Genomic DNA, 57671 nt, shown 5'->3' on the forward strand with positions numbered 1-57671 from the left:
CATATGTGCATAACAAGGAACAGGAGCTAACCCTATCATGGCTGTAACCTAAGATAGGATTAAAAGTTTGGAATGGCGTTGGGTTGCGGCGGCGTTAACCCACCGACTCTTGTGGCGCTGGATGCTTACGGGAATTTTCCACGCTAAGCAGAGCCATGGCTTTTTCCGGACCCCAGAGCTGGGCGATCGATTTGAGGAAACGGATCATCCGCTTTTGCTGATCGTTGCTCACATCATCCTTGACCAGCTCGAGCTGCTGCGCGCCGATGCTGTGAAGCTGAAATCTCCGGCTGTATCCTTCGAGCCTCACTTCGAAGAACGAATCGGCCCTCAGTTTGACGGAATTCTCCATGCAGAATCCGTAGATCCAGTCCTGATTGGCCTTCGAGACCAGTCCATTACTGATCAAGTTTCGGAACTGGAGTATGGATGTCCACTCCACGACTTCAGGCAAGTTGGGCTTGACCAAGTCGCTGAGCACTCCCGCTTCTCCGGCGGCGCTGATACAAACCGGGTCGTCGGAGTTCATTCCTGAAATCCATCTCTGGAAGCTGATCGGACCGACGGTAACACGCACAGGTGTCGTTGGTTGCGGTGGAACCGCCCTAAGGTGAACGGGTTCTCGATGAAACTCTTCTTCTGACGGCGCCTCAATAGGCTTAACGGTGATTCCGACCCGAGTCTCTGTGGGCTCCTCTTCTTCGTCCTCGTATCCTTCGGTATACTCATCGGGCATGACCAGGGTTGGAGTCTTCCACAAGACTTCCTGAGGTTTGAACACTTGGCCATCCTTAGGGGCGGCACAGAACATGCCGGCGATCTCGGCCGGCGGGTTTGTAAATTCCGTACCGGTAAAGATCGGTTTGTAGTCCAGCATGTTCTTTTCGCCGCGGGCGATCACCGCGATCTGCTTTCGAAAACCTTTCGTGGTATCCTGATTCATTGGTCCAAGGTTCGTGATGATCGCCCGACCAATGTGGCCCTCAAAATCATAGTACGGATTCTCGATCACTTCTCGAGCTCCCTTAATGATCAGGCTCTCCCGATCAGGAGATTTTTCCATCTCGGGAGTCCAGATGGTGCGACCCACCTTGAAGTTGCCGCCGCCGCTCATGACGCGAAGCGTGTCCTTGCCGTCAGCTTCTCGGCCCTGGATGAAGGTGTAGAACATAGTAATCAGGCCCCTGACAGCGGCCCGATTCAGCTCTTTCCACGCCTTTTTTTTGGGCATCTTGAGTGCGTAGGCCGTGGCATTGTTGATCACGAGACAACGAACGTTCTTCTCTGCCAATCTCGTTAGGGTGTCGATCGCGAAATTGTACTGCTCTTTCGACACCTCTTCGATATCGGGAAAGACCACGATCGCGACGGTGAACATCTTGAGGCTAAGAGCCAAATCGCAACATGGTTCCAACCCGCCCGCCGCCGTGCCTTTGTTCAGCGAACCGGTGATCAACGCGGTGTCGTAGGGCCGCAGAATTGCCGAGACCTTGTCTTTCGCTTTCTCGAAAGCTTCCCGCCCGGCTTTCGGATCGTGTCCACTCCCCTCGCCATCGCCGATCACGAGTGAACGGCCTTCGGGTGCGAACGCAACCTCAGCCTTGAGCGTGTCAATGAAGAAGATGTCAAGAAACGACCTGACGAGTGTCGAGTACCAGATTTTGTCAGCAGGAAATTCCTTGCCTTCCGCTTTTTTCCTAGCTCGAATCAGATCTTCGACTCTCTCGGTCTCAGCAGCGTTGGCGGAGATTGTTTTCCCGAAATCCTTGCCAATACTTACCCCGCAACCTCCAAGGCTCAGCATCACTGGCTTCACAGATCACCTCCGGCGTGCACAAAGGGCACACAAACACCCGGTTTATCGTCAACGAAAGGCTCCTTGAACGTAAACGGCTCATTAGGGAACGTTTCGTTGAATTTAGCTAAATCACAGTCAAGATCAACCTTGTGGTTGGTGAGATTCGGATAGTTGCCTTTCTGGGGCACGATCCGAATTACTCCCTTTCCGTTCCAAGGCAAGTATTCAGGCAAAATCTCAACCGAGTTGGCGTTTGCGTTCAGGTAGTGCTTAAAGAACATCTCGAACCTCGAGACAAATTCTTGTACGCGCCCCTTCAACTCCCGAAGCTCTTCCAGCCGTATATCTGCTAAGCCCGCTTGAAGCGCATTGTCTGCTCTTGCTTTCTTGATGTACAAGTGCCAGGCAATACCCAGGACGATAACCCCGACTATTGCTGCTGCGGCTATTATGTAGATGAGTGCTGTTGGCGGAGAAGAATTCGATGATGATGAAGCCGCCTGATCTGCTGCGACTGCTGCTGGCTGATCTGCTGCGACTGCTGCTGGCTGATCTGCTGCGGCTGTGGCTGCTGATGGAGGTTTATCTGGAGGCTTATCTGCTGCTGACGCTGGTGTTACACGCGGAGCAGCGACTGCTGGTGGCGGAACCGGCACCTCCGCAGGTGCGGGTGCAGCAGGAGCCTTGGTCGGTTGCGGCGTTTCAACTTTCGCCACGACTGGCACCTGAACTGGAACCTGGGCAGAAACCGTAGAAGCAGCCAACATTCCCGGCAACGCGTAAACGTCGTCGGTCAAAGTCTTGGACAAGCGCGACGCGATGTCACGCTTGGACATCTTTGACGTGATGTTGCCGTTGAGCAAAGCCAACTTTTGCGCGCAGCGAAGATCCGAAGATCCTTTGCACACTTGCGCGAAAGTCTTGCCTGCGGAACCTTTTACCGGTTCCGTCTTTGCCAAGTCGGTCTTGATGCGCACTTCCCAACCGGGATATACCACACCAAGCTCTTCCTTCGGCCTAACCCTGCCCGTGTCCTTTCCGTTCACAATAATAGCAACAACAATTCCGTCTTTCAGGTAATTGTTGCTGCCGGTGAGCTTCAGCACGATCTTGCTGACATTCTCACCCTTTTTGATCACGTGCGTGACGTAATCAGCGGCCGAGCACAAGCTCGGGAACAACAGACAAACTACCGCGAAAAACAAACGAAACTTAGTCACCATTCCAACATCCTCCGTAGATCTGAGAAGAACTGCGATTTTATAATATACCAATATTTGCTGACTAAGTCAATAGTAAAAACCGACCACTGCCCTGGCCGAGTTATAATTCGATTTCAATCAGTTTATGAGCGCTTTTATATCCTGAACGGATGCGGATTTTAGATGGCGAAGTATTAAAGTGATCAGCCAAAAGATCGATCACGGCATTATTGGCCTGGTTATCAGCGGGCGGAACCGTGACCCAAACTTTATATTCTTCCAAGCCTAATTGTTCGATCCGCTCGCTTGAGGCTCTCGTTTGTACTTTAACGCGAATGACCATATCAATTCGTATGCTCCGAATAATACTCCGACATAAAACAGATCTCCTAACAATGTATTTCCAAAAAACGGAATGGCATTCGTATAAGATGCGATCTGTCCGGCCCAGGTATGCGGATACATTTTCGTGGAATAGAACAGCACGCAATTGGTGATCAGATAAAATAATGTTGAACCCAGCAAAGATCCGCCGACTACAGTAAAAACATTTTTGTGGTTGCGAATATATAGGCCGATCAAACCAATGAGGAGGAAACTGCCGTAAATCACCAGCCGCGACTGCAGAGAATCAAATCCGATAAAAATATCAGAAATAAACATAGCCGCCAGCGGCAGGAGCAAAGCGTATCTTTTTTTCAGATAAACCCCGCCGAACAAAGCAGTCGCGCCGATCGGCGCAAAGTTGGCAGGGTGAGGAATCACGCGCAACAGTGCGCCGAAAAAGATAAAGAAATATGGTAGCATTTATTTTGTGGTATCTACGACCGCGTCAATTTCCCATTTAATATTATCTGTAGATTTTGTGATGTAAGCGGATGCTCCCAGTTGCGAAAAACTCCCGTTCACGTACATGGCCCAGAAATGCTGTGCATCCGGCGTGATCCCGTCAATGCCCGTCACCAGATCCCCAAACGAATAATGCTTGGCGTCCACTTTATGATCGGCTTCCAAAAGCTCTAAGGCATTTTTTCCGTCTTGTCCCTGATATTCAACAACGCTGCTGGGTACTTGAACTTGTTGTTGTGTTTGACCGCCGGCCGCAGGATTAACCGAAGCTTGGCCCGTGGATGGAATATTGAGATCCTGGTTGGTCAGAGCAACATTGGGGTTATTTGTGGTTGGGGCCAAAACCGGCTGTTGCTTAAAAGCATAAATAATACCGATGAAGGCAATAACTGTGACAATAACGAATATTTCAAGTTTTCTTCCCAGATTATTCATTGTATAGGATTAATTTTGCATAACAATTTTAGCAGATGACGCTCATTTTTGTAAATCATATATAGATTGTCATTCCCGCGAAAGCGGGAATCCAGTTCTAAAGCAAATTTTGATACAAATCTTGCCATTTAGGGTTAAACTTTTCAATCAGTTCTAATTTCCACTTTCGGTTCCATTTCTTCAGTTGTTTTTCTCTTTTGATTGCACTTTCAACATCAGGAGTTTCTTCATAATAAACTAAAGTATTCACATCGTATTTTTTTGTAAAGCCTTTTACGGATTTTTGTTTATGTTGATAAACTCGTTTAATCAAATCTCTCGTAATTCCAATGTACAGAGTTCCGTTTCGCTTACTGTCTAAAATATAAACAAAATATGATTTCATAGTTCTGGATCCCCGATTAGGTCGGGGATGACAGCTTCGCTGTCAGTAGTCAATGCCCCGCAGTGCGAGGATGCCTTGATAATATGGATGCTTTATCATCTTCATCTCAGTCACCAGATCAGCCATATCGATCAATTTTTTGAACTGTTTATGCCCGGTCAGGCAGAGGTGAGTTTCTGCAGGTTTGGATCTGATGATCTTGGCAACATCATCAACTGTCAGAAGTTTGGATTCAATTGCTGAGATGGCCTCATCCAAGATCACCAAGTCATATTTTTTTGATTTGAGGGCTTTAATCGATTCTTTCATGGCGTCTTTGGCCGCTTTAATATGTTCCTGGATGGGCTTGCGATCTCCCAGGATGCCGACAAAGCCCCGGCCCATCAATTTCACGTCCACATTCTTAAGCTTGCTCAGAACTTCGCGCTCGCCCGAAGGCCAGTCGCCTTTCACGAACTGCAAATACAAAACCTTAAAGCCGGTGCCGGCTGCTCGGACCGCAAGTCCGGCAGCAGCAGAAGTTTTTCCTTTGCCGTTGCCGATATAAATTATTGTAAGGCCTTTGGTCATTGTTTCAAAAGACGGCGGATGTCCGCCGCCTTTTTTATAATCTTTATTCTTGTACCTTAGGTTCGTTTGAAGCTTCCAGTTTCTCTTTCAGCTTCGCGATGCTTCTATCGAGCGCAGCTATGTCGGCAGGGCTCATCCCGGGCTCTGTCTTGGCTTTTTCAAGCCCTGCGATCCTATGCGGAAGATTGTCCCCAAATCCATTTTTGGGAACACCCTCTTCTCTCTTATAGCCTCTGGGAGCTTGTTTATGATTGTGTGAGTCCATAAATTAGCATTTGCTGAATCCGCACATTTCGCATTTGGAACATCCTTCAGCCAAAACCATCATGTTCCCGCATTCAGGACATGCCGGAGCCAAGCCGCTGTTCGCAATTGAAGTTTTTTGCGTCACAAATGTGCTGCCAACCTCATGCACTTGGCGCGTCACAGCCTGGAACACAGGTTCCCGGTCAACTTTCGGGATCTCAAGTTGCTTAAAATCCAGCTGCAGTTCTTTTTGTCCGCGCTTCAGATGATTTTCCAAAACATTCGCGATCGCATCAGGCAAAGAAAGTATCCGTTCGCCGTTATGGAACATGGGATCAGGGCCGCGAATGCCTTTCAATTGTTCTACCACGTTTTGCAAACTGATGCCGGAACGCAGGGCCAAAGAGATCATGCGGCAGATGGCCTCGGTCTGGGCGCCGAAGAAGCCTCCGGCCTTGCCAAGCTGGGAAAAAACCTCGAAAGGTCCGTATTCGTCTTCATTGACCGTGACATACAAATTACCGTACGCGGTCGGGACTTTGTAGGTCGACCCTTCCATGACATCCGGCCTTTTTCGCGGAGAAATATTTCCCATTTGTGGTGAAGTCGGCATTTGTGGATGAGGTTCAGTTGCTGGCATGGGAGCAGGCATAGGTTCCGGCATTGGCTGCGGCGCGGGAGCCGGTTCAGGCTCATTCTGCATTTTTATACGCAGGTCCTCTATAGCTTTTTCGTTTTGCTGCGCAACCACCTGATCGCTGGCGTCTTTGCCAAGCTTGGTATGGTCAGTGGCCAATATCTGCTCGTCGCGTGAGCCGTCGCGGTAGATCGTGCCGCCTTTGCAGCCAAGGTCATACATCAGTTCATAAAGTTTTTTCGTCTGCTCTATCGTATATTCTTCCGGCGCGTTCACGGTTTTGGAGATCGCCGAATCGGTCCATCTCTGCACCGCGGCCTGGACCTGCACATGCTCTTCCGGGGTCAGTTCCATGGCTGTGACGAAATAATCAGGCAGCTGCTCGCCCGGATGCGCATCCAGCCAGTCCTTAGCCAGTTTGATGTGCTCCTGGTGCACACCCAATCGCGATTTGCGGAAATAGATCCAGGAAAAGAACGGTTCAATGCCTGTGGAAGTGCCGACCATGGTCCCGATCGTGCCGGTCGGCGCCTGAGTTAAGATCGTGACATTGCGGATGCCGTACTGGCGGACCAGGTGGCGGATGTATTCGGGCATGCGCTGCATAAATCCCGATTGCAGGAATTTATCCGCTTCAAATTTCGGGAATGCGCCTTTCTCTCTTGCCAAGTCCACGGAAGTTTCGTAAGCCGTGATGGAGATGAACTGGTAAAGCTTATCGATAAATTCCACTCCCTGGGGACTGCCGTAGCGCAAATTTAAATTGATCAGCATTTCGGCAAGGCCAATAGTGCCCATGCCTACCCGGCGCTCGCTCATCTGCTGCTGGTAATTCTCGTCAAAGAAATAGGGAGTTGCGTCAATGACATTGTCCTGGAACCTGACCGCATCCTGCACCGTGCGTTTCAATTTATTCCAGTCCACGTCGCGAGCAACCGCATCCACGTGCTTGGCAAGATTGATGTGGCCAAGATTGCATACACCCCAAGCGGGCAAAGGCTGTTCGCCGCACGGATTGGTGCACGGCAGGTCCGCAAAGTAGTGAGAATTGGAATAATAATTCGCGCGGTCAATAAAATACATTCCCGGTTCCGCGGAAGAATGCGCCGAAGAAATTATATTGTCCCAAATATCGCGCGCCCTCACTGTCTTCTGCTTGACCACCTTGCCGCCAATTTCCTTCCAGCGGTTGATGTTGCCGTCCCAGCGATCGCGGTATAAAGGATCCGAAGTGTCAGGAAAAACCAGATCCCAGGGCTGGTCGTTTTTCACCGCCTGCATGAAATCATCCGTGATGCCCACGGAAATATTGGCATTCGTGATCTTGCCGGCTTCTTTTTTGGAATTGATAAAATCGATGACATCCGGATGCCAGACGTTTAAAATCAGCATCAAAGCGCCTCTGCGCGAGCCGCCCTGCTCAATCAGGCCGGTAACAAAACTATACAAAGATGCCCAGGATACGGAACCGCTGGACCTGCCATTCACGCCTTTGACATAAGCATAACGCGGCCGGAGTGTGGAAACATTGATGCCGACGCCGCCGCCGCGGGACATGATCTCGGCCATCTGGCCCAAAGTTTCAAAAATGCCCTGTCTGGAATCTTTCGGAGATGGAATAACGTAACAATTATAATAAGTTAAATTCTGCCCTGTTCCGGCACCGGTGAAGATCCGGCCGGCCGGCACGTATTTCCAATCATCCATCAGTTCGCGGTATCGTCCTTCCCATTCCTGCTGCAGTTCAGGGGTACTTTCCACTGAAGCGATGTGTTTGGCGATGCGTTCGAACATTTGTTCCGGCACGGTTTCAAGCGGTTTGTCCACGTGTTCGATCGCCCGCGTCTCCAGCGTGCCGTCGCGCAGCTTCACTACCACCTCGCGGGTTTCCTGATTAAGTCTTTCCACAGTGCCAATTTCTCTTTGGCCGGTTTTTAGATTAACACAAACAACTACCGTATCACCCACAGTCAAAGTTTCCTTTTTCGCATCCTTGATAGCGTATCTGTCAAGAAAGATCTTTTCTCCCAGTTCGGCTAATCCGTTAACTTTTCTGGTTTGTAGGTTTTCTTTGGGCTGCATGGGTGTTGTTTGTGGGTTTAATTAATTGTTATAGTTTCTTCGCTTCCTTCACGAACTCTTCAACATCTGCGAACTTTCGATAAACTGATGCAAAACGTATGTAGGCCACCTGATCCTTGCCTTTGATCCTTTTCATGACGATATTGCCGATATCTTTGGTGGCAATTTGTTCTTTGCCCGTTTTTTGGATGTCCTGCTCGATGCCGGCCACTAAGGAATGAAAATCATCACTGGTCAGAGGCCGTTTTTCAAAAGCCTTGCGGATACCGGACTCGATCTTCTCCCGCATGTAGGCTTCCGTACTGCCGTCGCGCTTGAGTACAGAGAGGTCCAAGATTTCCATCTCTTCGTGCGTGGAAAATCTGGCTCCGCATTTGTTGCATTCACGCCGGCGCCGGATCGCCATGCCGTCAGAAATAGGCCGAGAGTCTAAAACCTTGGTATCGTCATTCTGGCAATTGGGGCATCTCATCGTCGTAATTGGTCGACGCTTCGCAATTTTGCTCCGCAAAATGTGCTACGGTCGACTTATTGCTCCTCTTCGCAAAAAATCGTGCTCGACTTCGTCTGCGCACCAATTTTTTGCGATAATCTTGAAATCTTAGCACAAATTAAATAAGAGGTTATATCCCAAAAATGGGCCTCTCAAATGAATCTTAATTGAAACAAAGTGCTCTTTTTGTGTTGTTTTGGGTGTCTGGTTCGCCGTAAACCAGTTTCAAACACAATATATGGTATTGACCATAGTTAATATAGCCCCATATGTAGAACCTGTCAAAACCTCAATTTTTGCCAGATTTTATTCCCGTTTACTAGATATAGAGAAACTTATCAACATTATTTGGCTACAATACTTTAGGATGTCAATTGACAAAAAAATCCACGAACTCTAAAATATAAATATCATTAATTTTGCAAAAATTATGATGCGCGGACACTAAATGTTGTGTACATAACGCCCGAAAGGGCGTTTTGTTTTTCATGTGATATATAATAACCTTATGAGCAACTGCGTTTACTGTGGCAATAACCCGGTCCACCACCAGGCCCATAAATTTTACGGGTCAATTGATATTATGTTTCATCCCCTGCGCCAAGCTGTTATGCAGGGTTGGTTTGGACAATTCACGGATATGCTAGGAACCGGAGCTGCCTTCGGATTATTCTACGCTCTCAAGCCTTTCGGTTTGATAAAGCTGAATCGCGATATCAATCAAGTGCCGTATGAGCGGGCCAAAGTTTTATGGCAAGAAGCTATCGACCGCAACATTGAATTTGAAGAGATCAAGCCTTTCAACCGGTCTATTGATCTGTACAGGGCGAAAATCAATGGCCGGGAACTGTATTTTATGAACCTGCCGCGCGAAGAATCAGCTATGGCTTCGAACCTGGCCTGGGTTGATGACAAGCATCTGCTGAAACAAAAGCTGCTCGAACACCGAATCCCCGTCGCTGCCGGCGGATCATTTACCGATCTTACGGATGCGCTTAAAGCATTTCAAACAATGGACAAACCGGTGATCGTCAAACCACGCGCCGGCTCCCGCGGCAGACATACCACCACCAATATTTATGCAAAGGAGGATTTTATAAAAGCTTTCAAAATCGCCAAACAACTTTGCCACTGGGTGATCGTGGAAGAGCATTTGTTCGGCGATGTGCAAAGAGGCACTATTATCGGCGATAAATTAATCGGGGTTTTGGGCGGCTCGCCCCCGCGCGTGACCGGTGACGGCGTCCACACTATCGCGCAACTGATAAAAATCAAGGATGCCGAACGTCCCGCCAAAGTCAAACAGATCAAGGTCAATGAATATTTTATGCAGCGGAGCGGCCTTGCGATGGATCTGATATTGGCCCGAGAGCAAACAGTGGATCTGTCAGAAAAAATCGGGGTAAATTACGGCGGCACATCTTATGATTGCACCGACGAAACACATCCTGAAACCAAACAAATGCTGGTGGAAGCCGCCAAAATTTTAGATATTTCCATTTTGGGCTTTGATTTTATCGTTCCCGACATCACCAAATCATATAAAGAACAAAAATCCGGAATCATTGAATGCAACGGCGCGCCGTTCATCCAGCTCCACCACGACCCGCTGATAGGAAAATCCATCAATGCCGCTAAATACGTCTGGGATTTACTTTTAGAAACAAAATAGAGCCTTATCGGCTATATTGCCGTCGCTCGCTCACATTGGATCAGAAATTAATTTCTGATCAGTTCGCTCTCTTGGCAATAAAAAAGGCCGAACTTCAGGAGTCCGGCCGCTATTCAAATTATCGTCTCAGGCAGGGTCTGAGGCGCTGCCGATGGTTCCGACAGTTCCGCCGGTAGACCGTCCTTCATTTCCGCCTCCTTGCATGCTTACACCCCGATGCTCATCTCGTTTTTCTGAAACTCCGGCAGATCCTTGCCTGTGAGCCGTATCGTCAATGCAAGGTAGCGGGTCGTGCAAGCCTCGAGCACTTCTTTCGGAACTGGAATATCGCCGACCAAAACCGCGTTCTCCACAGACTTCGCGTCTATTTTGCTGATATTGACGACCGCTCCATCCACCGGCGATGCCTTCTTGCCCCATTCGCGCACCGGCTGCTTGTCATAGCCGCTTGGCGCCTTTCCTTGTTTCTGGGCCTCATTGTACTCGTCCACATCCCAATAGCGGGAAGAGTCGGGCGTTGCCACTTCATCGCAGATCATCCGGGTTGTATCAAACTCGAATTTCGTGTCCGCGAAGATGACGCCTTTCTTCCGCGCGTCGTTACGGATGACATTGAAAAGATTTATTGAAAACGCCTCAACGCCGGACCCGTATACCCGGGCTACGTATTCGCGGGTCACTGGTTCATCGTGGCCTGATTGGGCCTTGTCAGTGGGCGTGAACATCGGCTCGTCGAGCCAGGCGCCGTCGTGCAAGCCATCGGGCAACTGATAACCCCAAAGCAAGCGTTCACCGGCCGCATACTTTTCCCACGCAGACCCGGTCAGAACTCCGCGAACAACGCATTCGACCGGCATCATCTGACGGCGCTTGACCACGAGCGCCCGTCTCTGCAGTTCGGGATATTTCCGCAAGCCCAGCGGCAGATAAGAATCTATGCCGGCGCCGGAAGCGACCAGGTGATGATCGTTCTTGATCAGCAGCTTGGTCAGGAAGTGCACGGTGAGTGCCGTGAGCACTTCACCTTTGAGCGAGACCAAAGAGCCCAAGACGAAATCAAAAATGCTCACCCGGTCTGTCGCAACGACCAGCAGAAGATCCGTGTATCCCGGAAGCTCATACGTGTCGCGGACCTTGCCCTGATGAATTCGCTTGAGACTGCGGTGCGCCAACTCTTCCGATATCGGGGACTCGGCGACTGATGGCGGGATGTAGGGCATGGCTACTTTTTCTCCTTCGTGCGGAAGTTGTCCAAATTAACGTTTCTCTTTGTTGGCTTGGTCGTTTCGGCAAGATACTCACACAATTTTTGCCGAACTTCCCGGCCTTCTTCGGATGCAAACGACAGGATCTGCGCGGCTGCCAATGCGGCATTGTCCAGATTGGGCACAACCATAACTGGTCGCCCCGGTGGCATGCTCGCCATGGCATACAGCGAATCTTGCGGGCCGTAAGGACCGCCTGGCAGAGGCACGCCGATCACAGGCAACCAGCCTTGAGTGTTTGCAGAGATTGCGCCGGCCAATGCTGCTGCCCATCCGGCCGCAGCGATGAAAACTTTTGAAGGCCCGTCCAGATGGTCGCAAAGAGCACTCAACTCCAAAGGGTTGCGGTGAGCCGAGATCACATTGACCTCGAACACGATCCCAAGCTTTCTGAAGATCTCTTCCAGCTTGGAATTCGCCACAGATTTCAGATCACTCTCGCTGCCGACGATCACGTAAACCTGCGGATCCATAAAATCCCTCCTCTCACAACCAAATGAAGAGAACTTGATTTTAAATCATATAACCTTTCGGCTTTTTGGGCAAATATTTTCTTCTTGCCTTAGATTTAGATTTGCTGTTAAACTCTGGATAACCTTTGCCAATTTTCCGGAGGATACGACAATGCATGCTTTGGAAGCAATCGGACCGATCGACGGGCGCTACCGGCGGCATACCGAACCTTTGGCCGAGCATTTCAGCGAACAGGCGCTTATCAAAAAGCGCGTGCTGCTGGAGGCTGAATACTTCATTGCGCTCGCAGGATGCGACGGCGTTCCAATGCGCAAGCTGGCGCCTCATGAACATGCTGCTATCATGTCGCTTCCGACAAATCTTAGTTTGGCGGACTGCGAGATCATCAAGCAGATCGAGACCAAGGGATGGAACAGCATCAAAAAGACCGACCACGATGTCAAAGCCGTGGAGCTGTGGATGCGGCATGTGCTGGCGCAGAACAGTCTTAATGATCTGCTGGAGTGGCTGCACTTCGCGCTGACATCCGAGGATATCAACAATCTCTCCTACGCAATGATGCTCACCGGCGGAATCCGCACACTTCTGCCGAAACTCGAAGATGTGCTCGGGTTCCTGGATTCCTGGGCCCAGCTGCACGCTGCAGATGCCATGATGGCGCGCACTCACGGCCAGCCGGCGACACCAACGACGTTCGGCAAAGAGATGCGCATATTCGCAGAGCGGCTGCACCGGCAGATCGAACAGCTTCGCACGTTTCGTCTCCTGGTCAAGCTCAATGGCGCCTCCGGCAACTACAATGCGCATTTCATCGCTTTGCCGAATGTTGACTGGGTGGATTTCTCCCGCAAGTTCATCGAACACATCGGCCACGAATACAGCTGCCGGTTCGACGTCAATCTCCACACCACGCAGATAGAACCGCACGACAACTACGCCGAGCTCTCTCATCTGTTGGCACGCATTAACACCATCCTCATTGACTTCTGCCAGGACATGTGGCAGTACGTCAGTGACAAATGGATAGTGCTGCTGCCGGAAGAAGGAGCTGCGGGCTCGTCCACCATGCCGAACAAGATCAACCCCATCCAGCTGGAAAATGCTGAGGGCAACGCGCAGGTCGCCAACAGCATGTTCGAAGGATATGCCCGCACACTGCCCATTTCGCGCAGGCAACGGCACTTGTCGGACTCAACCATCATCCGCACATTCGGCGTAGCGTTCGGACACACTCTTGTAGCGTATCGTATGGTTTTGACGGGCCTGGGTCGGATGCGGCCGGATGTTCTGAGAATGAAGCAAGTCCTCTCGCGGCATCCGGAGGTCGTTGCCGAAGCATACCAGACGATATTACGCAGGCATGGCTACCCCGATCCGTACGAAGCTCTCAAAAAACTAACGCGTGGAGTTAAAGTAACGCTTGAAGACCTTCAGCGGTTCACATACGAACTGGATGTGAACGACGAGGTCCGGGCGGAACTGCTGGCCGTGGATCCACTCAGATATCTGGGCCTGTCGCGGCTGCTGGCAGAAACCAAACCTGCCTGACAAGGAAAGCACTCGCTTTCCTTTTTATTTTTGCCAAATAAAAAACGGGACGCTAATGCGTACCCGTCATAGAACCTTGAACTCCTCCTCTGCTCAGACCGAGAACTGATGCGCTTTGATCTCATCCTCAACCGCTTTGACCATTTCCTTCGGCCAGATTCCGAGCTCGCCGAGCGCGAAAGCAATGTCAAGCAAGTTGTAGATCACGATGATGTGCTCGAAGCCTGCTGCCTCCAGCCGCGGCACCGCACCCTGCTGGCGATCAGCCCAGATCAGGCATGGCATCTGTTTCGCCGGATAGCCGTCCGCTTCCAGTTTCTCCGCAGCTTCGAGCTTCGACTTGCCGTCGGTGGCTACGTTGTCCACCATCCAGTAACGCTGCCGCGGATCCGGCCGCCCGTTGACCCAGCCCTGATGCGCACCGTGCTGTTTGAGTGCTTCGCGCATGATGCGATGAGCGATCGGCGGCATCTTTGGACCGTACTTTTTGCGCTCTTCGACGCTGGCCATGGCTGCGGCCTGCGCCAATGCGTTGCCTGCCGTCGGAATACCGATCAGGCATTGCTGTTCCGACTCGTATATATCGCTGCCGTAAACGACCTGGGCGATCTTACGGCCGATCAGCCATTCAAGTTCCGGATGATCGGTCAGATCTTCGCGCCCGAAGACGTAGACGTTGGACATGATTCCCGATTTGAGCTTGAACGGTGTTTCGCTGTATGCGACGAAACGGACAATCGCCATCTCCCGCATCAGCGTGAGGTCTTCTGCTGTGAAAACCATCCCCGAAGGTACCTGCATCACACGCCTCCTTAGGTCTCGGCAACTTGGACCTTAGCGATCTCGTCCCGCAGCCGCGCCATAGCTTTCTCGGGGTTCTTCGCATCAGTCACCATTCGGCCGATGACCAGAAAGTCCGCGCCATTGGCTATCGTGACGCCGGGAGTCTCCAACTGCTGTTGATCATCAGCATCGGCACCCACGAACCTGGTGCCGGGCGAAACAATGTCAACCCGTCCATGAAACCGCGTCAAATGATCGCGCATCCATGCGACCTTGGTCGGAGGACAGATAAATCCTTCGACACCCGCGTCCATCGCGTCTTTGATCATATTCTCGACGGCATTCGGCTGGTAGTACCGGGCAAACTCGTCGTCGGTCAACGACGTCAGAAAGACCACAGCATAGACACCGGCGCCTGCTTCAACCGCCTTCCTCATCATCTTTATGCCACCGGAGGCGTGCACCGTAATAATGTCCGCGCCTGCGTCCACAAGCGCCTCAACACGTTTGGCCACTGTATCAGGCGTGTCGTGCGCTTTGATATCTGTCCAGATGAGTTTCGCTCCGTGACCCTTGAGCGACTGGATCCGTTCTTTGGCCGCAGGGTCTGTCAGCATATGGACTTTCACGCCCGCAAACTGGCCGCCCACGCGATTCAACAGACTGGCGGCTTTGCGCATCGACACGTCCGCGGCCAAATAAAATCCCTTCATTGCACATCCCCTCCTTCAGTTGTTGTTTTGTACGTCCAAGCACCTTGCTTGATTTTCAGGATAGCAAATGTCCGAATTGCTGCCAAATAAATCCCCACACCAAAATTTGGTGTGGGGATAAAAAAACGGCGGGTGCTTTTGAAAAAAAGCACGCACCGCCGCCAACTGTTCTGTTGTGGTCAAACGAATCCGCCGACTCGCCACTCAATGGTTTGGCCTGCCATGTAGGGACGAACTTCTCCAAGCATATCGGGTACAACCCAAGGATCTCTGGCCAAGACTAATTTTTCTTTGTTCCTTGGCAGTCCATAAAAATCCGCTCCAAAAGCCCAAGTGAAGTCAATAAGCGATTCCCCATCCGAATACCGCTGGAACAGATCAAGGAGCTTTGGCATGAGCACCGGAGCCGAGAACACTCCCGAACAGATCTGGTCCGAGTGTTTGGACCCGAGCCGGTGCGGCGCCGAATCGCTGCCAAAAAATACTCGGCGCAGCTTTTTATAGAACACCAGCATACGCAGAGCATCGCGGTCTGCCCGTCCCTTGATCTCTGGTTTGCACATCCGGTGCGGATCACCCAAGCCTCCGCGAACATCATTCATGGTATCGAGCAGGTGATGAATCGTCACGGTCGCGCCGACAGTTTCAGCAGCGTCTTCGATGAACGCAACTGCGGCCGATGTACTGATATGCTCAAGCACGATGCGAAGTTTCGGAAAGTTATCGGCAACCAGTTGCACCAAAGGAAGGAACATCATCTCTCGCCTTGATACGTCAACCCATTCCCACGTCGCCGGGCATTCGCCGTGGATCTGCAGAACCATATTCCGGTCCTGCATGACCTCGAACGTCGGAAATAGCACAGCGATGTTTGAAATGCCGTCTGAGGATGCGGTTGTCGCACCTTCAGGATAGAACTTCAGGCGAGGAAACCCTGCTTCCCAAAAAGCCTGAGCCAGATCCGGCGTGGTCAGATCCGTGATCTTCGGCGAAACAAGAGTGTGGGAACCATACGGCTTTGTCACCGCGTTGGTTCTGAGGTTGTACGCGATCGCTTTCTCAACGGTCGTTATGGCCGGGACATTTCCCATTGCCACTACCCGTTTGAATTGCGTGGCGCTGAAAGGCGCTACGTCAGAAAGCATCGGCTCGTCGCGATAGTGCGCGTGCCAGTCGTCCGGTGCGGGTATGGTGATCTCGTTCGTCACAGATCCTCCGTTTGAAACATGGAATTGGATCAAGCTCTCGCTTGATTTAAAAGTATAGCAACCTCTCTCTTTTTCAGGCAAATAGATCCCCACACCAAATTTTGGTGTGGGGATAAAAAAACGGCAAGCGTTTATGAACACTTACCGTAAAATTCCCCGTCCCTCCCGAGTTCATTGGCGTGGGCGATGATCTTTTTCACCCGCCACGGCCGCATGAAAGCAACGGACCCGACGGCGATCGCCGAGGCTCCTGCCCAAGCCAGCCGGTCGACCTGCCTGACATTGAGAATTCCGCCGCCGCCGATGATCGGTTTTGTGATCCCTGCCGCGCGAGCCTGCCGGATCCAAGCTTCAACCTTATCGAACAGCCAACTGGCTCCGGACAAACCGCCGCCGCCCAAATCTGCCAATGGCGATTCTGTTGTGCCAAAAAGTTTGCGCCTGACCTCCGCCGGAATGTGTATCCAGTTGATCGCGTTGGAATTGCAGAAGCCATCGCAATTTTCATCCTGACACATTGCCAGTGCAGCCCAGACAGGAAATAAGGCATCTATCTTAATAAGCAATGGTACCTTGTCGCCCAGACGACGAAGGATCGCCAGACTCTCTCTAGTCTCTGAGACCAGAGACCCCACTTCTTCTTCGTGTTCGACGTTCGGGCAGCTGATGTTCAGCTGGACGCCGAATTCGCTCCTGAAAGGCAAAAATTGTTTGATCTGGCTGACCATGTTCGACAATTCATGAAGCCGTTCCGAGCGCGACTTTGCCAGAGCCATCAGCGAGATCTGAAACGGCTCTGCTCGGTCCTGCCAGACCTGCATTGCAAGCAGCGCATTGATGCCAGGGCCAGCAAGTCCCACCGCATTCAGGGCCGCTCCGCGGATCCAACTGTATGGGGTGACGTAGATGCATCGCGGCTTGAATTCAGCAGGCGTCATTCCATCACGAAGCATCTCCATGTTCCCGGGTTCACCGTAAGATTTCCCCAGACGCGATTCCCAGGTCGTGGTTTTGGCAGTAAAACTGCTGCCGGTAAAATCGAAGCCCGGAACCCAATGCAAATACTGATGGAAAGGGTAGCCTTTACCGTCAAAATTGCGGACTCCGCTCTGGTCGAATGCGTAGTTGAAACGAACCCCGCGGATGATCATTTGCCACTCCTTGAGAAAAGAGAAGAACCAAATACTTCAAAACATTATAACACAAAACAGGCCGCGCAAAGCGCGGCCTGTTTGACAACCTATTTTATTTTTTTTCTTATGAATGCCGGGATCTCAAGTTCATCCTGATCTTCCGCCATTTCACGTTCCGGTTCCTCTTCCATCACTTTCGGTGCGAACATCGGTTTTTTCATTTCACTCTTCACCGGTTCCTCCCGGCGGATCAGCGGTTCAGCTCTTCGCAGGCTATCGTCAAATCCGGTAGCCACGACCGTGATCTTGACTTCCTCATCCATTTCCTCGTCGATCACTGCGCCAAAAATAATTTTAGCATTGGCATCAACGGATTTGGTAATAAATTTAGCCGCTTCCTCAACCTCGTACATGCCCAGGTCTTTGCCGCCCGTAACGTTGAACAAAACTCCGCGCGCACCGTCGATCGAAAGTTCCAGCAGCGGCGAATCAATGGCCGCGCGTGCCGCGTCCATGGCCCGGTTCTCGCCGGTGCCTCGGCCTATGCCCATTAAAGCGGATCCCGCGTTTTGCATAACTGCTTTTACATCCGCAAAATCCACGTTGATCATGCCGGGCGTGGTGATCAGATCGGAAATGCCGGCAACTCCCTGGCGCAAGACATCGTCAACGGTGCGAAAGGCGTCCAACAATGAAGTTTTTTTATCAATAATCTGTAAAATGCGGTCGTTGGGAATGATAATGATCGTATCGACATGCTGTTTTAATATCTCCAGGCCTTTTTCTGCAGTTTCTTTGCGCTTGGCCCCTTCAAACGCAAACGGTTTGGTCACCACTCCCACTGTCAGAACGCCGGTTTTTTTCGCTAATTCCGCGACGACCGGAGCAGCTCCGGTTCCTGTGCCGCCTCCCAGACCGCAAGTAATAAATACCATATCGGCATTATGGATAACATCCAAGATCTGATCCTTGCTTTCTTCGGCAGCGGCTCTCCCGATGTCGGGATTAGCTCCGGCGCCAAGGCCTCGGGTAATTGTTTTGCCGATATGAATTTTGTGGTCAGCCTGCGAATTATGCAGGGCTTGCGCATCGGTGTTGATTGCCACGAATTCCACGCCTTTGATCCCGGTTTCCATCATTCGGTGAATAGCATTATGGCCGGAACCGCCAACGCCGATAACTTTAATACGCGCAAATGTCTGAATTTTAGGTTTGACCTCAAATGATCTTGGCTTCATAAATTAAGGTAAAAAACTTTTAAACCATTTCCGCAAATTTTTGACGGTATCATTTTCCATAACTTTGCGCGTAAACTTATTGACCGTCCGCGTTGAGCCGAGCAAAAATTCATTGGCCCAAAGCACCAGTCCCACCGCAGTGGCAAACGACGGATCATCCACCCGGTCAATGACCGTTGTCACAGATCCCGGACTGCCTATTATGACGGGCAAGCGCAGCTGCTTTTTGGCTAATTCTACTACACCTGGAAGTTTGGCGCCACCGCCTGTCAAGACAATTCCAGCGGGCAGTTGTCCGTCCCGGTTGATCTTTTTCAATTCCTTGTTGATCAGATCGAAAGTTTCTTCCAGCCGCGCTTCGGTGATCTCGGCAATGTGTTTAATTGAGACCTTGCCTTCTTCCTGGCGGTCGATCTTGGACAGATCCACATCCACGTCTTTCTTTACCTCGCGCATTTCCGCCTGACTGTATTGCAACTTCACTTTTTCCGCCGTATCCACTGACGTGCGCAGGCCAATAGCCAGATCATTGGTGATATGCATTGACCCGACCGGCAAGATCACGGAAGAGATCAGATCGCCCTCATCAAAAACCACCAGTCCGGAAGTCCCGCCGCCAAGATCGATCAAAGCCACGCCCAATTCTTTTTGTTTTTTCGTCAGGACCGCTTGGGCCGCGGCCAAAGGCGCCAAAACCAAGTCGTCAATTTCCAAACCCGCCTGCTGAATACATTTGGTCAGATTTTTTATGAAAGGGACCGAGGCCTGGATGATCTGGCTGTCCACCTCGAGGCGGATGCCGGACATGCCCACCGGGTCTTTGATGCCCATTTGGCCGTCCACTGTAAAATTTTTCGGAATAACATGCAAAATTTCCCGGTTCGCCGGGATGGAAATGGCTTGCGAAGCATCCACGACCCGCACTACGTCGTTTTCCGTGATCTCCCCGTCCGCGCGCGCAACTGCTATCACGCCGTGGCTTTCCTGGGATGATATTTGAGCCCCGCCGACTGATACGACCGCATGGTCAATGGTGAGTCCGGTCATACGCTCGGCTTTTTCCAGGGCTTCGGAAATGGAAGACACAGCTTCATCAATGTCGACGATCACGCCGCGCCTGATGCCTTGCGATACCGCCTCGCCCACGCCAATAATGCTGGGCGTACCCAATTCTGATTCCTGCTTGCCTACGACCACCCGAATAACGGACGAGCCGATGTCAAGACCGACGAATATGCTTTCTTTTGCCATTTATTTGAATTTCTAATTGATCTAAATAGGATCAATTAGATTAATTAGGTCGATTTATTTTCATTTCAATTGCTCTTTCACAATTTTCGAAATCGCGTTTCCGTCTGCCTGGCCTTTGACTTTTGAAATCACTTCCTTCATAACTTTGCCGAAATCGGCAACTCCGGCATTTGTGCTTTCAATGACACTTTTAACGATAGCTGCCAATTCCGTTTCATCCATTTGCTTGGGCAGATATTTTTGCAGCACGCTCATCTGAGCTTCCTCGTGCTCCACCAGATCAGTGCGTCCGCCGGCCTTAAAACTTTCAATCGAATCCCTGTGCTGTTTGACTTTTTTGGCGAGGACGCTCAAAACCTCGTCCTCGCCTAAAGATTTGCCTTTTTCTATCTCGGCATTTTTTATGGCCGCCTTCAGATTGCGCAAAGCAGAAGTATGAACTTCATTTTTTTCTTTCTGGGCGGTTTTTAGGTCATCATCAATTTGTTGCAATAACATGACATCTTTTCTTTCGCTTATCTGCGCCGAAACTTTGTTGGCGGAGGAAGTTTGCCCATCTTTTTCAGTTCTTCGCGCTTTTCGCGGTTGATCGCGCGCCTTGCCGCGTCCTCGCGCAATAAATTACGCGATCTATTCGGTTCATAGAAACGGATTTTGCGCGCACGCACCAAAACACCGCTTTGCTGGATCTTGCGGTTGAATCGCCGAAGCAAACTTTCAAATGATTCGTTATCTTTTCTCTTAACTTCTACCAAAAATATCACCTCGCTTTATAAATAGCCTGGTCTGGACAAAAAAATACCAAGGCTTGGCCCAAATATAACATAAAAACCGCTTTTCGGTCAATCTTAGGGTCAAATAGCTAACAATCATTCAACGATTCTTGTGCAACCGGTGTTTCATTTGGCATTTGAACCAAAGTCTTTTGGCCGTTTTGTCACTTTCCCAATCTTTTTTTGACTTCCTCGATGATCCGCTCGTAGGTAAACAGTTCCTGCATGCCGGAACGCACGTCGCGGAGTATCACTGTGCCGTCGCGCGCCTCTTTTTGCCCGATGATCAGAGCGATCGCCACTTTATTTGATTCAGCCAGCTTCAGCTGGGTCTTGATCGAGCCCGGGCCGACGAATTCCGAAGCCATGATGTCATGGTTCCAAAGCTCCGTGAACAATCTTAATGTCTTTTTTGCCGCAAGTTCCCCCAGCGGCACCAAAAACACATCCACTTTGTTCTTGCTGGCAAATTTTACCTGGGCCAGTTCAAACGCGGAGAGGATCTTATCCAGTGTTCCGGAAAAACCCACGGCTTGGGTGGGCAGGCCGCCCAAACTTTGGATCAGGTCGTCGGCATGTCCGCCCAAGCCCAAAGTCACATCTTTGTTTTCCGCATGAAACCGTATTTCAAACACGGTGCGGCGGGCCCAGGTCTTGCCGATGACCTTCGGGTTTAGGTTATAGACAATCCCAAGTTCATCCAACCCTTCCAATACGCCGATGAAATGCCTGCGGCAATTTTCACAAAGGTAATCGATCAAAGCCGGCGCGTCAGCGGCGGCGGCGGAACAGGATAAATTTGTGCAAGCCAAGATCTGCAGCGGCTGGTTATTCTCCAGATGGTCCAGGCAATTTTCGCACAGATCATATTTCCTGTCCTTGAAATAGTTGCGCAGCTGCTCCTGATAAGCCGGCTGGCATTCAATACATCCGATGTTGTTCACCTCCAGCGACAGATTATTTAGGCCGATCTCGCCGAATAATTTTAGCAGCAGATTGATCATCTGCGCATCAGCGATGGGCGCGGTTTGCCCGAATATCTGGAAACCGTATTCGGAGGTCTGTTTGATCTCATTGCCGGAAATAAAAGCCACAGGCGATGAGTAATACCATTTGCTGACCCGTTCCCTTTCCGGGAAATGATATTCAAGATAAGCCCGGACCAAACTGAAAATATTGGACGGTTTGGCTGCGATCGCATTGCTTTTCGGGTCCTGCAAAATTAAAAGCTGTTCTTTGTCCGAAGTCCAGAATCCATACAGATGCGCATCCTCGAACATCGGGGTATCGATCCTGACATAACCGAAATTATGCGCCAGGGTGACCAATTTCTCCAAAAAAACATCCCATGATAAATGATGCTCTGGCAAAAGATCCTGGGAGCCGGCCAGCCTTGGCGGCGCTTTTTCGACTGTCGGTGTGATTTTGCGGGGACGACCCATAAAAGATGATTATTATAAAGTAAAAATAAAAAAGTCAAAAGATTACTTTTTTTATTTTTTACTTTTTAATTTTTTCCTTAAAAACTATAACTGGGCAGCTTATTATAAAAATCCCATTCATTCAGCGGCAGAACCCTGATCAGCACCCTTCCGACCATGAGAGACCGTTTCAGCGGCCCCCAATCCCGCGAATCGTCGGAAGCCAGGCGGTTATCCCCCATCATAAAGTATTCGTCGCTTCCCAAAGTCAGGATTTTTTTGCCGCCGACGATCGTCATGTCATGCGCGTAGCTTAACTGCTGATTTGGCAGATAAGGTTCATCGGATGTAACACCATTCGGGTGCTGCGCGTTAAAAATCGTAACCTTGCCGTTGTCAATTTCCACTTTCTCGCCGGGCAGGCCGATTATTCGCTTGATAAAAAACTGTTTGGGATCTTTCGGGTAGTGCAGCACGATCACTTGCCCGCGCTGAGGAGAACTGAAATGATACGTCAGCTCGTCAATGATCAGATATTGTCCGTTGGAAAAATTCGGTTCCATGGATGAGCCGGAGACGATGAACGGCTGGAATATAAAATATCGGATCGGAACGATAATTATAATTGCCAGTATTATGATCTTCAAAAAATCCCAAACCAACAGCAAACCCGAAACAAAGCCGCCGAAAGAACTATTTTTATGTTTACCCGAGGTTTCAGTGCGGGTCCCGGCCTCGTGGCCGGATTGATCTTCTGGTGCATCCATAGAAAATATTGTTTAGTAAACTGCTTCGCGAGTTCTTCGCATTACACTTCTACGCCCCCGAATGTGCAGTTGTTGCACTTCGGAGCTCCGTTCAGGAGCGTAGAAGTGGTGGGCGAAACAGGACTCGAACCTGTGACCTCGCCGATGTGAACGGCGCGCTCTAACCAGCTGAGCTATCCGCCCTTTAAATCACAATTAATTTACAGATACTTATTAGCTTAACAGATAACCGCTGAACAAATCAATACTGTCCGCCGATGGATGGATTAAAGACCCTTTTTCGCGTATAATACCTGGGCATCTGATATGATTCTATGAAAAACTTCGACCTTATAAAACCACAATTGCAGCAGCAGGTCCAAAATAATAATCATTTTGACCCAATTGTCCAGAAACCGCATAGACGAACCCGGAAATGGAAATGGATCATTTTAATTTTGGTTATTCTAGCTTTGGCCGGCTTTGCTTCAAGCAAATTATTGTTAAAGACCAATCAGATATTTACCGGCAAGGGCAATATCTTTACGCGAGTCGGCAATCTGATCCTTAGTCCTGATAAAAAACTGATCGGGGAAGATGAAGGACAGATCAACATCCTTTTGATGGGAATCGGCGGCTCAGGACACGATGGCGCTTACCTTACTGACACCATGATCGTGGCTTCGATCAATACCAAAACCAATGAGGTCGTTTTAATCTCCATCCCCCGTGATTTTGCGCTGGACCTGCCCAAAGTCGGATACAACAAGGTCAATGCGGCGTACGCCTATGCCTACAAAGATAACCCCAATACAGCCGGGGATGCCGCTATTGATGCGGCTGAAAAAATCACCAATTTACAGATTCCTTACTACGCTGTGATCGATTTTCGGGGTTTTGTCAAAGCAGTCGATGACGTGGGCGGAGTGGATGTGACCGTAGACAACACCTTCACTGACTCGAGCTTCCCCAATGACTATCCTTATGATACGACAGGATACTTAGCTCCCGTAACATTTACCAAGGGCCCGCAGCACATGAACGGACAGAGAGCTTTGATCTTTGCCCGGTCCCGGCATTCGGAAAATGCCGATGAAGGTTCTGATTTTGCGCGATCTGAGAGGCAAAAAAAAATCCTTGTTGCGTTAAAAAACAAGATTCTGTCGCTGAAGCTGACAAACTTGCCGACGATCAACAACCTCCTGTCCGATTTCACGGATAATTTCCGAACGAACATGGAGCCTTACGAACTGAAACATTTGACCGACCTGGCCCAGAAAACAAACAACGATAATATTTATTCTTTTTCACTTGATCCGGACGGCGTTTTGATCTGTTCGGCCCTGGTAGACCCGCAAACAGGAAAAAAAGTTCCCGAACCTGCCCCGGCTCCGGCCCCTACTTCTACTCCGACTCCTCCGCCTGCTACCGGGGCCTCTGCCGCTAAAACGACCGCTGCAGTTCCCACCGCTGGCAGTGTTCCGACTGTGATCCCAACAGATACGACTCCTGCGGTAACTGAGCCTGAGGTGGTCAGGATGTATGTGGTACAGCCTTGCGAGGGAAAAACCTTAACCGATATCCATGATTGGCTTGTTAATGCCCCTGTTATGGCCAAACTGAATAAAGAAAAAGCAACCGTGGAAATTCAAACCTCCACCGGCAAGCCGATCTCTCCGACCCGCTTCAAACAGTTATCCTTAGCGGGAATTGATGTTAAGTATGCAATATTCAAAGGGAAGGTTGCCTACAATCAGACAGTCCTTTACGACAATACTAAAGGCAGCAAGCCTAAGACGCTTGATTATCTCAATTCAAATTACACTTTGACCCCGTCAGACGTAACGTATCCTGCTTCTACCGCGGACTTTGTCATAATCGTGGGGAAAGATTCGTCATGAAAATCCCTTTAGTGGCGATCATCGGCCTGCCGAACAGCGGAAAATCAACTTTTTTCAACAAGGTTTTGGAAAGGCGGACCGCGCTGACTTATCCCGAAGCCGGCACCACGCGCGACCGCGCTTACGGTCTGGCAAACTGGAACAGATTGGCATTCTATTTGATTGATACGGCGGGGATCATCAAACGGCCGAACTCAGACCTGGAAATAAATATCCAGAAGCAAACGGCAATTGCCCGGGAAGAAGCAGATCTGATTATTCTCTTGGCTGACGGCAAGACCAATCCCTCCACCGAGGATCTGCGGGTGGCCGCACAATTGTCTAAAACCCACAAGCCGATAGTTTTGGGTGTGAATAAAATTGATGTGCGCAATACCAAAACTCAGACTGCAGCCGAAGTTTACCAAAAACTGGGGTTGGGCAGCCCCTTTATGATCTCCTCGGTCAACGGTTCAGGTATCGGCGACATCCTGGATGAAGTTGTAAAAAAACTTAAAAATGAATTCGGTAATCAGGCGCCTGAAGAAACAGAAAGGCTGAAGATTGCATTTGTGGGCCGGCCGAATGTCGGAAAATCATCCTTGATCAATGCGCTTATCAAACAAGAACGGCTGTTGGTGCATAATAAAGCCGGAACCACTCGCTCCACAGTTGAGATTCCTTTTGAATCAAAAGGAAAAAAATTTCTGCTGCTCGACACCGCTGGCATCAAAAAGAAGTGGGACCAGGATAAGGATGTGGAAGCAGCCGCGGCTTTCCAATCCATCCGCACCATCGATCAAACTGATGTGGCATTGTTCGTGGTGGATGCCACAAGCGAGATCATGGTCCAGGACCAGATCATCGCTTCTCAAATTCTTGAGCAAGGAAAGGCTTGCGTTATTCTGTTGAACAAGATCGACCAGCTGGATAAAAAAGCCCAGGACAAACTGCTTGATGTTTTGCCGCACTATCTGCCGCAAATGTGGTTTGTGCCCGTGCTGTTTACGTCAGCGAAAACTTCTCAAGGACTGGATCTTTTGCTAAAATTCGCTCAAGAGGCGTTTAATTCAAGCAAGCGTGAGATCGACCCTTCTGAGCTTGACCAATTTTTGGAAAAAATGCTTGCCGAGAAAATGCCGGGCAAAATGGAAGACCAGCGCTCCCCCAAAATTTATAATTTGAGTCAGATCGGCGTTAATCCCCCGACTTTTAAAATGACGGTTAATTTTCCTGCGGCAATTGCGGAAGCTTGGAAAAAATGGTTTGAAAAACAATTCCGGTTAAAATTCGGTTTTGAAGGCACGCCGATAGAAATTAAATATATTCGACGAGAATGATTCTAATCGTGGGCTTAGGCAATCCGGGCAAGCAATATGAAAATTCGCGGCACAATTTCGGCTTCCGCGTTTTGGATCTGCTTTCTGGCGGCGAACCCTGGGAAAACAAATATGACAGCCAAATCATTAAAACCGATGACATAATTTTGGCCAAGCCGCAATTATATATGAACTTGTCCGGCAAAGCCGTGACTCAAATTCTGAAATTTTATCCTGCGGCACAACTCGTTGTCGTCCACGATGAATTGGACCTGCCTTTAGGTTCAATGAAAATAGTAAAAAACAATTCCTCGGCAGGGCACCACGGCGTGCAATCAATCATAGACGAGATCGGCACGAAAGATTTCATCCGCATACGCTTAGGCATTGATAACCCCGAAGCACGCGGAGAAATTCCCGGCGATGAGTTTGTCCTGCAAAAATTTACACCACAGGAAGAAAAAATAGCAAAAGAAATTTTGGAAAAAACCAAGGATGCGATCGATGTTCTGCAAACCGAAGGACTCGATATTGCGCAATCAAAATACAACGGCTGAAGAAGCCGTTTTTTTTACAAAAAAAAGACCTGCTCTTGCAAGTCTTAGGACTTAACGGGCAAACCGCCGGGATCTCTTCGCTTTAGATGGAGCGGGATGGGCGGCTGCCACTTTTGCGGCTCTATCAATCCTTTCTTTTCCAGGTCTTTCCTTGTTTCGTTCGCCTTTTTTATAGACGACCGCTTGCTTGTTGAGAATTGTTCGGCCACACGCACGACGCCTCCGATGAGAATGGTCCGAGCTGGGGGTGCGGACCAAGTTTTGCCAGAACTGGGGGAGCCGGGTGCAAACTTACGACTCGATCGAACTCCGGAATGCTTCGTGCCAAGGAAGCGGTTTAGCCGTCAGGCCTCGCGGCAGCTCCATGCACGAGTATTCCTCGTCGTCATTTAATATGACGACGATCTGATCAGGTGTGAACGACTCCATCAGCCGGAACAGGCGGGCCAGTTGATGCGCTCGCAGGCAACGCTTCTGCGAAGCCAGCTTAAGGAGTTCTTGGGCTTGCGGGGAATCAAGCCAGACGGGTCGATTGGATCTCGGTTCGACCAAATCCAGAGCTACAACGGTCAAGCCGCGTAGATCTTCCTCTCTGTAACGTTGGTCTCCCAGCATACGGACGATCTCCTGCAACGAAACGTTAGTTGTTTGTCCCGGGAGCATCCCGGGGCAGTTGTGCGGTCAGTTGCCTCCTTTCCTCCATGAACGAAATATAAAAAAACTCGGGTGAGTTTTAAATATACTTGACCCTACCTACGAGTGCTGGACAAGAACGGAAAACCGCTCCGGCCCAAACTTTGGGTTACTTGCAAACAATAGGAGGGATGCTGCCTGCTTTCGCCACTCGCAAGGTAGGGTCAAGAATACTATAATGATGTTATTAAACAACTAAGATAATATATAATAGCAAAAATCCACCTCATGTCAAACGCTGACCGAAACCTGCTAGAAGCCAAAATTTTCGCCAATGCCTTCAGCCTCATCCCGGAACTGGGCCCTGTCTCGCTGCAAAAACTACATAATCATTTCGGGGACTGGTATACGGCCTGGATCGCGTCTAGCGCTGACTATATCGATGCCGGGTTGCCCGCCAAAAGCGTTAACCAGATTATAGCAAATAAACCAAAAATCAAGCCAGAGCAGCTATTTGCCGAACTGACCCGCCGTCAGATCGAAGTTCTGTTAATTTCAGAACCGGACTATCCCAAACTTCTGAAGGAGATCCATGCCGCTCCTCCCGTTCTGTATCTTCGGGGCAATAAAAAAACATTGAACAAACTTTCCGTGGCCGTGGTCGGCACCCGCAAAATGTCCAGCTATGGCGGACAAGCGGCGGAAGAGATCGTCCTGGGACTGGTCAACAATGGAGTGGCAATTGTTTCAGGCCTCGCATTCGGGATAGACGCGCAGGCATTAGGCACTGCTGTTGCCAACCAAGGCGGCACGGTTGCTGTCTTAGCGTCGGATTTGAACGACACAAATATTTCGCCGCGTTCAAATTTTAATTTAGCGCAAAAGATCATTGAAACAGGCGCGCTTGTTTCCGAATATCCGCTGGGACACCCTTCCCAAAAACAAAATTTTCCTGTCCGCAACCGCATCATCTCCGGTTTAAGCTTGGGAACCTTGGTCGTGGAAGCGGATGCCGAAAGCGGTGCTTTGATCACCGCCAACTTTGCTTTGGAACAAAACCGCGAAGTGTTCGCAGTACCCGGGTCTATTTTCTCGCCCACCAGCCGCGGTACCAACCAGCTCATCAAAAAAGGCGCCAAGCTCGTCAATACAGCTTTCGATATTCTGGAAGAGCTGAATTTGGATGCAACCGCGTTGGGCGAACCGGTGCTGTTGGAAGTCAACACGGAAGAAGAACTGATCTTGAAGCACCTCAATCGCGAAGGACTGCATATTAACGAGTTGATCAAGACGGTCAAACTCAACGCCGGTTCGGTCAGCGCCAATTTGACCCTGCTTGAGATGAAAGGCCGCGTGAAAAATCTGGGAGCCGGACTGTATGCAAAAATTCGATAAGCATCTAAAATTTATATGGGAGTTTTCCGTTGGCATAGCATTGTTGCTGACACTGGTTTTGCTTTTTTTTCCAAAAAAACAGGCTCCAACCGAGCAGATCGTAATTCCTAAATCACATGCGAAAATCACCACGATCTTTCTGGCCGGGGACATCATGCTCTCGCGCGATGTGGCTGGCAAGATGATCAAGGCCAATGACTTTACTCTGCCTTTCCAAAAAACAGCGGAAGTTACTAATTCGGCCGATATCGCTTTTGCCAACCTGGAAGCGCCTTTCTTGGACCAGCCACCCTATGCCCAGAATGATATAAAGTTCAAAGTAGACCCCAAGGCTGTGGCGGGTCTTAAATTTGCCGGTTTTGATATTCTGTCCACAGCCAACAACCACGCCTTGGATCAGGGACAAAAGGGCGTTTTCTATACTCTAGCTTGGCTTGCCTTAAATCAGATAAAACCCATCGGAACTGGTCCCGATTGCCACATAGGACAGGTTTTGGAGCGCAACGGGATAAAATTCGGATTTTTGGCCTACTCCTACGCCGCTTTCAATGACGGCGGGAAAAAACCGGATCCCGCGGTTTGCGATGCGAACGACACAACTCAGGTTTCCTCCGATATCCATGCCTTAAAACCAAAAGTTGATTTCCTGATCGTATCCATGCACATGGGTATTGAGTATACGCGAACTCCGACTATTGCGCAGGAAAATTTTGCGCACAATGCCGTTGATTCGGGAGCGGATCTTGTGGTCGGGGCTCACCCGCATTGGATCCAACCTCCGGAACAATATCAGGGTAAATGGATCTTTTATTCCCTCGGTAATTTCGTGTTTGATCAGATGTGGAGCCGGGAAACCAGGGAGGGTCTGACAATAAAATTATCTCTGGCGGATAAAAAATTATCAAAAATAGAGCTTATGCCCGTGATCATTGACGATTATTGCTGCGCCAGGTTTGCCAATCCGGACGAATCTGCCGCCATTTTAAGCAAGGTCGGCTTGACAAACAGCATTTTATTGGACAACAATTAGAGCTATGGCAAAAAGTTTAGTTATTGTAGAATCCCCAACCAAAGCAAAAACGATCAGCCGCTTCCTTGATGGCGAGTATAAAGTGGAGGCGTCTTTTGGACATGTCCGCGATCTTCCTTCAAGCAAGATGGGCATTGACATTGAACATGATTTTGAGCCGACCTATGTCATCCCGCCCAAATCAAAAAAACGCGTCGCGGAACTGAAAAAATTGGCCAAAGACGCGCCCGAAATAATCCTCGCGACTGACGAAGACCGAGAAGGCGAGGCCATTGCCTGGCACCTGGTCTCCGCTTTGGATCTAAAGAAAAAAGATATCAAACGCATCGCCTTCCATGAGATCACCAAAACCGCTATAAATGATGCTCTGGAGCACCCCCGTCAGCTTGATCTGCATCTGGTGGATGCCCAGCAGGCCCGGCGCGTTCTTGACCGTTTGGTCGGCTACGAGCTTTCGCCATTCCTTTGGAAGAAAGTCAGAATGGGATTATCTGCCGGCCGCGTGCAATCAGTGGCGCTTCGCCTGATAGTGGAACGCGAACGGGAAATCCAAAAATTCAAACCACAGGAATACTGGAGCATTGAAACCACTTTTAACAAAGACGGGCAATTCGTCGGCAAACTGAATAAGATAGACGGCAAGGTTCTGGATAAGCTGGCTATCAAAAATGAAGAAGCGGCGCATAAAATTGTTGCGGACCTGGCCAACCGGCCGGCAATTGTTTCGGAAGTTACGAAAAAAGAGGTCCGCAGAACTCCGGCCGCGCCTTTCACCACTTCAACGCTGCAGCAGGAAGCCGCGCGCAAACTGGGGTTTTCCGCCAAGCAAACCATGATGTATGCCCAACAATTATATGAGGGCGTAGAACTCGGCGAAGACAATGCCACAGGCCTGATCACTTACATGCGCACGGACTCGGTCAACCTTGCGGAACAGGCTTTGCAGTCAGCCCATGATGCCATTATGGAAAGATACGGCAAGGAATATCTGCTTGACCAGCCGCGAAAATATGCTTCCAAGCAGAAGAACGCGCAGGAAGCGCACGAGGCCGTGCGGCCCACTGACCTAACGCGCGATCCGGACAGCGTGAAAGAGCATCTGGATAAAAACCAGCTTCGCTTATACGACCTGATCTGGAAACGCACGATCGCCACGCAGATGCCTGAAGCTGTCTTTGATGCCACCAGCGTGGATATTGATATTGCCGGACAAACGAAAAAATATGTGTTCCGCGCCACTGGCCAGGTCATCAAATTCGATGGGTTCATGAAAGTTTACCTGGAAGGCACGGATGATGAAGAAGCCGAAGAAGAAGGCCTGCTGCCGGATCTGGCAAAGGGCGACAAGCCAAAAGTCATTAAAACCATTCCCAAACAGCACTTCACTCAGCCGCCGCCGCGTTTTTCCGATGCGACTCTGATCAAGACTTTGGAAGAATACGGCATTGGACGCCCGTCCACATACGCTCCGACAATTTCTACCATCCAGGAGCGGGATTACGTGAACAAGATCGATAAAAAATTCCATCCCACGGAGATCGGCTTTATCGTCAATGATATTTTGGTTGAGCATTTCCCGCTAGTCGTAGATTTTCAGTTCACAGCCAAAATGGAAGAGGAACTGGATGAGATCGCGGAAGGCACCAAACAATGGGTACCAGTCATCCGCGAATTTTACGGACCATTTCATGAAAACCTCGTGTCCAAAGAAAAGTCAGTGGAAAAGCACGTGGAACTGCTGGACGAAAAATGCCCGTTATCAGGCCATCCCCTGCAGATAAAATTCGGCCGGTTCGGAAAATTCATCGCCTGCTCCAACTATCCGGAGTGCAAATACACCCGGCCTATGCCGGAAGAACAGAAGATCATTGACGAAAACACGGGCGTTATTTGCGATAAATGCGGCAAGCCGATGGTGGTAAAGTTCGGCCGGTTTGGAAGTTTCCTTGGCTGTTCCGGCTATCCGGAATGCAAGAACATCAAAAAGATCCAGAAAGGCACGGGCGTGGTCTGCCCCAAATGCGGGGAAGGCGAACTGGTGGAGCGCCGAAGCAAGCGCGGAATTTTTTATTCCTGCTCAAGATACCCGCAATGCAAATTCTTGATGAACGGCAAACCGACCGGCGAGAAATGCCCGAAGTCCGGCGATCTGCTGATGCTTGACCGCAACGGTAATCTGAAATGTTCAAACAAAGAATGCGACTACGAACGAGAAGTGGAACCTGCGAAAGAAGAAATAAAAGCATAATATCCTCAAAAAAATAAAAGCCGGGATCAGCCTCCGGCTTTTTGCTTGTCCAGGAATTCTTGGATGCGTTTCGGCGCGTAGCCAAAAAATAATCCTTGGATCCAGTCGCGATCGAAGCGGGAAAGTTTGGCGCGATCCAAAAAATCAAAAGCAGAAAGAGTCCACGGTTGACGATAAAATCCATACCGCCAGCGATATAGTCCTCGCCACCGACCTTCTTTTCCATAATGCCTAATCCAGTAAAATACCTTTCCTGTTTGCCCGGCTCTCTTAAGGCACATTGCCAGATCATGTTCCAGATCCGATTTTTTGGCTCGCCTCGCGCAGACTTCGGAAAAAGGCTTACGGCCACGAGCAAGAAGTTTAATGGCGATCATACATTGCTCGTATTCATATGTACAAATGGTCGCTTTTCTGTTGCTCATCAACCCTCCTTGATATTCCGAATATTATATCAAAAAGAAAAACCGATGCGATAACGCACCGGCAAAATTCACCAGGCCAAGGGCCTGTCTTCGAACCAGACAACTATTCTCGCTGTCCAGATCGCAAACATCGGCAACCAGAAAAGAACAAACTGCATCGTTCTGACCGACCATGTTTCCACGGCCTCATCATTCCACCAAAAGCCAATCAGACCGTGAAAGGGAATGGGCGTCACAAATATTCCTACGATTCCGAGTACCGCGAAACTAAAAGGCAAGAACCCGACCTTTTCGAATCCGTACCGCCGGATCTCGCTATACAAAGATGAGGAGTAAACCATCAGCGCCAACATGCCGATGAATTCGGCGATCAAATTGAACATCGAATCCTCCTTGATGTATTAAGGCTATACTAAAAATCGCAAAAAGAAAAACCGATGCCTGCAATTGCTTGCAAAGCATCGGCATGGCGCCTAGAACATGTGGAGCAGTTCCTGCCTGTCACCTGCCACCGGCCGGACTATTACACTCGTTTCCATAATGTGCACCTTCTGGATCACGAAGTAGGTCCACTCCGATGGGACGGGATCAAAACAAAGGCATGCCCGCCCTCTTTCAGACGCGTCTGCTGCGATCAGTTCCCCATCCCGCCTCTGATATGCCCGAAGAACTTTCGTCGGGTTTCCGGAGAGCGTGACTGAATCCTGAATGAGCAGATCATCCCATGGTTCTTTAACCGTTATTCCGAAACATGCAGCCACATGAACAGGTCGCCAGATCTTGCGGCCGATCCACTCGTGTATCAGCACATAGTCGGAACGATGTTGACGCTGGGAACTGAAGATCCGCCGAAAGTAGGCTTGGTCTTCAGGGGCGAGTTCGGGAAGCTCAACGTAAGTCTGAGACATGTGCTCTCCTGCCCTATCGGCGAGGAGCGTGGTCAACTGCACCGACTAGGGCAAAGCGGGGTTGCGTGCGTGTCCGAGCGATGTTCTGCCCGGACGTGAACCGAATCCTCTTTCAAATTTCAAAAAATTTTTTATTTTTCCCTAAACTTGGAAAAAATTTTCTAATTTAGCATAGGTTGATCTTTAATGTTTTGATCAACAAAATAGTATACTAGTTTAGTACACTTTTGTCAAGGTTGACGAATCTGCGAGCGAATAGCGAAGCAGTCTATTTCACTGCGACAGTTCGCCGCATCGCGTCACTCCTCGCAAATTCGCTAACGATCTGCTCAACTTCCTGTGCATTTTTTGTTTCCATCAGTTTCATCCGCAGTTCTTTGGCGCCGTCAAAGCCGTTTACGTAAGCTTTATAATGCTTTTTCATAACTTCAAATCTTTTCCCGCCCATGGGCAGGTTTACGAATTTCTCTTCAAACAGTTTTGAATGCTCTATCATCGCTTGCAATCGTTTGTGAACCGGAATTTTCTCTATCGGTGTTTCTTTATTGAACATCCACGGGTTACCAAAGATCCCTCGGCCGATCATCACGCCATCAGCGCCTGTTTCAGAAATTTTCTGCTCAGCTTCAGTTAAAGTCAGCACATCGCCGTTGCCGAGAATTAAGGGTCTGTTTTCTTTTGTAGTCAGCTGATTTATTAGCTCAACTACTTGGGGCATAATTTCCCAATGCGCAGGCACTAAAGAAAGTTCTTTTACTGTCCGCAAGTGAATGGTGATCGCTGCGATGTCAGTTTTCAAAAGCTCGGGGATCCAATTTTCAATATCAATTTTGCCTACCCCCAGGCGTGTTTTGACCGAAACCGGCAAGACAGATGCGCCCTCTTTGGCCGCCAAAATGATCTCCTGCGCCAGTTTCGGATTTTTAATCAAAGCTCCGCCTGCCCCTTGTTTCAGAACGGCCCGGTCCGGACAGCCCATGTTTATGTCTATCCCGTCAAAGCCCAGGTCTTTGATCAACTTTGCAACTTTATAAAAATTTTCCGGCTTGGCGCCGAAGATCTGGGCCACGATCGGCCGCTCGGTTTCTGAATACCAGAAGTCAACCAGAAGTTTTTCCAGGCCCTCAGAAACCAGACCATCCGCTGAAACAAACTCGGTCCAGGTCACATCTGGCTTGCCGTATTTAGCAATCAAAAACCGAAAAGCCGCATCCGTGACATTGGCCATGGGTGCCAGAACAAAGATCGGTTTTTTTAGTTTATCCCAAAAGCCTCTGTTCATAATTGATAAATTCTAGCAGACTTCCGTAGATTAAAAAAGTCCTTTGTTGAAAATCCAACTTTATATATAATACCCATATGACAAAGAAAATTTTAATTGTATCCCTCTTATTAGGCTTAATTGCCACCTCCTGCAATAGAGTAGCGGATAACAAGCCTGCAAATGAAGTCGCGATTCCCCAACCTGGTACTTTGGAGAATTTTCAAAGCCAAAGCGCCAAGGAAGTGGAAAACCCTCAGCAAGGCTCACCTGCGCCTAAGCAAGATTCAACAGCACCAAATAAGACAGCTTCAGTTCCGGCTCATCCGCCCTGCTCAAATGGCGACAGTCAGAATTTTGAATGTTACGCCCAATATTATAAAAATTTAGTGGAAACCCAAGGTGTTCCTGCAGCCTTCACGAGCCTGCGGGCGGAATACGACCTCAACGCTTACGTCTCAGCCCAGTGTCATCCTCTGGCTCATGTCATCGGCCAGGCCGCAGTTGAAAAATACCCGACCGTAGCAGAGGCTTACACTCACGGCGACAGCTTTTGCTGGTCAGGATATTATCATGGAGTTTTGGAAGGAGTGGTGGCAAGGATCGGCAGGCAGAAAGTACCCGGCGCTTTGAATACTATCTGCGACGGCATTGTGGGCAAGGCCAGCTATTCATTCGATTATTATAACTGCGTCCACGGCCTAGGCCACGGCGTTATGGCGTTCACAAACGATGAACTTTTTGATTCCCTGAAACTTTGCGACAAGATCAACGGGGATTGGGAGAAATCTTCCTGCTACAGCGGCGTGTTCATGGAAAACGTCATCGTTGACAACAAGAATCATTTTACCAAATATCTGAATCCCGCCGATCCGCTCTATCCTTGCGATGCCGTGGATGCAAAATATAAAAGCACCTGTTACCTGATGCAGACATCCTACATGCTGAAGGTCACGACCGGTAATTTCAAGAAGGTGTTTGAGCTGTGTTCCGGGGTGGAAGACGCTTACCGCTCAACCTGCTACCAGAGCCTCGGCCGGGACGCTTCTGGCAGAAGCAGCAGCAATGTGACTACAACCAAGAACACGTGCGAACTGGGGAAAAATTTTGAACAACAGTCCAACTGCGTCATCGGAGCGGTCAAGGACTTTATTTCTTATTTTCATTCGGACACACAGGCCAAGCAATTATGCAACGCTTTGGCCGCCGATCTGCAAACTTTATGTTTGACCACAACGGACAGTTATTACAAATCCTTCTAACCTTTAGCGAGGGCGCTGCACAAAAAAAAAGAATTCTGAGGCCGAGTTGCATTACCGCAACGAGGCCGAGGACTTAGGCGATAAATTTGCAACCGGCAAATTTATGCCGTCTTTTTTTGCAGCACCTGAGCGGCCTAATCATTCTTCATAAAGATCTTATTTTCGAACAGCCAGTAACTTAGCGCCTTGCTCCACGGCAGAACCGAAAGAAAATATCTCAAGTCAGCGCCTTTACGGATGACCCAGCCCCAAAAACCGGAAACAATGAGGTTCGGGCTGTACATCACGGCAAATTTACCCGTGACCGGGATGACATAGCGGGTGGACCCGGGCTGATAAGGCACCAGGGATTTGCCGCGGATCATCCGGTAAATATTTTTTGCCACAAACTTCGCTTGATTGATGGCTTCTTGCGCTGTTTGCGGCATTAATTTTTTGCTTACCGGATCACTAAAGCACAGGTTGTCTCCGGCGATAAATATATTGGAGTAGTTTTGAAGATTCAAGCTTGGGGTTGTCAGTGTTCGGTCTTTTTTATCCGTTTCCTGAATGTAATCCACGGGCAGACGGCATGACCGCACGCCGCCGGTCCAGATGAGCAGGTCGCATTCCAGCCGCTCTTTCATGTTCAAGGTCACAAAATCTTTGCCAAGTTCAGTGATCAGGGCTGAAAATCTAGTCTCAATGCCCATCTGGCTGATCCGGGCGGAAACGATGGAGGAAACTTTTTCCGAAAGTCCGCTCAGTAGGCCCGGTCCGCCTTCCACAACCAATATCTTGAATTTATCCAGATCTTTTCCGTGATACATACACTCATGCTTCAGAAGATTGTGCAGTTCGCCGGCAAATTCCGTGCCGGAAAACCCGCCGCCGCCGACTATGAACTGGGCGTGGTCTTTTTTCACGACCAGATCCTCAACGCGGTTGCGGATCATGATCGCATCTTCCAGGCTTTTAAGGGTAAAGCCAAATTTTTCCAGATTAGTAATGCCGTAAAAATCCGAAATACTGCCCAAAGCGCAGACCAGATAGTCAAATGGAATTATTCTTGAGTCAGTTATCACTTTGCTGCCTGCGGTGTCGATCCTGTCCACGAAACCCTTGAAGACTTTGACTTTGGTCTTGCCGAATATATCGGAGAATGGAATAGTCACTGTGCGCTTGACCTTTTTTGCTTCCACCAGCCGATGCTCAGTGGTGGCCGCTTCATACAGTCCGGCCTGATAAGTCTGGTAATCCTTGTGGTCAACCAGAATAATCTCATACTCATCGCTGTCATGCAGGTAATTGTTCAGGTCCAAGGCCGCGCGGACGCCGGCAAATCCGCCGCCGACGATCACAATATTCTTTTTTACTAGATTATTTTTTTTCATCCCTTGTTCCCGCTGTGAGCAGTTTCATAAAAAAAGCACTTTAATTATACCACAAGTGCTGTTTAGTTTATTTATAGATGCCCTGTAATTTTCAGATCATCGATCTGCCTGTTCAAGTGAGAGATATCAGCTTCCAGTTTTAATATTTGATGATAAAGTTGTTCGCTCTTTTCCCGTTCTTCCTCCGTCCCGGAGCTGTACATAACGAGCGTACGCGATATGCTGAATTCTGCCTTGGCCTGTTCCAGCTCCTTAACTGCGTCGCTGCGCTTGCTCATCAAGGATTCCAGCGATTCAGGAGCAAACTCTTCTCTGTCAATTTCCGGGTTCATCATACGATCTCAGATTTACCGATAATTTTATATTGTCCCAATTGTAAATCATTCAACTTTAATTTTCCGATCCTGATCCTCTTTAAATTGCGGACAGAATAACCCAATTCCCCGAACATCTTGCGAATTTGGCGGTTCCAGCCCTCGTGGATAGTAATATACACTGTGGTGCCGTTCGTGCGGATCTTGGCTGGCGCAGTTTTTTTCCCGTCTATCATCATCCCGCCTTGGATCTTCTCAATTCGGCCGGCAGAAAGTTCTTTATCCAAAGTCACTTCATATTCCTTTTCATGTTCTTTTGAAGGATGCGTCAGTGTCTGGGTCAATTCCCCGTCATTGGTGAAGATCAGCAGGCCTTCAGTGTCAAAATCCAATCTTCCGACCGGCCAAACAATATTTTTTAAGTTTGCCGGCAGCAATTCAAACACTGTCCGCCGCTTTCTGGGATCATTCCGGGTGGTGATATACCTCTTCGGTTTGTTCAATGCAAGATAAACCAATTTTTGCAGGCCGATCTTTTTACCGTTGACCTCGATCTTGTCTTTGTCAGTATCAACTTTAGTGCCAAGTTCCCTGACAACTTTGCCGTTGACCTTGACCTTGCCCGCGGTGATCAGATCTTCCGCATGCCGGCGGGAAGCGACCCCGGCCCCGGAAATGAATTTTTGCAGCCGTTCCAGCATCAGCTGGATCCAATCAGGTAACCTGCCAAAAAAACCAGCGCGCCGCCGACAACGACCTGGACCATGGAAAGAAAAAAATTCATCTTCATGTATTTGTAGCGGATAAAAGCAATGGAGATCAATTCGATCCCGACGATTATATAGGCAAAATATAAAGCGTGGTTTAGGTTGACAAGCAAGAAAGGCAGGGTGTGAAAGATCCCGCCCAAAAAGGTCATAAGGCCGGTAATGCCGCCGCGGATGATCGGATGCCCGCGGCCGGTGAGGATCCCGTCATCGGAAAGCCCTTCGGCAAACGCCATGCTGATGCCGGCGCCGGTAGCCGCAGCCGTGCCGATGAGAAAAGCGATGTGAGTGTTATGCGTGGCGAAAGCCGTAGCAAACAAGGGAGCCAGCGTGGATACTGAGCCGTCCATCAAGCCCAACAGGCCCGGTTGGATGACCTTGCGCAAAAAATGAGAGTCTTGTTGTGTATCTGGCATATGAGTATATCTTACCTAAATTTGGACAAAAAGAAAAAGCCGAAGAGTCAGTGAACATCTTTCGGCGTGTGGGATGAACGTTCCGGAGGAAAGGGCTTTTCGTCCGCCAATTGCGGTCCGAGTCGCTTGGCGATCGTGCTGACCCGAACAATGTCCTTAAGATAAACCAGCTCGTTCCCAGTTTCGCTGCTGCCGACCCTCAACAGCAGGACGCCGTGAGATTCGGAAAGATCAAGGACAGTACCTTCGATCCACCCGCTGCCGTTGATGAAAAGCTTGATCAGGCCACTGCCCGAAGTTCGCGCATATTGGATCATGCGGACTTTTGACTCCGATTCCCGGCGTTCCGGCACCCTCGGCGGGATGAATTCAGTTATAGGATGGTCGGGCATGGTAAGCAGGATCACGAATTCGCCCACGGCGATCAGGGAGATCAGCACAACCCACGTGACATGCTCCATGAAGGGAAAAAAAGCTTTGCCGAAAAGAAGGCAGGCCGAAAGTGATGAAACCCATCTGATCCTTCGCATGCAGTCCTCCTATGAAAAACTGGCAAAAATTCAGAAATATATTTACGTCCAAACTTTTGCCAATTTATTTTCTGGTGGGTGTGGCGCGGATCGAACGCGCGACCCTCTGCTTAAAAGGCAGGTGCTCTACCACTGAGCTACACACCCTCTCGTCGCAATTGCCGAACACTTCGCATTTTTTGCGAAACAAAAAAATGCTACGGTCTGGGCATTGCTCCTCTCAATTTCAAATGCAATTTTTAGCCCTTGGTCAGCATTTGAAATTGTAATTAAAAGGCTTATTTATTATACAGATTTTCTGGAATTTTTCAAGACTTGAACTTGCTCCAAAATCCTTCATCCACATCCACGGCTTCGCCTTTTTCTTGAGCAATTTGTTTGAACAATTCTTTTTCTTTCTTGTTCAGCTTGGTAGGAGTAACCACGTGCACGGTCACCAAATGATCTCCGCGGCCGGAGCCGTTTAAGACAGGCACTCCCCGGCTTTTCAGCCGAAAAACCTTGCCGGTCTGAGTACCCGCCGGGATCTTCAGCTTCACCGGCCCATCCACGGTCTGAACTTCAACTTCTGTACCCAAGGCGGCCTGATAAAAACTTAAAGGCGCTTCGGAATAGATCGTGCTGCCTTCACGTTTGAAATTTTTGTCTCCTGACACATGCAGCTGCAGATACAAATCGCCGAAATTAGAGCCTTTGTATCCCACTTCGCCTTCGTTCGGGATACGGATCCTTTGCCCATCCTCAACTCCGGCCGGAATTTTGATGTTCAGGGTTTTAGTCCGTCTGACGTGGCCTGAGCCTTTGCATTCCGTACATGCTCTTTCTGCGACCTTGCCGGTGCCGTCGCATTCATCGCACGTCGCGGTAGAGGCCAGCTGGCCGAATATCGTCCGGCGGGAGGTCCTGATCTGTCCCTGGCCATGGCATTTGGGGCAGGTCATTATCTTGCTTCCCGGTTCAGCCCCCGATCCTTTGCAATGAGGACAAGCGTCCGCTTTTTCCAAAGTTATTTCTTTTTCCACGCCAAATACCGCTTCTTCAAAAGTCAGATAAACTTCCATTTCCAGGTCCACGCCCCGCTCGCGCCGGGCGCGCCGGGTCGCGGTCTGGCCTCCGCCAAAAATATCGGAAAAAATATCGAAAGCATCTTCAAATTCCACGCCGCCATTGAAGCCCTGCGAAAAATTGGAGAAATCAAAGCCGTTGAAACCCGGCCCTCCTGCTCCCTGCGCCGTGTTCTGGAAGTTTGCGCCAAGGCGGTCAAACTGAGCCCGCTTATTCGGATCAGACAAGACCTGATAAGCTTCGTTTATCTCCTTGAACTTTCCCTCATTGCCCTTGTTCTTATCAGGATGGTGTTCGTGGGCCAATTTGCGGTAAGCTTTTTTTATCTCGTCAGCGGAAGCCGTTTTCGAAACACCTAAAGTTTGATAATAATCAGCGGCCATAAATTTATATGTCCAATTTCTCCACCTCAATCTCGACTTTGGTTAATTTGAAAAATTTCAACGCCAATAATATCTTATACAGCAGCCAGCAGACTATTTGCGTCGCCCAGTTAAGCAAGAATGCAAATGTCAGAAGCAAGCCCGTGACAATGATCGCGAAAACAAACGGGAAATAATTCTGGTAATTTGCCGTAGCCTGCTTTATCTTGTCCGTAGCGATCTGAGCGAACACATCCGCCAGAGTCTGGTTGCCTGACACGGCTTTGATCTGAAACTGGTTGAAAAAATTATCGCGGTATTGCTTTATTATGGAAGGATTTGTGGTCTGTGCCTGCGACGACAAAAATTGGTCAAGCGTCTGGTTAAAATCAACGCCGGTGGGCAGGTCTTTGGTAAAATACGGCACAGTTTTGGCTGCCGCCTGCCCTAAGCGCTCGTAATAAGCGTCAGGATTTGCCTTAAAGTCCGCCTGCGTATTGTAATAAACATTGCACCCGATCAGAAGCAGAATAGCGTAGATCATGACCGAGACGCTGTTTGAGATCACGCGCCGCATGGAAAAATCAACAGAGTTCTTTTCTTCGGACCTGATGCGCCATTCATAGAAGAACATCAGCAACAGGAAGATCGCTCCACCCAGGATCACAATTACGTCTTTGGGCATCAGTACCACATAACCCGCAACTATCAGTATCGGAACGATCACGCGGATCATGTGATTCCTGTTGGTCAGTAAAAAAAATGTCAGAAATGAAATGCCAAAGAGTGTTGTGAGCACAAACCAGACCCAAAAGATCGGAGGCTTCCCATGGTAGATCGCCTGGTTCAAAAGCACCCAGTCAAGCACCCAGAAGGCGATTGAGATCAAAGCTAATATTATTATTTTTGTGTTTTTCATATGGATTAGGGTTGATATGCCACTGGCATATCAACTACTTACTGCCGAACCCAAAACCCCGGTCAGAAGTTGAAGAAGGGGCTACCGGCGCTTGCGGGTTCTGATCCGCGATCTTTCCGAACTGCTCTTCATACTTCTTCAGATTGTCGCTCAGGGCTGCGACTATGCGCTTGAAATGCCCGGGATTGGTAATGACTTTTGCCGTGGCAATGCCCTGGCCCGGAGGCGGGAAAAAAGTGATGTTGATGAAATCCAGAATGAACTCTTCTTTGGTGTGCGAAACGAACATGTTGTTCGCATAAGCACCCTTCAGAACATCATCCGTAATTTTAACATTAATATTCTGCTGCTGTGGGGTATCCATAGGTTTCCTTTCTAAGGATTACTTAATTATTTTTTATCCTTACTTACATCCTTAAATTCTGCATCAACGGATCCTTCTGCGCCTTGGTCGGGATTAGGCTCCGAATCTGTCGGTGAACCAGGCTGTTGCGGAGGTGTCTGCTGATACATGGCTGCGCCGACTTTCTGAATGCTTGCCGACAGTTCATCCATGGCTTTTTTGATCGGATCCAATTCCGGTTTGTCCTTCACGCCTTTCAAAGCCTCAATTTTATCCGTGACGTCTTTTTTGTCAGCCTCCGGCACTTTATCGCCGGCATCTTTCAGGGTGCGTTCCGAAACGGAAATTAAAGTATCAGCTTGATTGCGGGTTTCTATCACTTCACGATTCTTCTTATCCTCTTCCGCGTGGGCTTCCGCTTCCTTTTTCATGCGCTCCACTTCGTCTTTGGAAAGATTCGATGAACCTGTGATAGTGATGTTCTGCGATTTGCCAGATGCTTTGTCTTTGGCCGTGACTTTCAGAATCCCGTTGGCGTCAATATCAAATGTAACTTCCACCTGCGGCACTCCCCGGGGAGCTGGCGGCAGGCCATCCAGATGAAACCGGCCCAAAGATTTATTGGCCGAGGCCAGCGGCCGTTCGCCCTGCACCACATTTATCTCAACCGAGGTCTGATTATCAGCCGCGGTAGAGAAGGTCTGCGTTTTGGAAGTTGGGATAGTAGTATTTCGTTCTATCAAAGGCGTGGCCACGCCACCCAATGTTTCCAGGCCCAGGGTCAGAGGCGTGACATCCAGCAAAAGAATTTCTTTACCGGCAACATCGCCGGACAAAACTCCGGCTTGCACTGCAGCGCCTTTGGCTACTGCTTCCATAGGGTCAATGCCCCTTTCTACCTGCTTGCCGATGTACTCTTCCACGAACTTGGCCACGACCGGCATGCGCGTAGGGCCGCCGACCAGAATAATTTTGGCAATATCATTCGGTGTCAGCTTGGCATCGGTCAGAGCCTGCTCCACGGGATGCTTCATTCGCGCCACTATCGGCTTTACCAGTTCCTCAAGCTTGGACCGGGTCAGTTTCATGTTCAAATGCTTGGGGCCCTGGGCATCGGCTGAGATGAACGGCAGGTTAAGATCAGTTTCTAGAGTGGTTGAAAGTTCAATTTTGGCTTTCTCAACCGCCTCACGCACGCGGTTCATGGCCATTTTATCTGCGGTGAGGTCCAGTCCGGTCTCGCGTTTGAATTCCGAAACTACAAAGTCTATCAAAGCCTGGTCCATGTCCTTGCCGCCGAGCTGCGTGTCGCCCGAGGTGGACAAAACTTCAAACGTTGCCTGACCTTCGGACTCGCCGAAGTCCATGATGGTCACATCCAGAGTGCCGCCGCCCAAGTCAAATACTAAAATTTTCTGGTCTTTGCCTGTTTTATCCAAACCGTAAGCAAACGCAGCCGCTGTCGGCTCATTGATCACGCGTACAACTTCCAGACCTGCGATCTCGCCGGCGTTTTTCGTGGCCTGCCTTTGGCTGTCGTCAAAGTAGGCGGGAACTGTGATCACGGCTTTGGCCACCGGCTCGCCCAAGTATGCTTCCGCATCTTTTTTTATCTTCTGCAGAAGAAATGCGGATAGCTGTTCCGGTGCATATTCTTTTCCTTGCAGTTTATACTTAAAGTTCGTGCCCATTTTGCGCTTGAATTCAAACGCCGTGCCCTCGGGGTTCGTTACGGCCTGTCGTCTGGCCGGTTCCCCGACCAAAAGCTGGCCGTCTTTGGTAAACGCAACATAAGACGGGAAGGCTTTGCCGGCCATGGTCTGGCCTTCGGCAGATGGGATGATGACGGGCTTGCCCGCTTCCATCACCGCCGCGGCACTATTTGATGTTCCTAAATCTATTCCTATAATTTTCGGCATACTTCATATCCTTTCTTTAGCGAGGGTGTTGCAGAAAAAAGAATTGCGAGCCGCTTTCCAATGCGGTGAGCCTTAGTCCGCTTCAGCGGACGTCTTTTTTCGCAATACCCGAGCGCCTTATTTTCCCACAGCGACCTTGGCGGGAATTATTACTTTATTATTTAATGTAAATCCGGGTTGTAATTCTTTTACGATTCTCCCAGGGGGCTGGCCTTCAATTTCTTCCACTGCTTCATGTATTTCGTGATCAAACTGCTCGCCTACTGTTTTTATCTTCACAACTCCCAGCTCTTCCATGGATTTTTCCAATTGCTGTATTGTGGCTTTCAGTCCTGTGAGCCAATCTTTATACTTCTCATCATCCGGCGCATAAAACAGAACTTGTTCCAGGCTTTGCAGAGAAGGCATCAGCCTTATGACTGCCATTTCCTTGGCAAACTCAAACAGTTCTTTGGATTCCGCTTCCTTGCGCTTCTTATAATTCTCAAAGTCCGCCGCTGTCCGCTTCCAGTTGGCGGTCAATTGGGCGATCTGGTCTTCCGGACTTAAAATCTCTGGTTCATCTGACATAAGTTATCAATATAATTACTGCTGCACCTGAAATTATTTTCGCCAAATAATTAATGATAGACAGATTCTTGGCATAAGACATGCGTTTCGGCCCGATGATGCCGATCACGCCTTTTTTGCCGCCCGGCATGTTGACATTGGAAACCACAAGGCTCAAATTCTTCGGCACCGGCACAGGCGATTCGCCGCCGATGATGGCTTCAGCCGTAACTTCTGATTTTTTCACCAGCTTGTTTGCTGTCTGATCAATGTTTTCCAAAAGCTGGGCTACCTGCTTCATGGTCTTAGGGTCGCTGAATTCCGGATCCCCGATAATATGCGACAGACCCGTGGCGGATGACTGGTTTGGCAAAAGCGCAAAGGCGGCTTGCCCGGAAACCTGGGCCAAAAGATTGGAAATAGACCGGCCCAACTGTTCGTGGGCCGCAGAAAGTTTCATCAGTTCGCTTTTCAGCATTTTCCGCTCTTTTTCCGATAGCTCAAACCTGCGCATCAGTTCGTTCACAAAGAACCGGTAGCCTTTATCCGTAGGTACCCGTCCTGCGGATTTATGGGGCTGCATGATAAAGCCTGCTTTTTCCAGCTCGCTCATATCATTGCGGATAGTAGCAGAGCTGACCTTGAGGCCATAGCGCTCCACGATCTCCTTGGACCCCACCGGATTGGCGGTTTCCGAGTATTCCTTAACTATCGCGGCTAATATCTTTTGATGACGTAATTCCATATTTAAACCCCTTTTTAGCACTCCAAGCCTGCGAGTGCCAACCGTAATTTATATTTTAATACTGGCACTCTAGGTTGTCAAGTGCTAAAATGGATTGGTCAGGAGGACAATTATGGCCTTGACCGCACGCGAATTCTTGCGCCGCATGGAAACCGATGGCTTCCGAGAGGAAGACAAAAAAGAAGCGGAAAGACGACGGCAGGAAGAGCTCAAGGACGATCAGGCACTCCGAGCACTTAGCGACGCCATCGAGCGTCACCCAATTCACACCCCTCGCATCCGGCGCGGATAGCCCACACATGACAAACACAAAAGACGAGCCCACGACTCGTCCTTTTTTTTGGAATTTCGGTTATTTCAACGGCACGGGCTGAGGGATAGGTGCCGGAGATTTATATAACTGAGGATCAATAGTGCGGTCAAAACACACGTGGCCGGCAGCATGCTGCCAATTATCCGGTCCCGGATAGATCATAGGCACAGCCCGTAAGTTCTGATCGCCTTCGCTAGGCAGGCTGAAACTGGCGCAAAGTTGAAAGTTTAGATTTGAACTCACGGAATATTCATAATCCGCACTCGTTTGAGGGTCCTTTGGAGCTGTAAATCCCGAAATATTATCAGTCAAATTTGAAAGATTCGCAGGCAGACTCCCTTTTTGCTGCCAGTAACTCAAGACCTGACCCTGGATGATCTGCAGATCCGACACGCGCCTATTATCAAAATTCAGCGACCGCTGCCTGGCCGGACTGCCGACTATGAAAAATGCGGCCACCACAATTGCCAAGACCAAAATACAAACCGGGATAATAAACCACTTCATACTGCGGCTCCTTCATCTTTCTTGCGCAAATCCTTGAGGTAGTAAAAGAAAATCAAACCGGCTACCAGAAGAACAATTAAAATCTTTAAGATAAATCTTACAGTCAATTCTCCGCCTGAAAGATTATAAACCAGTGTGACGATATCAATGATTATTGTGATCGCAGAAAGAAATAATGTTAAATACCCAAGCCACTTGCGTACGCGGATCTCATGCCGAATCGGGTCTTTGGCAAAGTCGCGGTTGATCAGCCACATTATCCAGACATAAACCGGAAACATCACGATCAGCATCGAGGCTGACCAGCGGATAGTTTGGACCGATCCGTAACTGTAGTTCAGCACATCCGGGTACCAGGTGTTAATTAACTGGAAAGCCAAAGTAATAAAGCTTATGGCACTGCCGTACAAAGTTACGATCGCCAAAAGGTGCAAAAATACATCTCTGGGCGTGCTTTTTGGAGCAATGGATTCGGTCATAAAAATATAGATTAATAGCGCAAGCTAAGTATAAACTAAATGCCAAATGCACTCAAGGTTGATTATTGCGTTACTTCACTTTTTCTTTTACTTGTTTCAACACCTTTGCCAAATATTGGCCGGTGTAGCTTTTCTTAACTTTCGCCACGTCTTCCGGCGTCCCCATGGCCACAACTTCCCCGCCCTTGTTCCCGCCTTCCGGTCCAAGGTCGATGACCCAGTCCGCGGATTTGATGACGTCCAAGTTATGTTCAATAACCAGAACAGTATTTCCTTTTTCCACCAGGCGAGCCAAGACGCCCATCAGCCTTTTCACATCGTCAAAGTGCAGACCGGTCGTGGGCTCGTCCAAAATATAAAGAGTTCGGCCGGTTGAGGCGCGGGATAATTCTGAAGATAATTTGATGCGCTGGGCTTCCCCGCCGGACAAAGTCGTGGCCTGCTGGCCCAAATGCATGTAGCCCAAGCCCACCAAAGATAAGGTCTCCAGTTTGCGCGCGATCAGGGGAACCGCGCGGAAGAAGACGTGCGCTTCATCCACTGTCATTTCCAGAACCTCGGAAATATTCTTGCTTTTATAATGGATATCCAGAGCTTCCTTATTGTAGCGCTTGCCTTTGCATTCCTCGCACGCCACATATACGTCCGGCAAAAAATGCATTTCAATTTTTATCACGCCGTCGCCGCCGCAAACCTCGCATCTGCCGCCTTTGACATTGAAACTGAACCGGCCGGCTTTGTAGCCGCGCATCCTGGCTTCCTGGGTTGAGGCGAACAGATCCCTGATATATGTAAACACGCCGGTGTATGTTGCGGGATTGGATCTCGGGGTCCTCCCGATCGGCGACTGGTCAATGTTAATGACCTTGTCTATATTTTCAATGCCCAAAAGTTTCTTGTGCTCGCCCGGGGATTCTTTGGCATTGTAAAAATAGGCGGACAAGGCTTTGGCCAGGATCTCGTTGAGCAGGGTGGACTTACCCGAACCGGAAACTCCGGTCAGACAGACAAATTTGCCCAGCGGAATCTCCACATCAATGTTTTTCAGATTGAATTCCGAAGCGCCGATTATTTTCAATGTCTTGCCATTGCCTTTTTTGCGCGCTGTCGGGACCGCGACCAATTCCGTGCCGGCCAAGTACCTGCCGGTCAGGGAATTCTTATCTTTTGCCACCTGCGCCGGAGTTCCTTCAGACACGACTTCCCCGCCGTGCTTGCCGGCTCCGGGACCTATGTCCACGACCCAGTCGGATTCCCAGATGGTTTCCTCGTCATGCTCCACCACGATCACGGTGTTGCCCAGGTCGCGCAGATTTTTCAATGTTTTCAGCAGTCTCGCATTGTCGCGCTGATGCAGACCGATCGACGGCTCGTCCAAAATATACAGCACGCCCGTCAGACCGGAACCGATCTGCGTGGCTAGACGAATTCTTTGGGCTTCCCCGCCCGACAAAGTATCCGCGCTGCGGTCCAATGTCAGATAATCCAGCCCGACGTCCTGCAAAAATTTCAACCTCGCCACGATTTCCTTGAAGATCTGATGAGCGATCTTCAGATCTTTCTCGCCCAGTTTCTTCGGCAAGTTTTCAGTAAATTTCACAGCTTCATCAATATCAAAATTAGACACATCCACGATGGATTTGCCGTCAATGGTCACGGCCAAAAACTCGGGCCGCAATCTTTTGCCTTTGCAGGTAGGGCATTTGCGGATGCGCATGTACTGCTCTATCTCTCCGCGCATGTAATCCGAATCGGTTTCTTTATACTTGCGCTCCAGGTTCGGGATCACGCCTTCAAATGTGGTAAACCGCTCGTAGCCTGATTCATCTTCTATTTTAATTTTGCGATCAGCTGTGCCGTACAAAATTATGTCCAAAGATTTCTTTTGCAGGTCTTTTACCGGTACGTGCACTGAAAAACCGTATTCTTCTGCAATTGCCTCAAGCACTCGCGAATACCATGAGAGCCTGGAAGTTGTTTTGCTCCACGGCCGGATAGCGCCTTCTGCCAGTGTCAATTTCGGATTGGGGATGACCAGTTCCGCCTCTATTTCAAGCCGCGTACCAAGGCCCGTGCAGTCGGGACAGGCGCCGTGAGGCGAATTAAATGAAAAATTGCGCGGGTTCAGTTCCGGCAGGTTCATATGCCCTTCCGGACAGGCAAAATTGGAAGACAGCAGGATCTCTTCTTTTTCATCCCGGAGAATGATCACGGTATCGTTGCCCAGATCAAGCGCGGTTTCCAGAGAATCAGCAAGCCTCGGGCGGTCCCCGCTGTCCAGAACGATGCGGTCCACTACCACATCGATCGTGTGCTTCTTTTTTTTGTCCACATTCAGCTGCAAAGCTTCCGACAGGTCCATGATGGTGCCGTCAAACCGCACGCGCTGGTATCCGGTCTTTTTCGCTTCTTCCAAAAGATGCTTATGTTCGCCCTTCATATCTTTGACCAGCGGAGCCAGGATCGCAAACTTTGTGCCGGGAGGCCAGCTCATGATCTGGTCCACCATCTGCGTCACTGACTGGCCGGTAATGAGTCGGCCGCAAACCGGACAATGCGGCACGCCCACACGCGCAAACAATAACCGCAGATAATCATAGATCTCGGTCACGGTTCCCACGGTAGACCGAGGGTTATGCGATGCGGATTTCTGGTCAATGGAAATTGCCGGTGACAATCCTTCTATTTTATCCACATCCGGCTTGTCCATCAGGCCCAAGAACTGCCTAGCATACGCGGACAAGGATTCCACATACCGCCTCTGGCCTTCCGCATAGATGGTATCAAAGGCCAGAGATGATTTTCCCGAACCCGAAAGACCCGTGATGACCACGAGTTTGTTTCTGGGAATATCCAGGCTGATATTTTTTAAATTATGGACCCGGGCGCCGCGGATAACGATTTTTTCCTGCATATAGGGGTCACTTTCAGGTTTCAAAAATAGCAACGATTAGTAAGCCCTGTTCGTAAAGGGCCTAAATAAGCCAACCTAGTATATATAAAAAAAACCGCCAGCGCAAGGGGGCGACCCTCAAAAGTACTGAGCATGCTCGGTAGCAAAATATTTAAATAAAAAACCGCCCGGAGTTACCCGGACGGTTTTAAAATTCGATCTTAAATATTCAGCTGGTCGTCCTGGCGGGTGCTGATCGTTCCGCCCTGCGGTATCAGCCGGTCAAGGCTGTTGGCAGGAACCACTTCTCCTAATTTAAATCCCCAAGAATTAAACACAGCCATGCTCGGGATGCCGACCCGGTTGCTGCTCTTCTGAAGATAGATCGTGCCTGTGTCGTTTATGAGGGTTCCGTCAGGATGCGGAATACTTGAGAGTGCGATCGGCGGCAAGGTCACCATAAACGAGGTGTCGCCAGATGCCGCATTCTCAAATTTATAACCAAGCCCCAAGAATGCCGTCGGAGTAGTAAAACCCGTGCGGTAACCGTTGGTGATCAGATAGATCGTGCCTTGATCATTAATCAAGGATCCGTTTCTGGGCGGGATATAGTAAGTTGCGGAAGTGTTTGAACCTGTAGGCGTGTAGATCGTCAGAGGCAGGCTCATATCGCCTGTGGTTGCGGGCATGACAGCTTGCCAGTTGTTAAAGCCATAAGACAGGAAAGCTCCGGCTGAAGTGTAGGGACTTCGGTGCGCCGATTGCAGACGGTACACTGTCCCGTCCGTTCCGAGGATGTTGGTATTATCAAGATGAGCAGGCCCGACAACTCCGCTGACCCCGTTCGCATTCACGGTCAAACTGAACGGCTTGCTGGCGGTTTGCGAATTATATAGAACGTTCAAGGTAAAATTATAAGCTCCGGCTGTTGTCGGAATACCGAAAAGCGTGACCGACTGCAGGTCCGGACCGGCGCCCACACTAATTCCGGCGGGCAGACTGCCGTTAGTAATGGACGTGCTGAAACCTAAAGCAGTGCCGGTAAATCCGATATTTGTAGAATAAAGAGTTCCTACTTGGGCAGAAGGCAAAGCGGAAGGGGTGGTGATCGAGAGAGATGATACTTGAGCCTCTGCCGTAATTGCGGCGAAACTTAAAAAAGTTGCTAATATTGCTATTTTTGTAATTTTTTTCATAATTTTTTTATTAATTTTCTTGTCTAAACACTATACAACTGAATAATTATCGTGTCCAGTCTATTTGTTCACACTGGCAATTATAAAGCCTCATCAGTACAATAAGTATATGCAAAAATTGTTGGCTGAAAAACTTAATGATCTTCCCCAAAAACCCGGAGTATATATTTTCAAAGACACCCATGGGTTGGTTTTATACGTGGGCAAAGCCGTCAGACTAAAAAATCGCGTTTCCTCTTATTTTAAAAAAGGCACGGACGATGGCCGGGGTCCCAGGATCCAATTGATGATCTCACAGATAAAAGATCTGGATTTCACGGTGACGGATAACGAACTCGAGAGTTTGATCTTGGAAAATAATTTTATCAAACAGCTGAAACCAAAGTACAACGTCATGCTGCGCGATGATAAAAATTATATTTTCCTGAAGATCAATCTTAAGGATGAGATCCCGACCATTGATTACGACCGCAAACCGACTGACAAGAACGCGCGTTACTTCGGGCCGTACACTTCATCCATGGCCATCAAGGATACTCTGCGTCTGGTGCGGAAGATCTTCCCTTACTGCGCCAATTCCAAAGTTTCCAGCAAGCCCTGCTTTTATTACCACATCGGCAAGTGCCCGGGCGTTTGCTTCGGCAAAATTTCCCTGGAAGAATACCGCGAGAACTACATCAAAAAGATCATCAAGTTCCTGGAGGGGCGGCAAAATGAAATTTTGTCGCAACTCAAGATCCAGATGCGAGGTTACGCCAGATCAAGAATGTTTGAAAAAGCCGCAAAGGTCCGCGACCAGATATTTGCTTTAAATCGCGTTCTGGAACGCCAGAAACTGGTTTATCCAGCCAAGATCGATCAGGATATCTTTTCGCTTTATCAGGATGGAGTGGCCAGCGTCAATTTATTCGTCATCCGCGAAGGCAAGCTTATCCAAAAAGAAAATTTCATTCTGGAAAACACCAAACAGTTGCCGGCGAAAGAAATTTTGGAACAATTTTTACCCAAATATTATCTGGATGCGTCCAATCTGCCGAAAGAGATATTATTGCCGGTAAAGATCAATGAAACAGAGTTGCAGCCGGCTTTTACTGCGCGAAGATTTCCAAAAATCCTCGTTCCGTCGCGCGGACCCAAAGAAAGACTGATCAAACTCGGTGCAGAAAATGCCCGGCAATATCTGGAGAGCACGTCTGATAAAAAACTGCTGGAAGAAGCGCGCCTGCTAAGCTCGCTTAAGGAATTGCAGCGCGTGCTGGATCTGCCGGAACTGCCGGCAAGGATCGAAGCTTACGATATTTCAAACATCCAGGGCACTAATCCCGTCGGCTCCATGATCGTATTTGATTTCGGAAAGCGGAAAAAAGATGATTACCGGAAATTCAAGATTAACAAAAAACAAACTCCGGATGATTTCGCCATGATGCGCGAAATGCTGGAGCGCAGATTTAAAAATGAGTGGCCAAAACCGAACCTTATCCTCATTGACGGCGGCAAAGGCCAGCTTAATGCAGCGCTTTCGGTGCTGCATGATCCAAACTACAAACTACAAATCCCGATCATTGGCCTGGCCAAACGTCTGGAAGAAATTTTTCTGCCGGGCCGAAAAAATCCTATTGTACTTCCGAACAATTCCATCGCCTTATTTCTGCTCCAAAGGATCCGCGACGAGGCTCACCGGTTCGCAGTCAGGTATCACCGGCACCTTCGGTCCCGCGGCTCGCTGTCTTCAGTTTTGGATGAGATCAGCGGCATCGGCCCGGCCAAAAAGAAAAAACTATTGCAAAAATTCGGCTCCGCCGGCCATGTCAGGCAGGCCAGCATCACGGATATCGCCGTAGTCGTGGGCACGAAACTGGCGGAAAAATTAAAAGCCAGTCTTTGACACCGGACGCATTTTCTGGCAATATACTTGGGCAATTCTTTTGGCCTTTGACTTTTAACTTTTGACTTATTTTATGCATATGTCCAAAAACATTTTGATCTTTACCCTTATCGCCGTTGACGTGCTGCTGATCATCAGCATCCTGCTGCAGCAGCGCGAAGGCGGGTTGTCCACTGTGTTTGGCGGTGAAGGCAATGTCTACCGTTCCAAACGCGGCATCGCGTTGGGCCTCCATTACTTTACTATTGTCCTGGTCGTCGTGTTTGTGGCTCTGTCCGCTCTCATCGTCTTCCTGAAATAGATCCCCACACCAAACGAAACGACATGATTATGTATATTCAACTATTGTTTAATTCAAAAAAAATAATTTTATCTCCTGCATATTTATCCGTTATGGTGTGGGGATAAAATGAGCAATCTTTGGTTGCAATTCAAAACTTTTTTTAAGAATTTGTGGGTCGGCACAAAGTCAATCCGAGGGCTTAAACGCCATCAGATCCCCCACATCCTGGAAAATTTTTCAAAAAAAGAAGTCTATACTCTCATCGCGGCCCTGCTGATATTTGTCCTGTCAGGAGGATTTTTGATTATTCAGGGCTTCCAGGATCACAGTATGGGCCCGCATTACGGCGGAGAGCTGACCGAAGGGCTTGTGGGCGAGCCTCAATTCATTAACCCTGTTCTTTCGGAAACTTCAGGAGTAGATATGGATCTGACCAAGTTGGTCTATGCGCAACTTTTGAAATTTGACGACCAGGAAAAGCTCGCTCCTGATCTGGCGGAAAGTCTTCCTGATGTTTCCAAAGATCAGAAAACTTATACGCTTAAGCTCAAACCCGGCTTGAAATGGCAGGACGGCCAGGCGATTACGGCGGATGACGTGCTGTTCACGATCCAAACCATCCAAAACACCGAATACCAGTCGCCGCTGCGCCCCAACTGGGCCAGGGTCAAGGTCACAAAAATAGATGACCTGACCTTAACTTTCGTGCTGCGCGAGGTTTCCGCTTCTTTTGCCACCAACTTCACTCTGGGGATTTTGCCCAAGCATATCTGGGAACCTATCCCGGCTCAAAATTTCCAGCTGACCGACGACAATCTCAAACCGGTCGGCTCCGGCCCTTTTACCGTCTCGGAGATAAAAAAAACCTCAAACGGCACGATCAAATCCATAACTTTGCGCGCCAACGATCAGTACTATCAAGGATCGCCTTTCCTAAACCAGATCACATTCAAATTTTACGATGACTACGACAGTCTGATCGCAGCTTTCCAAGGCAAGGAGATCCAAAGTTTGGGTATTGTTCCTTTTGATCAAAAAGCCTTCCTGGGCACTTCCGATAAAACCAGCCAGTATCGGATCAATCTGCCCCAATATCAGGCTGTTTTTTTCAATCTTCCAAAAAATCCGATCTTGAACCAAAAAGCCGTACGCCAAGCCCTCTGGCTTGCCACCGACCGCGATGCAATTATCAAAAACGCTTATCTGGGCAATGCGGTTCCGGCTTACGGCCCGATCTTGGAAGGAAGCTTGGGCTACAATCCGAGCATCGCCCAAAGCATTCATACCAATATTGATGAAGCCTCGGCTATTTTAGATAAGGCCGGCTGGGTTCTGGATCCGGGAACAAATATTCGGATGAAAAATAAAAAGCCGCTGGAATTCAATCTTGCGACCACCAGTAATCTGGTGATCAACGTCAAAGCCGCGCAGATCCTGCAAAGCCAGTGGGCAAAGATAGGCGCCAAAGTCGATCTGACCATAGTCAATTCCCATGACCTGGAAACGCAGTACATCCGACCGCGGGCTTTTGATGCGCTGCTTTTTTCAGAAAACGTCGGGGCCGATCCTGACCCGTTCCCTTTTTGGCAAAGCAGCCAGGCCCACGATCCCGGCTTGAATCTTTCGGGTTTTTCCGATGCCGAGACGGACAAACTTTTAACGGAAGCGCGGCAAACTTCTGATCCGGCTGTGCGCACCAAAGATTATCTGCGCTTCCAGGAGATCATCAATGACCAGTTGCCGGCTATCTTCCTGGTCCGTTCACTTTATATTTACAATGTGCCGAAAAATCTTCACGGCATCGATCTGAACAACATCATCCATCCTTCCGAGCGCTTCCTGGACGTCAATCACTGGTATTTTGGGAATTAAAAAAACGCTGATGCGTTTTTTTGGTGGGCGAGAGAGGAGTCTCAATTCGCGCTGATGCGCTCATGTACGGGGCAGCGCTGAAAGCTACGTGCACTCGCTTTCATCGACGCTCGACTTCGTCTGATGACTGGTCTAGCTTATGCCCGTTCGACTCCGAACGTTATCATATTGATTTTTGGTGGGCGAGAGAGGAGTCGAACCTCCATGAGATTGCTCTCGCTGGCTCCTGAAGCCAGTGCGTCTGCCATTCCGCCACTCGCCCGTGAAAGTATTATACATATTTTACTGGTTGACACAAAAGCCGTTTAGGTATATACTGTATATACAAAGTTCATCCTGAAAAATTTGATACCAAAGTCAGTTAATACGAAATAATCCGTAATGTTTTGTTGGTTATTTTGTGTTAATTGGGTGTTTTGGCCAGCGGTTCAGCCCTGCCAAACCCTTATATATAATTTTAAGTTCGTAAAAGTAACACAGTTACGATAAGAGGTTTTTATGATGTTGCGCAAGCAACCAACAGCTGTCGCAGCGCGCGCGCAAAGCGTATCCGACAACAAAGCCACCCTCAAAGTCATTCCGCTCGGCGGGATCGAAGAGGTCGGCGAGAACATGACCGTACTTGAGTACGGTGATGACATTCTTGTGATCGATATGGGTCTTGGTTTCCCGGATGAGACTATGCCCGGCATCGATTACATAATCCCAAATACCAAATATTTGGAAGACAATAAAAAAAGGATCCGCGGAGTGATAATCACCCACGGACATTTGGACCACATCGGCGCCATTCCTTACATCATGCCCAAGATCGGCGATCCGCCTATCTACACCATGAAATTGACCGGTGAGCTGATCAAAAAGCGTTTGGAAGAATTCCATCTGCTCGGCAGATCCCAAATCCACGAACTGAACAAGGATGATGTTTTGACTTTGGGCAATTTCCGCATCCGATTCTTCCGCATCAACCACAATATTCCGGATGGCGTAGGATTGGCCATCAATACTCCTGCCGGCCTGCTGGTCTATGCCACGGACTGGAAATTCGACCATACTCCGGTGGACGGACGGCCCACGGAATTCGACAAGCTCGCCAAATTCGGCGGCGAAGGCGTGGCTCTTCTGATGTCCGATTCCACCAATGCCGAAAAACCCGGGTATTCCATGTCCGAAAGGACTCTGGGCGATACGATCGACCGGATCCTGGCTGACGCCAAGGGCCGAGTGATCTTTGCGACCTTCTCAACCCTGATCTCCCGCGTCCAGCAAGTGATCGATGCGGCTTTCAAATCAAACCGCAAAATTGTGATCACCGGACGGTCCTTGGTCAACAACGTGGAGATCTGTCTGGCCACCAATTATCTGAGGATGCCCGCCAAAGGCATGATCATCAAGATGGAACAGGCCCGCAAACTGCCTGACAATCAGGTGGTCATCTTAACCACAGGTTCCCAGGGCGAGGAAGCTTCGGCCCTGGCCCGCATTGCCAGATCCGAGCACAAGACAATTGAGATCAAAAAAGGCGATACCTGTGTGGTTTCAGCATCCCCGATCCCTGGCAACGAGCGCGCAGTTTCAGGCATTCTGTCAAACCTGGCCAGGCTTGGTGCAAAAGTCCTGTATCAAAAAATTCTGGACATCCATACCTCGGGACACGCATACCAGGAAGATCTGAAGCTGATGATCTCTCTGACCAAGCCGAAGAACTTCATGCCCATCCACGGCGAGCACCACATGTTGGTGGCGCATGCCCAGTTGGCCAAAGACGTCGGCGTGCCGGAAGAAAATATATTTATCCTGGATAACGGCCAGATGCTGGAGATGGCAACGACAGGATTGCACATCACGGAAGCCAAGATCCCGACCGGCTATGTTTACGTGGACGGCCTGGGAGTGGGCGACGTCGGCGAGGTCGTTTTGCGCGACAGACAGGTCATGAGCAAAGACGGTATGTTTGTCATCATCATGACCATTGACCGCAAGACCAGCAAACTGACCCAGCCGCCGGATATCATCTCGCGCGGATTCATCTATATGAAAGGATCCGAAGATCTTCTGAAAGAAGTAAAGCACGAGGTCCGCAAAGTTGTGGAAAGCAAAGGCAAGGGACCGGGAGGCATGCGCGAACCGAACTGGAGTTTTATCCGTTCGGAGGTCCGCGACCAGATCGGCGAATTCCTGTTCCAAAGAACAGAACGAAGGCCGATGGTCCTGCCGGTAGTAATTGAGGTATAAAACTATGAGTGAACAAGAACCAAATTTCGAACAACAACTGGAAGCTCTAAAATTCTCTGTACAAACTCTGGGACAGGAATCGGACCCTGTTAAAATTCTGGATATGGCCAGAGATCTAATCTCATCTGTGCCTGAGCGGTCAAATAATCTGATGCCTGATTTTATGTCTGACAGGCAAAAATTTATAACAATGTGGGAGCAAGCAAAAACCGAAGAAAGTAAAACCAAGATCAAACTGCAGCTCAAACAGGGGCTTGAGCGCATTATTGACCGAATGCAACAAAGGCCTAAGGCTGCCTAAAAACCAAACCGCCCAACCGGGCGGTTTTTTTTATTGCTTAAATTTATTGACAAAAAATTGTTTTCGCTCATAAAATGCATTATTAGGGACAATCAAAAGGAGTGTGTGATGGCTCGTGCGAAAGTTCGGCCGTTCCCGAAAACGTTCGTTCGTGACGTTCTGAAGGAGATCGGCTACGTCCCGGGCGTGCGGACAGCTCTGAAGCGAGGCATCGGTGATTACGGAAGCCGGGGAAGGCGGATTCATAATTTACTGCGATGGGAAGCCGAAAAGTACTTTGTGGACCTGGACCTGCCCGCGATCGTAACGGTCTTGGATGCGAAAAAACCCAAAACAGTCAAAACGCTGGCTATGCAGATACACAAATATCTGCGTATCGTCAGGCTCTTGATTAGGTACAAGAAAATTTGGGACGCCGAGGCCCGCAACGAACAGAAAGGCCACAGATTTCAAAAACTGGAAAGAGCGGCAGACAGCACCTCGACTGTCTAACTCATTCCTCTTTTTTTTATTTATAAATAAGCATATAATACCATTATGAAAGACGTTATTGTTTCGGGAATCC

At 49.2% G+C, this 57671-nt stretch carries 59 protein-coding genes and 3 tRNA genes (1 of these 62 running past the window's edge); 17 read left to right on the forward strand and 45 right to left on the reverse strand.

From position 1 onward, the window contains the following. Positions 1-94: 94 nt before the first annotated feature. From WDN47_02960 to nrdR, 10 genes are all read right to left on the reverse strand, one after another. Entirely contained in the window at positions 95-1816 is a 1722-nt protein-coding gene (locus WDN47_02960; protein MEJ0021521.1) for a hypothetical protein, read from the reverse strand. Continuing rightward, the gene (locus WDN47_02965; GenBank protein ID MEJ0021522.1) at positions 1813-3021 is read right to left on the reverse strand and encodes a hypothetical protein; all 1209 of its coding nucleotides are present in this window, start codon (positions 3019-3021) and stop codon (positions 1813-1815) included. Before WDN47_02965 ends, WDN47_02960 begins: the two co-directional genes overlap by 4 nt. Positions 3022-3121: 100 nt before the next feature. Beyond that, positions 3122-3283 carry a DUF167 family protein gene (locus tag WDN47_02970; GenBank protein MEJ0021523.1) on the reverse strand — a complete coding sequence of 54 codons (162 nt, stop codon included), beginning with the start codon at positions 3281-3283 and terminating at the stop codon, positions 3122-3124. A 2-nt stretch (positions 3284-3285) separates the two neighbouring features. Then, positions 3286-3807: a DUF6580 family putative transport protein gene (locus WDN47_02975; GenBank protein MEJ0021524.1), complete on the reverse strand. Its 522-nt coding sequence runs from the start codon at positions 3805-3807 to the stop codon at positions 3286-3288. Continuing rightward, positions 3808-4284 carry a DUF4430 domain-containing protein gene (locus WDN47_02980; GenBank protein ID MEJ0021525.1) on the reverse strand — a complete coding sequence of 159 codons (477 nt, stop codon included), beginning with the start codon at positions 4282-4284 and terminating at the stop codon, positions 3808-3810. Positions 4285-4381: 97 nt separating this feature from the next. Further along, a complete protein-coding gene (locus WDN47_02985) occupies positions 4382-4669 on the reverse strand; it encodes a GIY-YIG nuclease family protein (protein ID MEJ0021526.1) in 288 nt (95 codons plus the stop codon). A 42-nt stretch (positions 4670-4711) separates the two neighbouring features. After that, positions 4712-5239: a cob(I)yrinic acid a,c-diamide adenosyltransferase gene (gene cobO, locus WDN47_02990; GenBank protein MEJ0021527.1), complete on the reverse strand. Its 528-nt coding sequence runs from the start codon at positions 5237-5239 to the stop codon at positions 4712-4714. A 43-nt stretch (positions 5240-5282) separates the two neighbouring features. Next, positions 5283-5504: a hypothetical protein gene (locus WDN47_02995; protein ID MEJ0021528.1), complete on the reverse strand. Its 222-nt coding sequence runs from the start codon at positions 5502-5504 to the stop codon at positions 5283-5285. A gap of 3 nt (positions 5505-5507) precedes the next feature. Then, a complete protein-coding gene (locus tag WDN47_03000; protein ID MEJ0021529.1) occupies positions 5508-8204 on the reverse strand; it encodes an adenosylcobalamin-dependent ribonucleoside-diphosphate reductase in 2697 nt (898 codons plus the stop codon). Between the two features lie 28 nt (positions 8205-8232). Next, a complete protein-coding gene (gene nrdR / locus WDN47_03005; protein MEJ0021530.1) occupies positions 8233-8676 on the reverse strand; it encodes a transcriptional regulator NrdR in 444 nt (147 codons plus the stop codon). 529 nt (positions 8677-9205) lie between these two features. Between nrdR and WDN47_03010 the strand changes: the two genes are divergently transcribed. Next, positions 9206-10369: a hypothetical protein gene (locus WDN47_03010; protein MEJ0021531.1), complete on the forward strand. Its 1164-nt coding sequence runs from the start codon at positions 9206-9208 to the stop codon at positions 10367-10369. Between the two features lie 206 nt (positions 10370-10575). Here the strand turns inward: WDN47_03010 and WDN47_03015 are convergent, their stop codons facing one another. Together WDN47_03015 and WDN47_03020 are read right to left on the reverse strand one after the other, a co-directional pair. Next, positions 10576-11589 carry a phosphoribosylaminoimidazolesuccinocarboxamide synthase gene (locus WDN47_03015; protein ID MEJ0021532.1) on the reverse strand — a complete coding sequence of 338 codons (1014 nt, stop codon included), beginning with the start codon at positions 11587-11589 and terminating at the stop codon, positions 10576-10578. 2 nt (positions 11590-11591) lie between these two features. Next, entirely contained in the window at positions 11592-12107 is a 516-nt protein-coding gene (locus WDN47_03020; GenBank protein MEJ0021533.1) for an AIR carboxylase family protein, read from the reverse strand. Positions 12108-12141: 34 nt separating this feature from the next. On the opposite strand from WDN47_03020, the gene purB reads away from it, so the two are divergent. Next, entirely contained in the window at positions 12142-13656 is a 1515-nt protein-coding gene (gene purB, locus WDN47_03025) for an adenylosuccinate lyase (protein MEJ0021534.1), read from the forward strand. Positions 13657-13749: 93 nt separating this feature from the next. Here the strand turns inward: purB and WDN47_03030 are convergent, their stop codons facing one another. The 11 genes from WDN47_03030 to WDN47_03080 all read right to left on the reverse strand — a co-directional run bounded on the left by WDN47_03030 (position 13750) and on the right by WDN47_03080 (position 23126). Beyond that, positions 13750-14457: a hypothetical protein gene (locus tag WDN47_03030; GenBank protein MEJ0021535.1), complete on the reverse strand. Its 708-nt coding sequence runs from the start codon at positions 14455-14457 to the stop codon at positions 13750-13752. A gap of 11 nt (positions 14458-14468) precedes the next feature. Then, positions 14469-15152: an orotidine-5'-phosphate decarboxylase gene (gene pyrF / locus WDN47_03035; GenBank protein ID MEJ0021536.1), complete on the reverse strand. Its 684-nt coding sequence runs from the start codon at positions 15150-15152 to the stop codon at positions 14469-14471. A 179-nt stretch (positions 15153-15331) separates the two neighbouring features. Continuing rightward, positions 15332-16393 carry an amidohydrolase family protein gene (locus tag WDN47_03040; GenBank protein MEJ0021537.1) on the reverse strand — a complete coding sequence of 354 codons (1062 nt, stop codon included), beginning with the start codon at positions 16391-16393 and terminating at the stop codon, positions 15332-15334. 98 nt (positions 16394-16491) lie between these two features. After that, positions 16492-17511 carry a hypothetical protein gene (locus WDN47_03045; protein ID MEJ0021538.1) on the reverse strand — a complete coding sequence of 340 codons (1020 nt, stop codon included), beginning with the start codon at positions 17509-17511 and terminating at the stop codon, positions 16492-16494. Between the two features lie 89 nt (positions 17512-17600). Next, entirely contained in the window at positions 17601-18731 is a 1131-nt protein-coding gene (gene ftsZ, locus WDN47_03050; GenBank protein ID MEJ0021539.1) for a cell division protein FtsZ, read from the reverse strand. A 3-nt stretch (positions 18732-18734) separates the two neighbouring features. Continuing rightward, on the reverse strand, positions 18735-19982 hold the full coding sequence (ftsA, locus tag WDN47_03055; protein ID MEJ0021540.1) for a cell division protein FtsA: 1248 nt from the start codon (positions 19980-19982) through the stop codon (positions 18735-18737). Between the two features lie 60 nt (positions 19983-20042). After that, complete coding sequence (locus WDN47_03060) at positions 20043-20480, reverse strand: GatB/YqeY domain-containing protein (GenBank protein MEJ0021541.1); 438 nt, start codon at positions 20478-20480, stop codon at positions 20043-20045. A gap of 17 nt (positions 20481-20497) precedes the next feature. Continuing rightward, complete coding sequence (gene rpsU / locus WDN47_03065) at positions 20498-20737, reverse strand: 30S ribosomal protein S21 (protein MEJ0021542.1); 240 nt, start codon at positions 20735-20737, stop codon at positions 20498-20500. A gap of 182 nt (positions 20738-20919) precedes the next feature. Next, positions 20920-22197, reverse strand: coding sequence for a HisS family protein (locus tag WDN47_03070; GenBank protein MEJ0021543.1), 1278 nt, complete (start codon positions 22195-22197; stop codon positions 20920-20922). 77 nt (positions 22198-22274) lie between these two features. Further along, the gene (gene lepB / locus WDN47_03075; protein ID MEJ0021544.1) at positions 22275-22943 is read right to left on the reverse strand and encodes a signal peptidase I; all 669 of its coding nucleotides are present in this window, start codon (positions 22941-22943) and stop codon (positions 22275-22277) included. A 106-nt stretch (positions 22944-23049) separates the two neighbouring features. Beyond that, a tRNA-Val gene (locus WDN47_03080) sits at positions 23050-23126 on the reverse strand. A gap of 131 nt (positions 23127-23257) precedes the next feature. On the opposite strand from WDN47_03080, the gene WDN47_03085 reads away from it, so the two are divergent. Genes WDN47_03085 through pth form a run of 3 tightly spaced genes read left to right on the forward strand, consistent with a single transcriptional unit; the run spans position 23258 to position 26678 of the window. Then, positions 23258-24823, forward strand: a complete 1566-nt coding sequence (locus WDN47_03085) for an LCP family protein (protein ID MEJ0021545.1) — start codon at positions 23258-23260, stop codon at positions 24821-24823. Next, positions 24820-26142: a ribosome biogenesis GTPase Der gene (der, locus tag WDN47_03090; GenBank protein MEJ0021546.1), complete on the forward strand. Its 1323-nt coding sequence runs from the start codon at positions 24820-24822 to the stop codon at positions 26140-26142. The genes WDN47_03085 and der overlap by 4 nt, the downstream gene beginning before the upstream one ends. Next, positions 26139-26678, forward strand: coding sequence for an aminoacyl-tRNA hydrolase (gene pth / locus WDN47_03095; GenBank protein MEJ0021547.1), 540 nt, complete (start codon positions 26139-26141; stop codon positions 26676-26678). The genes der and pth overlap by 4 nt, the downstream gene beginning before the upstream one ends. A 291-nt stretch (positions 26679-26969) precedes the next feature. Here the strand turns inward: pth and WDN47_03100 are convergent, their stop codons facing one another. After that, positions 26970-27293 (reverse strand): hypothetical protein, encoded by a 324-nt coding sequence (locus WDN47_03100; protein MEJ0021548.1) that lies wholly within the window; start codon positions 27291-27293, stop codon positions 26970-26972. 306 nt (positions 27294-27599) lie between these two features. Here WDN47_03100 and dprA point away from each other — a divergent pair, with 306 nt between their 5' ends. Genes dprA through topA form a run of 3 tightly spaced genes read left to right on the forward strand, consistent with a single transcriptional unit; the run spans position 27600 to position 31984 of the window. Then, the gene (dprA, locus tag WDN47_03105) at positions 27600-28706 is read left to right on the forward strand and encodes a DNA-processing protein DprA (GenBank protein ID MEJ0021549.1); all 1107 of its coding nucleotides are present in this window, start codon (positions 27600-27602) and stop codon (positions 28704-28706) included. After that, the gene (locus WDN47_03110; GenBank protein ID MEJ0021550.1) at positions 28690-29736 is read left to right on the forward strand and encodes a CapA family protein; all 1047 of its coding nucleotides are present in this window, start codon (positions 28690-28692) and stop codon (positions 29734-29736) included. The genes dprA and WDN47_03110 overlap by 17 nt, the downstream gene beginning before the upstream one ends. Before the next feature lie 4 nt (positions 29737-29740). Beyond that, complete coding sequence (gene topA, locus WDN47_03115) at positions 29741-31984, forward strand: type I DNA topoisomerase (protein MEJ0021551.1); 2244 nt, start codon at positions 29741-29743, stop codon at positions 31982-31984. A 26-nt stretch (positions 31985-32010) separates the two neighbouring features. On the opposite strand, the gene WDN47_03120 is transcribed toward topA, so the two are convergent. The 4 genes from WDN47_03120 to WDN47_03135 all read right to left on the reverse strand — a co-directional run bounded on the left by WDN47_03120 (position 32011) and on the right by WDN47_03135 (position 34599). Next, a complete protein-coding gene (locus WDN47_03120) occupies positions 32011-32409 on the reverse strand; it encodes a hypothetical protein (GenBank protein ID MEJ0021552.1) in 399 nt (132 codons plus the stop codon). 68 nt (positions 32410-32477) lie between these two features. Beyond that, a complete protein-coding gene (locus tag WDN47_03125) occupies positions 32478-32792 on the reverse strand; it encodes a hypothetical protein (GenBank protein MEJ0021553.1) in 315 nt (104 codons plus the stop codon). A 90-nt stretch (positions 32793-32882) separates the two neighbouring features. Beyond that, the gene (locus tag WDN47_03130; GenBank protein ID MEJ0021554.1) at positions 32883-33218 is read right to left on the reverse strand and encodes a hypothetical protein; all 336 of its coding nucleotides are present in this window, start codon (positions 33216-33218) and stop codon (positions 32883-32885) included. Positions 33219-33585: 367 nt separating this feature from the next. Next, on the reverse strand, positions 33586-34599 hold the full coding sequence (locus tag WDN47_03135) for a tRNA-dihydrouridine synthase (GenBank protein ID MEJ0021555.1): 1014 nt from the start codon (positions 34597-34599) through the stop codon (positions 33586-33588). 77 nt (positions 34600-34676) lie between these two features. On the opposite strand from WDN47_03135, the gene WDN47_03140 reads away from it, so the two are divergent. Beyond that, positions 34677-35840: a hypothetical protein gene (locus WDN47_03140; GenBank protein ID MEJ0021556.1), complete on the forward strand. Its 1164-nt coding sequence runs from the start codon at positions 34677-34679 to the stop codon at positions 35838-35840. Positions 35841-35974: 134 nt separating this feature from the next. Here WDN47_03140 and WDN47_03145 read toward each other — a convergent pair whose 3' ends face one another. The 12 genes from WDN47_03145 to WDN47_03200 form a co-directional block, all read right to left on the reverse strand. Next, complete coding sequence (locus WDN47_03145; GenBank protein ID MEJ0021557.1) at positions 35975-37213, reverse strand: NAD(P)/FAD-dependent oxidoreductase; 1239 nt, start codon at positions 37211-37213, stop codon at positions 35975-35977. Between the two features lie 71 nt (positions 37214-37284). Beyond that, on the reverse strand, positions 37285-37548 hold the full coding sequence (locus WDN47_03150) for a hypothetical protein (protein ID MEJ0021558.1): 264 nt from the start codon (positions 37546-37548) through the stop codon (positions 37285-37287). Next, positions 37545-38228, reverse strand: a complete 684-nt coding sequence (locus WDN47_03155) for a pseudouridine synthase (GenBank protein MEJ0021559.1) — start codon at positions 38226-38228, stop codon at positions 37545-37547. The genes WDN47_03150 and WDN47_03155 overlap by 4 nt, the downstream gene beginning before the upstream one ends. Further along, positions 38228-38710, reverse strand: a complete 483-nt coding sequence (locus WDN47_03160; GenBank protein ID MEJ0021560.1) for a VIT1/CCC1 transporter family protein — start codon at positions 38708-38710, stop codon at positions 38228-38230. Before WDN47_03160 ends, WDN47_03155 begins: the two co-directional genes overlap by 1 nt. 47 nt (positions 38711-38757) lie before the next feature. After that, positions 38758-39240, reverse strand: coding sequence for a hypothetical protein (locus tag WDN47_03165; GenBank protein ID MEJ0021561.1), 483 nt, complete (start codon positions 39238-39240; stop codon positions 38758-38760). A 72-nt stretch (positions 39241-39312) separates the two neighbouring features. Continuing rightward, positions 39313-39387: transfer RNA gene (locus WDN47_03170), tRNA-Lys, on the reverse strand. A gap of 161 nt (positions 39388-39548) precedes the next feature. Beyond that, complete coding sequence (dnaJ, locus tag WDN47_03175) at positions 39549-40688, reverse strand: molecular chaperone DnaJ (protein MEJ0021562.1); 1140 nt, start codon at positions 40686-40688, stop codon at positions 39549-39551. Positions 40689-40692: 4 nt separating this feature from the next. Further along, complete coding sequence (locus WDN47_03180; GenBank protein MEJ0021563.1) at positions 40693-41586, reverse strand: hypothetical protein; 894 nt, start codon at positions 41584-41586, stop codon at positions 40693-40695. 34 nt (positions 41587-41620) lie between these two features. Next, positions 41621-41950, reverse strand: a complete 330-nt coding sequence (locus WDN47_03185; GenBank protein MEJ0021564.1) for a DUF3467 domain-containing protein — start codon at positions 41948-41950, stop codon at positions 41621-41623. Between the two features lie 26 nt (positions 41951-41976). Beyond that, positions 41977-43848 (reverse strand): molecular chaperone DnaK, encoded by a 1872-nt coding sequence (dnaK, locus tag WDN47_03190; GenBank protein ID MEJ0021565.1) that lies wholly within the window; start codon positions 43846-43848, stop codon positions 41977-41979. 117 nt (positions 43849-43965) lie between these two features. Next, on the reverse strand, positions 43966-44418 hold the full coding sequence (locus tag WDN47_03195) for a nucleotide exchange factor GrpE (GenBank protein ID MEJ0021566.1): 453 nt from the start codon (positions 44416-44418) through the stop codon (positions 43966-43968). Then, complete coding sequence (locus WDN47_03200; protein ID MEJ0021567.1) at positions 44408-45142, reverse strand: DeoR family transcriptional regulator; 735 nt, start codon at positions 45140-45142, stop codon at positions 44408-44410. The genes WDN47_03195 and WDN47_03200 overlap by 11 nt, the downstream gene beginning before the upstream one ends. Before the next feature lie 112 nt (positions 45143-45254). Between WDN47_03200 and WDN47_03205 the strand changes: the two genes are divergently transcribed. After that, entirely contained in the window at positions 45255-45434 is a 180-nt protein-coding gene (locus WDN47_03205; GenBank protein MEJ0021568.1) for a hypothetical protein, read from the forward strand. 60 nt (positions 45435-45494) lie between these two features. Here the strand turns inward: WDN47_03205 and WDN47_03210 are convergent, their stop codons facing one another. The 4 genes from WDN47_03210 to WDN47_03225 form a co-directional block, all read right to left on the reverse strand. Beyond that, positions 45495-45962, reverse strand: a complete 468-nt coding sequence (locus WDN47_03210; protein MEJ0021569.1) for a hypothetical protein — start codon at positions 45960-45962, stop codon at positions 45495-45497. Next, positions 45959-46441, reverse strand: a complete 483-nt coding sequence (locus WDN47_03215; GenBank protein MEJ0021570.1) for a DUF5671 domain-containing protein — start codon at positions 46439-46441, stop codon at positions 45959-45961. Before WDN47_03215 ends, WDN47_03210 begins: the two co-directional genes overlap by 4 nt. A 70-nt stretch (positions 46442-46511) precedes the next feature. Then, the gene (uvrA, locus tag WDN47_03220) at positions 46512-49355 is read right to left on the reverse strand and encodes an excinuclease ABC subunit UvrA (GenBank protein ID MEJ0021571.1); all 2844 of its coding nucleotides are present in this window, start codon (positions 49353-49355) and stop codon (positions 46512-46514) included. 200 nt (positions 49356-49555) lie between these two features. Then, positions 49556-50530, reverse strand: a complete 975-nt coding sequence (locus tag WDN47_03225) for a hypothetical protein (GenBank protein ID MEJ0021572.1) — start codon at positions 50528-50530, stop codon at positions 49556-49558. Positions 50531-50639: 109 nt separating this feature from the next. On the opposite strand from WDN47_03225, the gene uvrC reads away from it, so the two are divergent. The 3 genes from uvrC (at position 50640) to WDN47_03240 (ending at position 54570) form a co-directional block, all read left to right on the forward strand. After that, the gene (uvrC, locus tag WDN47_03230) at positions 50640-52415 is read left to right on the forward strand and encodes an excinuclease ABC subunit UvrC (GenBank protein ID MEJ0021573.1); all 1776 of its coding nucleotides are present in this window, start codon (positions 50640-50642) and stop codon (positions 52413-52415) included. A gap of 79 nt (positions 52416-52494) precedes the next feature. After that, positions 52495-52716 carry a preprotein translocase subunit SecG gene (gene secG, locus WDN47_03235; protein MEJ0021574.1) on the forward strand — a complete coding sequence of 74 codons (222 nt, stop codon included), beginning with the start codon at positions 52495-52497 and terminating at the stop codon, positions 52714-52716. 108 nt (positions 52717-52824) lie between these two features. After that, the gene (locus WDN47_03240) at positions 52825-54570 is read left to right on the forward strand and encodes a peptide ABC transporter substrate-binding protein (protein ID MEJ0021575.1); all 1746 of its coding nucleotides are present in this window, start codon (positions 52825-52827) and stop codon (positions 54568-54570) included. Between the two features lie 176 nt (positions 54571-54746). On the opposite strand, the gene WDN47_03245 is transcribed toward WDN47_03240, so the two are convergent. Next, positions 54747-54832 (reverse strand) — tRNA-Leu (locus WDN47_03245). A gap of 236 nt (positions 54833-55068) precedes the next feature. Between WDN47_03245 and WDN47_03250 the strand changes: the two genes are divergently transcribed. From WDN47_03250 to trpS, 4 genes are all read left to right on the forward strand, one after another. Continuing rightward, complete coding sequence (locus WDN47_03250; protein MEJ0021576.1) at positions 55069-56805, forward strand: ribonuclease J; 1737 nt, start codon at positions 55069-55071, stop codon at positions 56803-56805. A 4-nt stretch (positions 56806-56809) separates the two neighbouring features. Continuing rightward, the gene (locus WDN47_03255; protein ID MEJ0021577.1) at positions 56810-57106 is read left to right on the forward strand and encodes a hypothetical protein; all 297 of its coding nucleotides are present in this window, start codon (positions 56810-56812) and stop codon (positions 57104-57106) included. Positions 57107-57214: 108 nt separating this feature from the next. Further along, the gene (locus tag WDN47_03260) at positions 57215-57598 is read left to right on the forward strand and encodes a hypothetical protein (protein ID MEJ0021578.1); all 384 of its coding nucleotides are present in this window, start codon (positions 57215-57217) and stop codon (positions 57596-57598) included. Positions 57599-57643: 45 nt separating this feature from the next. Continuing rightward, a protein-coding gene (gene trpS, locus WDN47_03265; protein MEJ0021579.1) for a tryptophan--tRNA ligase crosses the window boundary here: on the forward strand, positions 57644-57671 show its beginning. It continues 953 nt past the right edge of the window; the window shows 28 of its 981 coding nt (coding positions 1-28); the start codon lies at positions 57644-57646; its stop codon lies off the right edge, out of view.

Source organism: Candidatus Doudnabacteria bacterium (genome assembly GCA_037200925.1).
Lineage (GTDB): Bacteria > Patescibacteriota > Doudnabacteria > UBA920 > O2-02-FULL-48-8 > JBDTSL01.

Bases quoted from the DNA above. Each gene is read 5' to 3' on its own strand.
- WDN47_03000 (MEJ0021529.1), bottom strand. From the start codon at position 8,204: ATGCAGCCCAAAGAAAACCTACAAACCAGAAAAGTTAACGGATTAGCC.
- WDN47_03110 (MEJ0021550.1), top strand. From the start codon at position 28,690: ATGCAAAAATTCGATAAGCATCTAAAATTTATATGGGAGTTTTCCGTT.
- topA (MEJ0021551.1), top strand. From the start codon at position 29,741: ATGGCAAAAAGTTTAGTTATTGTAGAATCCCCAACCAAAGCAAAAACG.
- dnaK (MEJ0021565.1), bottom strand. From the start codon at position 43,848: ATGCCGAAAATTATAGGAATAGATTTAGGAACATCAAATAGTGCCGCG.
- WDN47_03260 (MEJ0021578.1), top strand. From the start codon at position 57,215: ATGGCTCGTGCGAAAGTTCGGCCGTTCCCGAAAACGTTCGTTCGTGAC.
- WDN47_03100 (MEJ0021548.1), bottom strand. From the start codon at position 27,293: ATGCTGGGAGACCAACGTTACAGAGAGGAAGATCTACGCGGCTTGACC.
- uvrC (MEJ0021573.1), top strand. From the start codon at position 50,640: ATGCAAAAATTGTTGGCTGAAAAACTTAATGATCTTCCCCAAAAACCC.
- WDN47_03215 (MEJ0021570.1), bottom strand. From the start codon at position 46,441: ATGACCGAATCCATTGCTCCAAAAAGCACGCCCAGAGATGTATTTTTG.
- dprA (MEJ0021549.1), top strand. From the start codon at position 27,600: ATGTCAAACGCTGACCGAAACCTGCTAGAAGCCAAAATTTTCGCCAAT.
- WDN47_03010 (MEJ0021531.1), top strand. From the start codon at position 9,206: ATGAGCAACTGCGTTTACTGTGGCAATAACCCGGTCCACCACCAGGCC.
- pyrF (MEJ0021536.1), bottom strand. From the start codon at position 15,152: ATGAAGGGATTTTATTTGGCCGCGGACGTGTCGATGCGCAAAGCCGCC.
- WDN47_02965 (MEJ0021522.1), bottom strand. From the start codon at position 3,021: ATGGTGACTAAGTTTCGTTTGTTTTTCGCGGTAGTTTGTCTGTTGTTC.
- WDN47_03195 (MEJ0021566.1), bottom strand. From the start codon at position 44,418: ATGTCAGATGAACCAGAGATTTTAAGTCCGGAAGACCAGATCGCCCAA.
- WDN47_03060 (MEJ0021541.1), bottom strand. From the start codon at position 20,480: ATGTTATTGCAACAAATTGATGATGACCTAAAAACCGCCCAGAAAGAA.
- ftsA (MEJ0021540.1), bottom strand. From the start codon at position 19,982: ATGGCAAAAGAAAGCATATTCGTCGGTCTTGACATCGGCTCGTCCGTT.
- der (MEJ0021546.1), top strand. From the start codon at position 24,820: ATGAAAATCCCTTTAGTGGCGATCATCGGCCTGCCGAACAGCGGAAAA.
- pth (MEJ0021547.1), top strand. From the start codon at position 26,139: ATGATTCTAATCGTGGGCTTAGGCAATCCGGGCAAGCAATATGAAAAT.
- lepB (MEJ0021544.1), bottom strand. From the start codon at position 22,943: ATGGATGCACCAGAAGATCAATCCGGCCACGAGGCCGGGACCCGCACT.
- WDN47_03140 (MEJ0021556.1), top strand. From the start codon at position 34,677: ATGACAAAGAAAATTTTAATTGTATCCCTCTTATTAGGCTTAATTGCC.
- WDN47_02975 (MEJ0021524.1), bottom strand. From the start codon at position 3,807: ATGCTACCATATTTCTTTATCTTTTTCGGCGCACTGTTGCGCGTGATT.
- dnaJ (MEJ0021562.1), bottom strand. From the start codon at position 40,688: ATGGCCGCTGATTATTATCAAACTTTAGGTGTTTCGAAAACGGCTTCC.
- WDN47_02995 (MEJ0021528.1), bottom strand. From the start codon at position 5,504: ATGGACTCACACAATCATAAACAAGCTCCCAGAGGCTATAAGAGAGAA.
- WDN47_02985 (MEJ0021526.1), bottom strand. From the start codon at position 4,669: ATGAAATCATATTTTGTTTATATTTTAGACAGTAAGCGAAACGGAACT.
- WDN47_03015 (MEJ0021532.1), bottom strand. From the start codon at position 11,589: ATGCCCTACATCCCGCCATCAGTCGCCGAGTCCCCGATATCGGAAGAG.
- WDN47_03160 (MEJ0021560.1), bottom strand. From the start codon at position 38,710: ATGCCAGATACACAACAAGACTCTCATTTTTTGCGCAAGGTCATCCAA.
- ftsZ (MEJ0021539.1), bottom strand. From the start codon at position 18,731: ATGAAGCCAAGATCATTTGAGGTCAAACCTAAAATTCAGACATTTGCG.
- WDN47_03145 (MEJ0021557.1), bottom strand. From the start codon at position 37,213: ATGAAAAAAAATAATCTAGTAAAAAAGAATATTGTGATCGTCGGCGGC.
- WDN47_03255 (MEJ0021577.1), top strand. From the start codon at position 56,810: ATGAGTGAACAAGAACCAAATTTCGAACAACAACTGGAAGCTCTAAAA.
- WDN47_03205 (MEJ0021568.1), top strand. From the start codon at position 45,255: ATGGCCTTGACCGCACGCGAATTCTTGCGCCGCATGGAAACCGATGGC.
- WDN47_03210 (MEJ0021569.1), bottom strand. From the start codon at position 45,962: ATGAAGTGGTTTATTATCCCGGTTTGTATTTTGGTCTTGGCAATTGTG.
- WDN47_03240 (MEJ0021575.1), top strand. From the start codon at position 52,825: ATGAGCAATCTTTGGTTGCAATTCAAAACTTTTTTTAAGAATTTGTGG.
- WDN47_02980 (MEJ0021525.1), bottom strand. From the start codon at position 4,284: ATGAATAATCTGGGAAGAAAACTTGAAATATTCGTTATTGTCACAGTT.
- WDN47_03020 (MEJ0021533.1), bottom strand. From the start codon at position 12,107: ATGGATCCGCAGGTTTACGTGATCGTCGGCAGCGAGAGTGATCTGAAA.
- WDN47_03045 (MEJ0021538.1), bottom strand. From the start codon at position 17,511: ATGATCATCCGCGGGGTTCGTTTCAACTACGCATTCGACCAGAGCGGA.
- WDN47_03155 (MEJ0021559.1), bottom strand. From the start codon at position 38,228: ATGCTGGAACGGCTGCAAAAATTCATTTCCGGGGCCGGGGTCGCTTCC.
- WDN47_03185 (MEJ0021564.1), bottom strand. From the start codon at position 41,950: ATGGATACCCCACAGCAGCAGAATATTAATGTTAAAATTACGGATGAT.
- uvrA (MEJ0021571.1), bottom strand. From the start codon at position 49,355: ATGCAGGAAAAAATCGTTATCCGCGGCGCCCGGGTCCATAATTTAAAA.
- cobO (MEJ0021527.1), bottom strand. From the start codon at position 5,239: ATGACCAAAGGCCTTACAATAATTTATATCGGCAACGGCAAAGGAAAA.
- WDN47_03165 (MEJ0021561.1), bottom strand. From the start codon at position 39,240: ATGCGAAGGATCAGATGGGTTTCATCACTTTCGGCCTGCCTTCTTTTC.
- WDN47_03250 (MEJ0021576.1), top strand. From the start codon at position 55,069: ATGATGTTGCGCAAGCAACCAACAGCTGTCGCAGCGCGCGCGCAAAGC.
- WDN47_03150 (MEJ0021558.1), bottom strand. From the start codon at position 37,548: ATGATGAACCCGGAAATTGACAGAGAAGAGTTTGCTCCTGAATCGCTG.
- WDN47_03200 (MEJ0021567.1), bottom strand. From the start codon at position 45,142: ATGGAATTACGTCATCAAAAGATATTAGCCGCGATAGTTAAGGAATAC.
- WDN47_03120 (MEJ0021552.1), bottom strand. From the start codon at position 32,409: ATGAGCAACAGAAAAGCGACCATTTGTACATATGAATACGAGCAATGT.
- WDN47_03085 (MEJ0021545.1), top strand. From the start codon at position 23,258: ATGAAAAACTTCGACCTTATAAAACCACAATTGCAGCAGCAGGTCCAA.
- WDN47_03135 (MEJ0021555.1), bottom strand. From the start codon at position 34,599: ATGAACAGAGGCTTTTGGGATAAACTAAAAAAACCGATCTTTGTTCTG.
- WDN47_03070 (MEJ0021543.1), bottom strand. From the start codon at position 22,197: ATGGGTCGTCCCCGCAAAATCACACCGACAGTCGAAAAAGCGCCGCCA.
- WDN47_03180 (MEJ0021563.1), bottom strand. From the start codon at position 41,586: ATGAAAAACACAAAAATAATAATATTAGCTTTGATCTCAATCGCCTTC.
- WDN47_03125 (MEJ0021553.1), bottom strand. From the start codon at position 32,792: ATGTTCAATTTGATCGCCGAATTCATCGGCATGTTGGCGCTGATGGTT.
- WDN47_03030 (MEJ0021535.1), bottom strand. From the start codon at position 14,457: ATGCAGGTACCTTCGGGGATGGTTTTCACAGCAGAAGACCTCACGCTG.
- nrdR (MEJ0021530.1), bottom strand. From the start codon at position 8,676: ATGAGATGCCCCAATTGCCAGAATGACGATACCAAGGTTTTAGACTCT.
- secG (MEJ0021574.1), top strand. From the start codon at position 52,495: ATGTCCAAAAACATTTTGATCTTTACCCTTATCGCCGTTGACGTGCTG.
- WDN47_03225 (MEJ0021572.1), bottom strand. From the start codon at position 50,530: ATGAAAAAAATTACAAAAATAGCAATATTAGCAACTTTTTTAAGTTTC.